Annotated in this window: 35 protein-coding genes and 14 pseudogenes (1 of these 49 cut by a window edge); 20 read left to right on the forward strand and 29 right to left on the reverse strand. The window is 66.7% G+C overall.

Translation table 11 applies throughout. The features are described from left to right. Window positions 1–29: 29 nt before the first annotated feature. Window positions 30–2587 (reverse strand): annotated as a pseudogene (gene cphA / locus H0I39_RS17995) (cyanophycin synthetase); the annotation flags it as partial. A gap of 48 nt (window positions 2588–2635) precedes the next feature. Beyond that, window positions 2636–4791, reverse strand: a pseudogene (locus tag H0I39_RS18000) (cyanophycin synthetase). A 218-nt stretch (window positions 4792–5009) separates the two neighbouring features. Between H0I39_RS18000 and H0I39_RS18005 the strand changes: the two are divergent. Next, window positions 5010–7325 carry a cyanophycin metabolism-associated ABC transporter gene (locus H0I39_RS18005; RefSeq protein WP_180551391.1) on the forward strand — a complete coding sequence of 772 codons (2316 nt, stop codon included), beginning with the start codon at window positions 5010–5012 and terminating at the stop codon, window positions 7323–7325. Next, complete coding sequence (locus H0I39_RS18010) at window positions 7322–7795, forward strand: cyanophycin metabolism-associated DUF1854 family protein (protein ID WP_180551392.1); 474 nt, start codon at window positions 7322–7324, stop codon at window positions 7793–7795. The genes H0I39_RS18005 and H0I39_RS18010 overlap by 4 nt, the downstream gene beginning before the upstream one ends. 124 nt (window positions 7796–7919) lie before the next feature. On the opposite strand, the gene H0I39_RS18015 is transcribed toward H0I39_RS18010, so the two are convergent. From H0I39_RS18015 to H0I39_RS18100, 20 genes and pseudogenes are all read right to left on the reverse strand, one after another. Then, window positions 7920–8087 carry a hypothetical protein gene (locus H0I39_RS18015; protein ID WP_180551393.1) on the reverse strand — a complete coding sequence of 56 codons (168 nt, stop codon included), beginning with the start codon at window positions 8085–8087 and terminating at the stop codon, window positions 7920–7922. A gap of 20 nt (window positions 8088–8107) precedes the next feature. Next, entirely contained in the window at window positions 8108–9535 is a 1428-nt protein-coding gene (locus tag H0I39_RS18020) for a phosphoethanolamine transferase (protein ID WP_308645887.1), read from the reverse strand. 324 nt (window positions 9536–9859) lie between these two features. Then, window positions 9860–10860, reverse strand: a pseudogene (locus H0I39_RS18025) (NADP-dependent oxidoreductase). A gap of 97 nt (window positions 10861–10957) precedes the next feature. Continuing rightward, window positions 10958–11170, reverse strand: a complete 213-nt coding sequence (locus tag H0I39_RS22720; protein WP_257645873.1) for a hypothetical protein — start codon at window positions 11168–11170, stop codon at window positions 10958–10960. 118 nt (window positions 11171–11288) lie between these two features. Beyond that, window positions 11289–12247, reverse strand: a pseudogene (locus tag H0I39_RS24300) (multidrug effflux MFS transporter); the annotation flags it as partial. Then, window positions 12168–12683 (reverse strand): MarR family winged helix-turn-helix transcriptional regulator, encoded by a 516-nt coding sequence (locus tag H0I39_RS18035; RefSeq protein ID WP_180551394.1) that lies wholly within the window; start codon window positions 12681–12683, stop codon window positions 12168–12170. The gene H0I39_RS18035 and the pseudogene H0I39_RS24300, both read right to left, overlap by 80 nt. A 165-nt stretch (window positions 12684–12848) precedes the next feature. After that, window positions 12849–13978, reverse strand: a pseudogene (gene dnaJ / locus H0I39_RS18040) (molecular chaperone DnaJ). Window positions 13979–14089: 111 nt separating this feature from the next. Beyond that, a complete protein-coding gene (gene dnaK / locus H0I39_RS18045) occupies window positions 14090–16027 on the reverse strand; it encodes a molecular chaperone DnaK (RefSeq protein WP_180551395.1) in 1938 nt (645 codons plus the stop codon). Between the two features lie 82 nt (window positions 16028–16109). Further along, window positions 16110–16688, reverse strand: coding sequence for a nucleotide exchange factor GrpE (gene grpE / locus H0I39_RS18050; RefSeq protein ID WP_180551396.1), 579 nt, complete (start codon window positions 16686–16688; stop codon window positions 16110–16112). Between the two features lie 197 nt (window positions 16689–16885). After that, window positions 16886–17233, reverse strand: coding sequence for an FKBP-type peptidyl-prolyl cis-trans isomerase (locus H0I39_RS18055; protein ID WP_180551397.1), 348 nt, complete (start codon window positions 17231–17233; stop codon window positions 16886–16888). Between the two features lie 149 nt (window positions 17234–17382). Then, window positions 17383–17690 (reverse strand): annotated as a pseudogene (locus H0I39_RS18060) (winged helix-turn-helix transcriptional regulator). A 148-nt stretch (window positions 17691–17838) separates the two neighbouring features. Further along, window positions 17839–18321, reverse strand: coding sequence for a MarR family winged helix-turn-helix transcriptional regulator (locus H0I39_RS18065; RefSeq protein WP_308645889.1), 483 nt, complete (start codon window positions 18319–18321; stop codon window positions 17839–17841). Further along, complete coding sequence (locus tag H0I39_RS18070; RefSeq protein WP_180551398.1) at window positions 18318–20099, reverse strand: acyl-CoA dehydrogenase family protein; 1782 nt, start codon at window positions 20097–20099, stop codon at window positions 18318–18320. Before H0I39_RS18070 ends, H0I39_RS18065 begins: the two co-directional genes overlap by 4 nt. Before the next feature lie 338 nt (window positions 20100–20437). Further along, the gene (locus tag H0I39_RS23515) at window positions 20438–20725 is read right to left on the reverse strand and encodes a type 1 periplasmic-binding domain-containing protein (RefSeq protein WP_307776840.1); all 288 of its coding nucleotides are present in this window, start codon (window positions 20723–20725) and stop codon (window positions 20438–20440) included. Then, entirely contained in the window at window positions 20647–21576 is a 930-nt protein-coding gene (locus H0I39_RS18075) for an ABC transporter substrate-binding protein (protein WP_307776841.1), read from the reverse strand. Before H0I39_RS18075 ends, H0I39_RS23515 begins: the two co-directional genes overlap by 79 nt. Window positions 21577–21618: 42 nt before the next feature. After that, on the reverse strand, window positions 21619–22032 hold the full coding sequence (locus tag H0I39_RS18080) for an acyl-CoA thioesterase (RefSeq protein ID WP_180551399.1): 414 nt from the start codon (window positions 22030–22032) through the stop codon (window positions 21619–21621). Between the two features lie 114 nt (window positions 22033–22146). Then, entirely contained in the window at window positions 22147–22911 is a 765-nt protein-coding gene (locus H0I39_RS18085; protein ID WP_180551400.1) for an SDR family NAD(P)-dependent oxidoreductase, read from the reverse strand. Between the two features lie 195 nt (window positions 22912–23106). Continuing rightward, on the reverse strand, window positions 23107–24312 hold the full coding sequence (locus H0I39_RS18090) for a thiolase family protein (RefSeq protein ID WP_180551401.1): 1206 nt from the start codon (window positions 24310–24312) through the stop codon (window positions 23107–23109). 263 nt (window positions 24313–24575) lie between these two features. Continuing rightward, a complete protein-coding gene (locus H0I39_RS18095; RefSeq protein ID WP_180551402.1) occupies window positions 24576–26477 on the reverse strand; it encodes a feruloyl-CoA synthase in 1902 nt (633 codons plus the stop codon). A gap of 71 nt (window positions 26478–26548) precedes the next feature. Further along, window positions 26549–27340 (reverse strand): crotonase/enoyl-CoA hydratase family protein, encoded by a 792-nt coding sequence (locus tag H0I39_RS18100; RefSeq protein ID WP_180551403.1) that lies wholly within the window; start codon window positions 27338–27340, stop codon window positions 26549–26551. 170 nt (window positions 27341–27510) lie between these two features. Between H0I39_RS18100 and H0I39_RS18105 the strand changes: the two genes are divergently transcribed. Then, the gene (locus H0I39_RS18105; protein WP_180551404.1) at window positions 27511–28479 is read left to right on the forward strand and encodes a Bug family tripartite tricarboxylate transporter substrate binding protein; all 969 of its coding nucleotides are present in this window, start codon (window positions 27511–27513) and stop codon (window positions 28477–28479) included. A 97-nt stretch (window positions 28480–28576) separates the two neighbouring features. Here H0I39_RS18105 and H0I39_RS18110 read toward each other — a convergent pair whose 3' ends face one another. After that, window positions 28577–29410 (reverse strand): IclR family transcriptional regulator, encoded by an 834-nt coding sequence (locus H0I39_RS18110; RefSeq protein ID WP_180551405.1) that lies wholly within the window; start codon window positions 29408–29410, stop codon window positions 28577–28579. Between the two features lie 327 nt (window positions 29411–29737). On the opposite strand from H0I39_RS18110, the gene H0I39_RS18115 reads away from it, so the two are divergent. From H0I39_RS18115 to H0I39_RS18145, 7 genes are all read left to right on the forward strand, one after another. Beyond that, window positions 29738–30613, forward strand: coding sequence for a branched-chain amino acid ABC transporter permease (locus H0I39_RS18115; protein WP_180551406.1), 876 nt, complete (start codon window positions 29738–29740; stop codon window positions 30611–30613). Beyond that, window positions 30600–31568: a branched-chain amino acid ABC transporter permease gene (locus H0I39_RS18120; protein WP_180551407.1), complete on the forward strand. Its 969-nt coding sequence runs from the start codon at window positions 30600–30602 to the stop codon at window positions 31566–31568. The genes H0I39_RS18115 and H0I39_RS18120 overlap by 14 nt, the downstream gene beginning before the upstream one ends. Further along, entirely contained in the window at window positions 31555–32319 is a 765-nt protein-coding gene (locus tag H0I39_RS18125) for an ABC transporter ATP-binding protein (protein ID WP_180551408.1), read from the forward strand. Before H0I39_RS18120 ends, H0I39_RS18125 begins: the two co-directional genes overlap by 14 nt. Continuing rightward, window positions 32306–33013: an ABC transporter ATP-binding protein gene (locus H0I39_RS18130; RefSeq protein WP_180551409.1), complete on the forward strand. Its 708-nt coding sequence runs from the start codon at window positions 32306–32308 to the stop codon at window positions 33011–33013. The genes H0I39_RS18125 and H0I39_RS18130 overlap by 14 nt, the downstream gene beginning before the upstream one ends. Before the next feature lie 55 nt (window positions 33014–33068). Next, window positions 33069–34226: an ABC transporter substrate-binding protein gene (locus H0I39_RS18135; RefSeq protein ID WP_180551410.1), complete on the forward strand. Its 1158-nt coding sequence runs from the start codon at window positions 33069–33071 to the stop codon at window positions 34224–34226. Window positions 34227–34331: 105 nt separating this feature from the next. Continuing rightward, window positions 34332–35234, forward strand: coding sequence for a DUF1932 domain-containing protein (locus H0I39_RS18140; RefSeq protein ID WP_180551411.1), 903 nt, complete (start codon window positions 34332–34334; stop codon window positions 35232–35234). A 163-nt stretch (window positions 35235–35397) separates the two neighbouring features. Beyond that, window positions 35398–36345: an AEC family transporter gene (locus H0I39_RS18145; RefSeq protein WP_180551412.1), complete on the forward strand. Its 948-nt coding sequence runs from the start codon at window positions 35398–35400 to the stop codon at window positions 36343–36345. A 49-nt stretch (window positions 36346–36394) separates the two neighbouring features. Here H0I39_RS18145 and H0I39_RS18150 read toward each other — a convergent pair whose 3' ends face one another. The 6 genes and pseudogenes from H0I39_RS18150 to H0I39_RS18170 form a co-directional block, all read right to left on the reverse strand. After that, a complete protein-coding gene (locus tag H0I39_RS18150) occupies window positions 36395–37039 on the reverse strand; it encodes a DUF4124 domain-containing protein (RefSeq protein WP_180551413.1) in 645 nt (214 codons plus the stop codon). Between the two features lie 38 nt (window positions 37040–37077). Next, window positions 37078–39107, reverse strand: a pseudogene (locus tag H0I39_RS18155) (M3 family metallopeptidase). Window positions 39108–39378: 271 nt separating this feature from the next. After that, entirely contained in the window at window positions 39379–39510 is a 132-nt protein-coding gene (locus tag H0I39_RS22735) for a hypothetical protein (RefSeq protein ID WP_257645876.1), read from the reverse strand. 129 nt (window positions 39511–39639) lie between these two features. Then, window positions 39640–40494 carry a bifunctional methylenetetrahydrofolate dehydrogenase/methenyltetrahydrofolate cyclohydrolase FolD gene (gene folD / locus H0I39_RS18160; RefSeq protein WP_180551414.1) on the reverse strand — a complete coding sequence of 285 codons (855 nt, stop codon included), beginning with the start codon at window positions 40492–40494 and terminating at the stop codon, window positions 39640–39642. Window positions 40495–40573: 79 nt separating this feature from the next. Continuing rightward, window positions 40574–41200: a response regulator transcription factor gene (locus tag H0I39_RS18165; RefSeq protein ID WP_180551415.1), complete on the reverse strand. Its 627-nt coding sequence runs from the start codon at window positions 41198–41200 to the stop codon at window positions 40574–40576. Then, window positions 41197–43718, reverse strand: a pseudogene (locus H0I39_RS18170) (PAS domain-containing sensor histidine kinase). Before H0I39_RS18170 ends, H0I39_RS18165 begins: the two are co-directional and overlap by 4 nt. A 178-nt stretch (window positions 43719–43896) precedes the next feature. Here H0I39_RS18170 and aceE point away from each other — a divergent pair. The 10 genes and pseudogenes from aceE to H0I39_RS18220 form a co-directional block, all read left to right on the forward strand. After that, window positions 43897–46613 (forward strand): annotated as a pseudogene (aceE, locus tag H0I39_RS18175) (pyruvate dehydrogenase (acetyl-transferring), homodimeric type). 13 nt (window positions 46614–46626) lie between these two features. Further along, a pseudogene (aceF, locus tag H0I39_RS18180) lies at window positions 46627–48318 on the forward strand (dihydrolipoyllysine-residue acetyltransferase). A gap of 13 nt (window positions 48319–48331) precedes the next feature. After that, window positions 48332–50193: pseudogene (gene lpdA, locus H0I39_RS18185) on the forward strand (dihydrolipoyl dehydrogenase). Between the two features lie 191 nt (window positions 50194–50384). Further along, window positions 50385–53419: pseudogene (locus H0I39_RS18190) on the forward strand (type I restriction endonuclease subunit R). Between the two features lie 7 nt (window positions 53420–53426). Beyond that, on the forward strand, window positions 53427–54911 hold the full coding sequence (locus H0I39_RS18195; protein ID WP_257645877.1) for a Fic family protein: 1485 nt from the start codon (window positions 53427–53429) through the stop codon (window positions 54909–54911). Next, window positions 54908–55312: a restriction endonuclease subunit S domain-containing protein gene (locus tag H0I39_RS18200; RefSeq protein WP_180551417.1), complete on the forward strand. Its 405-nt coding sequence runs from the start codon at window positions 54908–54910 to the stop codon at window positions 55310–55312. The genes H0I39_RS18195 and H0I39_RS18200 overlap by 4 nt, the downstream gene beginning before the upstream one ends. A gap of 17 nt (window positions 55313–55329) precedes the next feature. Further along, window positions 55330–55455, forward strand: coding sequence for a restriction endonuclease subunit S domain-containing protein (locus H0I39_RS22740; RefSeq protein ID WP_257645878.1), 126 nt, complete (start codon window positions 55330–55332; stop codon window positions 55453–55455). Beyond that, the gene (locus tag H0I39_RS18210) at window positions 55427–56005 is read left to right on the forward strand and encodes a restriction endonuclease subunit S (RefSeq protein ID WP_257645879.1); all 579 of its coding nucleotides are present in this window, start codon (window positions 55427–55429) and stop codon (window positions 56003–56005) included. The genes H0I39_RS22740 and H0I39_RS18210 overlap by 29 nt, the downstream gene beginning before the upstream one ends. A 130-nt stretch (window positions 56006–56135) precedes the next feature. Continuing rightward, window positions 56136–57052: pseudogene (locus H0I39_RS18215) on the forward strand (virulence RhuM family protein). Continuing rightward, window positions 57049–57671 (forward strand): annotated as a pseudogene (locus H0I39_RS18220) (type I restriction-modification system subunit M) (it continues 980 nt past the right edge of the window). Before H0I39_RS18215 ends, H0I39_RS18220 begins: the two co-directional pseudogenes overlap by 4 nt.

The raw sequence follows: 57671 nt of genomic DNA on the forward strand, positions 1-57671 counted from the left end.
TTCCTGGCCGCGGGCGCCGGCGTGGCCGTCTGCACCCGGCGCTGGATGTGGGCCAGCGCCTCTTCCACCTGGTCGATCAGGATCAGGCACAGGTCGCCGGGCTTGAGGCGGTCCATGGCGCGGTCGATGGCGGTGAACTCGCCGTGGATCTCTTCCACCTTCGACGTGCGCGGCGCGCCTTCCAGGCCTTCGCGCAGCAGGCGCAGCACCTCGCCGTCGGCGCGGCCGCGCTGGCAGGCATCCTGGTATAGGATCACGTCGTCGAACGCCGCGCCCAGAATGCGCGTCTGTCCGCGGATGTCCTCGTCGCGCCGGTCGCCAGCACCGCTGATGACCACCGAGCGGCGCTTGGCCGGCATGTTCTCGACGCCCGCCACCAGCGCCGCGATGGCATCCGGGTTGTGGCCGTAGTCGGCAATCACGGTGGCGCCGCGGTAGTCGAACACGTTGAAGCGGCCGGGCACGCCGTGCAGGTCGCTGATGAAGCTGGCCAGGCCTTTCTGGATCGCGTCCCACGGCGTGCCCACGGCCCAGGCCGCGGCCACCGAGGCCATCACGTTCTCGACCTGGAAGCCGATCTGCCCCTTGCGCGTGAGCGGCACGCGCGCCAGCGGCAGGCGCTTGATGAAGGCGCCCTCGACGCAGACCACGTCGCCCCGATCCACGAACACCACGCGCTTGCCCTGCGCCATGTGCGTGGCGATGACGGGGTGGTGTCCGTCCTGCGCGAAGAAGGTCACGCTGCCGGGGCAGTGCGGCGCCATGGCCACCACGGCCGGATCGGCGGCGTTGAGCACGGCGGTGCCGGTGGGCGCCACGTTGAGCACGATTACGCGCTTGAGCACCTTCAGGTCTTCCAGCGTGGTGATGTAGTTCAGGCCCAGGTGGTCGCCGCCGCCCAGGTTGGTGACGATGGCGACGTCGCACTGGTCGAAGGCCAGGCCCTCGCGCAGCAGGCCGCCGCGCGCGGTTTCCAGCACGGCGGCGTCGACGTCGGGGTGCGCCAGCACGTTGCGCGCGCTGCGCGGGCCGGAGCAGTCGCCGCTGTCGATCTGGCGGCCGTTGACGTACACGCCGTCGGTGTTGGTCATGCCCACGCGCAGGCCCTGGCTTTTCAGCAGGTGGGCCGTCAGGCGCACGGTGGTGGTCTTGCCGTTGGTGCCGGTGACGGCGATTACCGGCACGCGGCCGTTGCCGCCATCGGGGTACATGTGGTCGATCACCGCCTTGCCCACGTCGCGGCCCTTGCCGAACGAGGGGCTGACGTGCATGCGCAGGCCGGGCGCGGCGTTGACCTCGACAATGCCGCCGTTCTGCTCTTCCAGCGGCTTGATGACGGTTTCGCACACCACGTCGACGCCGCAGATGTCCAGGCCCACGGTTTGCGCGGCTTCGATGGCGCGCGCGGCCACTTCGGGGTGCACGCTGTCGGTCACGTCGGTGGCGGTGCCGCCGGTCGAGAGGTTGGCGTTGTTGCGCAGGATGACGCGCTGGCCGGGGATCGGCACCGAATCCGGCGTGAGGTTCTGCGCCGCCAGGCGCGCCTCGGCGATGGCGTCGATGCGGATCTTGGTGAGCGAGGTGCCGTGGCCCTCGCCGCGGCGCGGGTCCTTGTTGACCTCGGCCACCAGCTCGCGCACGGTGTGCTGGCCGTCGCCGATGACCAGCGGCGGATCGCGCCGGGCGGCGGCCACCAGTTGGTTGCCCACCACCAGCAGGCGGAAGTCGTGGCCGGGCAGGTAGCGCTCGACCATCACGGCGCCGTAGCGTGCGGCCTCGGTGTAGGCGATGTCGAAATGGGCGCGGTCGACGATGCCGACGGTGACGCCCTTGCCCTGGTTGCCGTCCTGCGGCTTCACCACCACGGGCAGGCCGATGTCCTGCGCGGCGGCCCAGGCGTCTTCCAGGTCGGTGACCGGGCGACCCAGCGGCACCGGCACGCCGGCCGAGTGCAGCAGCTTCTTGGTCAGGTCCTTGTCCTGGGCGATGGATTCGGCGATGGCGCTGGTGCCATCTACCTCGGCGGCCTGGATGCGGCGTTGCTTACTGCCCCAGCCGAACTGCACCAAGCTGCCACGCGTCAGGCGCTTGATGGGGATGCCGCGCTGCAGGGCGGCGTCGACGATGGCGCCGGTGGACGGGCCCAGGCGCTCGTCCTCGTCCAGCTCGTGCAGCTCGGCCAGCACGGCGGCGACGTCGAAAGGCTCGCCTGCGGCGGCGGCGCGACACAGCGCCTGCGCCTTCTCGAAGGCCAGGCGGCCCACGGCTTCCTCGGTGTACTGCACGGCGACCTGGAAGGTGCCTTCGATCTCGGTGGGGTGGTGCGGCTGAAGGTGACGGGGCAGCCGGCCTGCGCCTGCAGCGCCAGCGTGGTCAGCTCCAGCGCGTGCGCCATCGAGATCGGCGTGCTGGGCTTGTTGGCGTGCAGCGCGCCCACCTTGGGAAACAGCTCGCGCAGGCGCTGCTCGAATTCAGGGGTGGTGTGCAGGTCGCGCTCGGCCGCGTCGCAGGTGATGACGGCTTCGATCGCCGTGTGGCGGCTCCACAGGTTGGGGCCGCGCAGCGCGCGAATGCGGGTGACTTCCATGGGATGTCCTGATGACGATGACTTAGGGAAAACGAGCTGGGAGGCGTTTCAGTGGACAGCCGGCGCCGCCTGCACCTCACAAAAATGCAACAAACTGGCACGGATCAGGTCGGGCGGCACGCCCAGCGCCCAGGCCGCGCCCACCGCCGCCAGCACGTGCGGGCGCACGTCGCCCGGCAGGCGGGTGGTGAGTTCGGTGAACACAGGTGCTGACAGCTTGACCAGGCTGGTTTCATCGGCGCCGGTGGCCAGCACGATGTCGTCGCCACGCGCCAGCACGGCCCGGCCCTTGCGCGCACGGTGCGCGGCCACGTCGGCCTGGCCGGGGTCGATGCTGTAGAGGATGACCTCGCCGTCCGAGTAGTCGGCCAGCGCCAGCACCTCGGCGTCGTCGGCGTTCAGCACGGCCGCGCCCTGCGGCAGCACCACGTCGATCTGCGTGCGCACGATGTTGGGCATCTGCTCGGCGTCGGTGACATACAGGTCCTGCAGGCCCTCGGGGCCGGGCATGGCCATGACCACGCCGACCTGGCAACGGTCGTAGGGCAGGCCTTCGGCCAGGATGTGGCGCGGCGAGGTCTCGAACACCGCCGCCTGCACGGTGCGGTTGATCAGCATGCGCTCGCCGGGCTCGTAGCCCAGCGCGCTGGCCTTGGACAGCTGGCGCGCGCCCAGGAACAGGCCGTCGCCGCAGGCCAGCGCGGTCTGCTGGCCTTGCAGTTGCAGCAGCGCTGCGATCAGCCGCGAGGCCAGCGCGCTTTCGCCGTCGCCGATCAGGCCGACGATGGGCACGCGGCCGGTGCCGTTGCCGGGGAACAGGTGCTCGGCAATGGCCTCGCCCACCGGCTGGGCGCGGCCCACGGCCGGCTTCAGGTGCATCAGCAGGCCGGGGCCGGCGTTGACCTCGACGATGGCGCCGCCCTGGGCGCGAAGCGGCTTGGCGATGTCTTCCACCACCAGGTCGATGCCGGCGATGTCCAGCCCCACCACGCGGGCGGCCAGCGCCATCTGCTCGGCGATGTCGGGGTGCACCTGGCCGGTGACGTCGATGGCCATGTTGCCGGTGCGCTGCACCACGGCGGTTTCGCCGCGCGGCAGCACGCTGTCAGGGTCAGGCCTTGGCGTTGCAGCAGCAGCAGCAGCACGGCGTCGCCCGCGCGCAGGGTTTCCAGCGGCAGGTGTTCTTCTTCGCCGCGGCGCGGGTCGGTGTTGACCTGGGTGTCGATCAGCTGGCCGATGGTCGATTTGCCATCGCCGCTGACGTGGATGATCTCGCCGCGCGTGGCCGCCACCACCTTGCCGCCCACCACCAGCAGGCGGTGTTCCTGGCCGGGGATGAAGCTTTCGACGATGACCTCGGAGCCCTCGGCCTCGGCGGCGGCGAAGGCGTGCATGACTTCCTCGCGCGTCTTCAGGTTCAACGACACGCCGCGCGCATGGTTGCCGTCGGACGGCTTGACGACCACGGGCAGGCCGATGTCCTCGGCGGCTTCCCAGGCGTCTTCGGCCGATTCCACGGTGCGCCCCTCGGGTACCGGCACGCCGGCGGCGGCCAGCAGCTGCTTGGTCAGGTCCTTGTCGCGCGAGATGCCTTCGGCGATGGCGCTGGTGCGGTCGGTCTCGGCGGTCCAGATGCGGCGCTGCGCGGCGCCGTGGCCCAGCTGCACCAGGTTGCCGTCGTTCAGGCGGATGTGCGGGATGCCGCGTTCGGTGGCGGCATCGACGATGCAGGCGGTGCTGGGGCCCAGGCACTGGCGATCCACCAGGTCGGTCAGCCGGGCGATGGTGGCGGCGACGTCGTAGGGGCGGTCGTTGATGGCCGCCATGACCAGGTCGCGGGCGGATTCGATGGCCAGTTTGCCGACCGCCTCGTTGCGGGTGCGGATGACCACCTTGTAGACGCCGTGTTCGCCCGTCATGCGCGCCTTGCCAAAGCCGGTCTTCATGCCGGCCTGGGTCTGCAGCTCCAGCGCCACGTGCTCCAGGATGTGGCCGGGCCAGGTGCCGTCGCGCAGGCGCATCAGAAAGCCGCCGCGCCGGCCGACGCTGCAGCGGTGCTCGATCAGGCCGGGCAGCCAGGCGGTGAGCCGCTCGTAGAAGCCGGGCAGGGCGTTGGAGGGGTAATCCTCCAGCTCGCCGATGTCGACGATGGCCTCGATGACGGCGCGGTAGGTCCAGATGTTGGGGCCGCGCAGGTGCGCCATGCGGCGGATCACGATGTCGGCGAAAGTGCGCTGCGGCGCTGCCGCCGAGGCCGGCGCCACGGCAGCGCTGACGCCGGGGGCCGAGGATACAATCCGCCACCGCTCGAGGGGCCGTGCTCGTTCTGGTCGATTCTCCGCATCGCGCTGTGCTCGCTTTCAGTGTCTGATTCGTTGTAGGGGCCACTTCCTGCGCTTGCGTGGCCCCGTTGCTGAATTCCATGTCGTCTCGTTCCATCCCCGATCCCGTTGGCTCCGCACCGGCCTGGCCGGCGGCAGATCGGGCGGGAATGCCGCTGCGATCCTCAGAAAACGCGTTGGGATCGCTGGAAGTTGACTTGAACCACCGGCTGCGCTTTGGCAGCGGTGAACTGGTCATTACAACCCAGCGGCTGATGGCGAGGTTTCCGGATGAAACAGCCTGGAATGCCTGGGAACTGGCCCCCGATCTGGCCCTGAGCCACCACGACCACGCCGGTGTGGGCACGCTGGAACTGCGCGACGCCACCGGCCGGCTGGCGGGCTGGCGCTACACCCTGGGCCGCAACCCGGCGGCGCTGCGCTTTCTGGGCCAGTTCGAGCAGGCGATGGCGGGGCTGGCGTCTGCCGGCGGCCCGGTGCCGCACGAAATCGGTGCGCCCGAAGCCCGCCCCGAGCCCTTCGACACCGAAGACAGCGCCGAAGGCGCAGAAGACAAGCCGCCCTCGACGTGGACCCTGTTTCGGCTGTGGCGCTTCGCCCGGCCATACCAGTGGCAGCTGCTGGCCGGCTTTCTGCTGACGCTGGCCGCCACGGCCGCCACCCTGGTGCCGCCGTACCTGACGATGCCGCTGATGGACAAGGTGCTGATCCCGTTCCAGAACGGCCAGCAGATCGACACCGGCTATGTGGCGCTGCTGCTGTCCGGCTTGGCTGGCGCGGCGCTGCTGGCCTGGGGCCTGGGCTGGGCCAAGACCTACATCCTGGCGCTGGTATCGGAGCGCATCGGCGCCGATTTGCGTACAACGACTTACGAACACTTGCTCAAGCTTTCACTCGAGTACTTCGGCGGCCGGCGCACGGGCGACCTGATGGCGCGCATCGGCTCGGAGACCGACCGCATCAACGTGTTCCTGTCGCTGCACCTGCTGGACTTCGCCACCGACGTGTTGATGATCGCCATGACGGCGGCCATCCTGTTCTCCATCGACCCCACGCTGGCGCTGGTCACCCTGGTGCCGCTGCCCATTATCGGCTGGCTGATCCACGTGGTGCGCGACCGCCTGCGCACCGGCTTCGAGAAGATCGACCGCGTCTGGTCGGAAGTGACCAACGTGCTGGCCGACACCATTCCCGGCATCCGCGTGGTGAAAGCCTTCGCGCAGGAAGACCGCGAAGCCGGGCGCTTCCGCGAAGCCAACCGCTACAACCTGGCCGTCAACGACAAGCTCAACAAGCTTTGGTCGCTGTTCTCGCCCACCGTCACGCTGCTCACTGAAATCGGCCTGCTGGTGGTGTGGGCGGCGGGCATCTGGCTGGTCAGCCGCGGGCAGATCACGGTGGGTGTGCTGACGGCCTTCATCGCCTACATCGGGCGCTTCTACAGCCGGCTGGATTCGATGAGCCGCATCGTCTCGGTGACGCAGAAAGCGGCCTCGGCCACCAAGCGCATCTTCGAGATCCTGGACCACGTCTCCAGCGTGCCCGAGCCGAAGAACCCCGTGCCGCTAGAGCACGTGCAGGGCCGCATCGAGATCAGGAACGCCGCGCTGCGCTACGGCAACCGCTCGGTCATCCGCGGGCTCAACCTGAGCATCGCGCCCGGCGAGATGATCGGCCTGGTGGGCCATTCGGGCTCGGGCAAGAGCACCATGGTCAATCTGATCTGCCGCTTCTACGACGTGACCGAGGGCGCCATCGAAGTGGACGGCGTGGACCTGCGCCAGGTGCGCGTGGCCGACTACCGGCGCCACATCGGCCTGGTGCTGCAGGAGCCGTTCCTGTTCTTCGGCACCATCGCCGAGAACATCGCCTACGGCAAACCTGATGCGACACGCGAGGAGATCGTCGCCGCCGCGCGCGCCGCCCACGCGCACGAGTTCATCCTGCGGCTGCCGCAGGGCTACGACTCGCTGGTGGGCGAGCGCGGGCAGGGCCTGTCGGGCGGCGAGCGCCAGCGCATCAGCATCGCGCGCGCGCTGCTGATCGACCCGCGCATCCTGATCCTCGACGAGGCCACGGCCTCGGTCGACACCGAGACCGAGCGCGAAATCCAGAAGGCGCTGGACAATCTGGTGCGCGGGCGCACCACCATCGCCATCGCGCACCGCCTGTCCACCCTGCGCAAGGCCGACCGGCTGGTGGTGATGGACAAGGGCCTGAAGGTGGAAGAGGGCACGCACGAGGCGCTGATGGCCCGGCGCGGCGCCTACTGGCGGCTTTATGAAGCGCAGGCGCGGCAGGAGAAGGCCGAGCGCGAGCGCATGCTGGTGGTTGACGACGCGGAACTGGCGCCACCCGCCGTGTCTGTCGCCGGCCCGAGGGAGGAGCGGCCATGAGCGTTCTCACCGTGTTCGACCTGCGGCGCGATGCCTTCGGCCGCCTGGTGCTTACCGACGCCGAGGGGCGCGAGCATGTCGGCGTCGTTGCCGTGCGCGCTTTCCCTATCTCAGCGCCCGACGAGGGCGTGAGCGTGGTCGACGGCGACGGCCACGAACTGGCCTGGGTGCCGCGCCTGGACGCGCTGGACGAAGCCCGCCGCACGCTGCTGACCGAGGCGCTGGAGCAGCGCGAGTTCATGCCGCGCCTGCTGCGCGTGACGGCCGTCAGCAGCTTCGCCACCCCCAGCACCTGGAGCGTGGAAACCGACCGCGGCCCGACCAGCTTCGTGCTGAAGGGCGAGGAAGACATCCGCCGCCTGGGCCCAGGGCTGCTGATCGTGAACGACGCGCACGGCGTGCAGTACCTGATCCAGGACCTGCTGGGCATGGACAAGCACAGCCGCAAGCTGCTGGACCGCTTCCTCTGACGGCCGCCGCGGCAGGCGCGTGGCCAGGGCAGGGGGACCTGCTGAATTTTTTGATCAAAGAAAAATGCTCTGGCGCCCAATAGATGGGCGCAAGCAGCTATTAATTTCATTTCGTCTATCGGCGTCAAGTGTCTATCGCTTGATTTACAGCATGTGAGGTGACTCCGCCGCTGCGCGGCGTGATGACGAAATGATGAAATGACGAAAAAGACGTCAGTGAGTCGCGGAATGCCTCGCACCTGGCGGGCGTCATGGCGGCGCAGCCGCCGTCATCGAAGCGCAGCGAGGTCATTTCGTCATCGCGAAACAGTATCAGGCCGCGCCCGCGTGGCAACTGGTGAACACATCGCGCCCCGCGTCGTGCACCTGGGTCTGCACGCCCAGCAGCCCCAGTGTGGAATGGAAATAGTGGTCGTGCGACAGCTGCTCGTCGCGCTGCCGCGCCAGGCAGCCCTGCGTGATGTGGTGCTGCTGCTCGAACGTGGGTGAGAGCCAGAAGATCCACGGCACGTGCTTCTGCGCATCGGGCGCAAAGCGGTAAGGCAGGCCGTGCAGGTACAGGTTGTTCTCGCCCAGCGATTCGCCATGGTCCGACAGGTATTCCATCGCCGGCGCCCAGGCGCCCTCGTGCTGCTTCAGCCATCCGATGGTCGAGGCCAGGAAGTGGTCGGTGTAGAGGAGGGTGTTGTCGTACGCGTTCACCACCTGCTCGCGCGGGCACTGCTGCAGCGCATTGGTGGTGCACTCGGCCATGAACTGCTTGAAGCCGGTCGGCGTGCGCCTGTAGTACGCCGGGCCGTGGCTGCCCATCTGGTGCATGAACACCACCACGCCGCGCGCGCGCCGCTCGGCCGGCAGCTGGGCAATGCGCTCGTCCAGCCCGCGCAGCATCACCTCGTCGAAGCACTCGTCGTCGGCGCACAGGTCGGCGCCGTTGGCCTGCAGCTGTTTGTAGTCCACCTTGGGCACGCGGTCGCACACGCCCTTGCAGCCGCCGGGCTGGTTGTCGAGCCACAGCACCGCCAGGCCGGCGCGCTGCAGCACGTCCACCAGGCCTTCGGTGTTGGTCTGGCGGTTCTCGAAGGCTTCGCGCCCCAGGTTGGAGAACATGCACGGGACCGAGGCGGCGGTGTTGGTGCCGCACGACCAGACGTTGCGCAGGCTCACCACGCGCTCCTGCGCCAGGCGCGGCGTGGTGTCGCGCGCGTAGCCGTTCAGGCCGATGTGGTCGGCGCGCGCCGTCTCGCCCAGCACCATGATCAACAGCGGCGGCCTGGCGCCCGCTGCCAGCGCGGGCAGGTGCGCGTCTTCACCCAGCGGCGCCACGGCCACGCCGCTGCGCTGGATCGGCTTGCGCCCCATGATGGCCAGCGCGTAGAACGAATTGAGCGGGTTGACCAGATAGCGCAGCTGCGTGTGGTTGCGCATGGTGGCTGAAAAATCCTGAAAGAAAATGCCTCCAGCGCCCGCCAGTACGGCGCAGGAAGCTATCAATAAAATAGCGTTCTGACCCGTCTGTCGCAGCGGCGTGGCCCAGCGCAGCGGCGTGCGCCACAGCAGCGCCAGCGGCAGCGCACCCAGCAGCAGCAAGGCGCCCAGCATGCGCCAGCTCAGCAGCTCGCGCGCCTCGCGCGTGTCGGTCAGCAGCACGTTGACCATCATGGTGCGGTCGATCACCACGCCGTAGGTCAGCATGAAATACGCACCGACCGCGGCCGACAGCAGCACCAGCGCCAGCACCGGCGAGCGTCCAGCGCCAGGCCAGCAGGCTGAGCAGCGCCACGTGCACGGCGGCAATCATGACGCCGAAGGCGATGCCGAAGGCCAGCCCGCGGCCGTTGGCCAGCTCCGGCAGCCCCGCCAGCGCGCGCCACAGCGCCAGGTTGGCGATGCTGGCGATCCACAGCGCGGCCAAGATGATCGCGGTGGCGGGCCGCAGGGCGCCGCGGGGTGGGCGTGTCAGGGGCCGGGCTCGGCCCAGGTGGGGATGCGGAATTGGCCAGCATGGCCGCGCAGTGTGGCGATGCTGGCTGAAGCTTGGCTTAAGGTGGCGCGCGACGCCCCTCATGGCACCGTGATGACGACCTTGCCCTTGGCCCTGCCGGTTGCCACGTAGGCCAGGGCGTCTGCCGCCACGTCCAGCGGGAAGACGCGATCCACCACCGGCTTGATGGCGCCCGCCTCGATCAGCGCGGTGATGTCGCGCAACTGGCCGCCGTTTGCTGTCATGAAGAGGAATGCGTAGCGGATGCCGCGCTGCCGCGCCTTGGTTCGGATGCCGTGGCTGAGCAAGCGCAGGACTTGCCTGATGGGCCACGACAGCCGCAGCTGGTCCGCCATGTCCGCGGTGGGCGGGCCGGAGATGGAGATGAGTTGGCCGCCGGGCTTGAGCACCTGCAGCGACTTCTCCAGTTCGTCCTTGCCCAGGCTGTGCAGCACGACGTCGTAGTCGCGCAAGACGGTTTCGAACGCCTGCTGCTTGTAGTCGATGACGACGTCCGCACCCAGCGCCTTCACCGCGTCGACGTTGGCCGTGCTGGTGGTGGTGGCGACATGGGCGCCCAGGTGCCTGGCGAGCTGGATGGCGATGGTGCCCACCCCGCCGGAACCGGCATGGATGAAGACCTTCTGGCCGGCTTTCAGCTGCGCGATCTCGACCAATGCCTGCCAGGCCGTGAGGCCGACCAGGGAATCGACGCGGCCTGCGCCATGCTCAGGTTGCGCGGCTTGGGGGCCACATCGTCTTCGCGGACGGCGATGAACTGGGCGAAGGTGCCGATGCGCTCCTGATCGGGGCGGGCATACACGGCGTCGCCGGGATGGAAGCGGCGCACGCGCGGGCCGACGCGCACGACCGTGCCGGCCATGTCGTTGCCGAGGATCAAGGGCAGGCGGTAGCGGAGGATCGGCTTCAGCGCGCCGGAGCGGATCCGGATGTCCAGCACGTTGACGCTGGCCGCGTGGATCTGCACCAGAACGTCATCGTCGCGCAGTGCGGGCTCAGGCATGTCGGCGATCTGGCCGACTTCGTTCTTGCCGTAACGATGGATGACGAAGGCTTTCATGTCGAGGGGGCGTGTTGGAGTGGAGGGTGAGCTTGGTGTGCTGCGCGCCGTGCTTGCTGCGCACCGTTGCCGAGCCAGCGCCTGCAAACAGGCCGGCTCACCGCAGGGCAAGGAACGCGAGGAACGCCAGCGTCAGGCTGGCGGTCAGGATGATGCCGAACAACGTATAGGCCGGCGCATCGAGCGCCGCACCGGCGCTGATGGCCACGGCCGCACAACCCATCTGCAGAAAGCCGAGCAGCGCCGAGGCGGCACCCGCCTGGCGGCCGAAGGGCTGCAGCGCGATGGCGGTGCCCAGCGGGTTGATCATGCCCATGCCCAGCAGGAACACCGTCAGCGCGGCTGAAAAAGACGATCTCCTGCCGGCCGAGCAGGATCGCCACGCCGCCGAGCAGCGCGATGCCGATGCCGGCGCGGGCCGCCCGCACGGCGCCCCAGCGGCGGGCCACGCGAGGCGCCAGCCAACCGGCGCCGAACACCACGAACACGGTGGACGCGAAGAAGATGCCCAGCCCCCACGGCGAGAAGTGGAAGCCGGTCATCAGGATCGCCGGCGCCATCGCGAAAAAGGCGTATAAGGCCCCGATGACGAGGCTCACCGCCAGCGCCGGCGTGATGAAGCGCCGGTCGGCCAGCAGACCGCCGTAGGTGCGCAGGATGGCGGCCACGGAGAAGGCCGCGCGCCGGTCGGCCGCATGCGTTTCGCCCAGCCTGGCGTGGTAATGAATGGCCAGCACCACGGCCAGCACGGCGACGAAACCGAAGCTGGATTGCCAGCCCAGCCCGCTGTTCAATGCGCCGCCGAGCAGCGGCGAAAACCCGGTGCGGCCGCCATCGCCACCATGATGAGCGCGAGCGTGCGCGCCAGCGCCTCCCCGTCGAACAGGTCGCGCGCAATGGCGCGCGACAGCACGGAGGTCGCGCACACGCCCAGCGCCTGCACCACGCGCCCGCCAATGAGCTGCGGCAAGGTGGTGGCGAGCGCGCAGATCGCGCTGCCGGCAACGAAGATGGCGAGGCCGGACAACACCAGCCACTTGCGGCCGAACCGGTCCGACAGCGGCCCGACGAAAAGCTGGCCCACCGCGAAGGCCACGAAGAAACTGCTGAGCGTGGCGCTCAGGTCGAGCACCGAGGTGCCAAGATCGGCCGCCATGTCGGGAAAGGCCGGCAGGATGATGTTGGTGGCCAGTGCGCCCAGCGCCGCCAGGCCGGCCAGCAGGAACAGCTGTTCCGGGGACAGCCTGGCCGGCGTCTGCCGCGTCTCATCGGCTGGCATAAGAGGAGTTCGCTCCTGCATCGTGCGCTCAGGTGGACGGTTGTGTCTGGCGGCGCCGGTGGCGGCCACTTTCGTCAACCGGTGCAGCGGCGTCTTCCGCGGTGCCATCGGCGCCTTCGTCAAGGCAGGCGATGCAGGTGTCCAGCAGGGCATGCAGCGCTGCCACGCGCTGCGTTCCAAGGCGCTGGTTGAGCGCCAGCTGGGCCGCCTTCCAGGCGCGCTGCCCTTCGGCGCGCTTGGCGCGGCCGGCCTCGGTGGCTTCGACGAGGCGGCTGCGCGCATCGCTGCCCGCGCCGATGCTCAGCCAGCCCTGGGCCACCAGGGGCTGCAGGTTGCGGGTCAGGGTCGAGGCATCCATGTGCATGCGCCTGGCCAGTTCGCCCGGGCGCACCGGCCCCAGCCCGACCACGTGCGACAGCAGCGCATACTGGGTGTTCTTCAGGCCCGTCTCGGCGACATGGCGGTCGTAGTGGCGCGTCACCATGCGCGTGAGCTGGCGCAGCTTGAGGTTCGTGCACCCTTGGGGCGTGGCGGCGTTCTGCATGCGAAAGATTGTATCTGCAAGTGTTGTATATGCAATCATTATCGAGCGATCCGTCGTCGCTGGCGGTTCATGGCCTCAGCGGTGAGCGGGCCCGGGCGATCAGCAGAAAAACCGCCACGGCCGGTTCGGGCGTGGCGGTCGGGACCGGTCAGGGGTGGGTGGTGGTCAGGCCCCGAAGAAGCTCTTGAGCCGGTCGGTCCAGCTTTCGGTGCTGGGCGAATGCTTGGCGCCGCCTTTTTCAGCGACTCGTCGAACTCCTTCAGCAGCTTGCGCTGGTGTTCGGTGAGCTTGACAGGCGTTTCGATGCTGATGTGGCAGTACAGGTCGCCCGGGTAGGACGAGCGCACGCCCTTGATGCCCTTGCCGCGCAGGCGGAACTGCTTGCCGGCCTGCGTGCCGTCGGGGATGTCGATGGCGGCCTTGCCGTTCAGCGTGGGCACCTCGATCTCGCCGCCCAGCGCCGCCTGCGCGAAGCTGATCGGCACCACGCAGTGCAGGTCGTCGCCGTCGCGCTCGAAGATGTCGTGCTTCTTGGTGCGGATCTCGATGAACAGATCGCCCGGCGGGCCGCCGTTGGTGCCGGGCTCGCCGTTGCCGGCCGAGCGGATGCGCATGCCGTCGTCGATGCCGGCGGGGATCTTCACCTCCAGCGTCTTCTGGTTCTTCACCTTGCCCTGGCCGTGGCAGTTGCCGCAGGGGTCCTTGATCAGCTTGCCGGTGCCGCGGCAGTGCGGGCAGGTCTGCTGCACGCTGAAGAAGCCTTGCCGCATCTGCACCACGCCCTGGCCATGGCAGGTGCCGCAGGTGGTGGCGCTGGTGCCGGGCTTGGCGCCCGAGCCGTGGCAGGTGTCGCATTCGTCCCAGCTGGGGATGCGGATCTGCGCGTCCTTGCCGGCGGCGGCTTCCTCCAGCGTGATCTCCATGGCGTAGCTGAGATCGGCGCCGCGGTATATCTGATGGCCGCCGCGCCCGCCACGGGCGCCGCCGAAGATGTCGCCGAAGATGTCGCCAAAGGCCTCGGCAAAGCCGCCGAAGCCTTCCGGCCCGCCGCGCATGTTCGGGTCGACACCCGCGTGGCCGTACTGGTCGTAGGCGGCCTTCTTCTGCGGGTCGGACAGCATCTCGTAGGCTTCCTTGGCCTCCTTGAACTTGACCTCGGCGCTGGCCGCCGCCTCACCCTGGTTGCGGTCAGGGTGGTATTTCATCGCCAGCTTGCGATAGGCCTTCTTGATCTCGTCGTCGGACGCATTCTTGGGAACGCCCAGGACTTCGTAATAGTCGCGCTTGGTGGCCATCAACGTTTCTCGAAACTGCTCAGACAAACGCCGCGCAGCCGATTCCGGGGAATCTTCTGCGCGGCGGCAAAGGCGGTGCGCGGGCGGTGGTCACCGGCGCACGCCGTGGCTTCAGTCCTTCTTGACTTCCTTCACTTCGGCGTCGACCACGTTGTCGTCGGCCGCGGCGGAAGCCTGTGCACCGGCACCAGGGGCAGCGCCCGCACCGGCGGCCTGGGCGGCAGCGGCCGCGTCGGCGTACATCTTCTCGCCCAGCTTCTGGCTGGCGGTCATCAGCGCCTCGGTCTTGCTGTCGATGGCGGCCTTGTCGTCGCCCTTCAGGGCTTCCTCGACGTCCTTGATGGCGGCCTCGATGGCATCCTTCTCGCCGGCTTCCAGCTTGTCGCCGTGCTCGGTGAGCGACTTGCGCACGCTGTGCACCATGGCGTCGCCCTGGTTGCGCGCCTGCACCAGTTCCAGCTTCTTGTGGTCCTCGGCCGCGTTCAGCTCAGCGTCCTTCACCATCTGCTGGATCTCGGCCTCGGACAGGCCCGAGTTGGCCTTGATGGTGATCTTGTTTTCCTTGCCCGTGCCCTTGTCCTTGGCGGACACGTGCAGGATGCCGTTGGCGTCGATGTCGAAGGTCACCTCGATCTGCGGCAGGCCGCGCGGCGCCGGCGGAATGCCTTCCAGATTGAACTCGCCCAGCAGCTTGTTGCCGCTAGCCATCTCGCGCTCGCCCTGGAACACCTTGATCGTCACCGCCGGCTGGTTGTCGTCGGCGGTGGAGAAGGTTTGGGCGAACTTGGTCGGGATGGTGGTGTTCTTGGTGATCATCTTCGTCATCACGCCGCCCAGGGTTTCGATGCCCAGGCTGAGCGGGGTGACGTCGAGCAGCAGCACGTCCTTGCGGTCGCCGCTGAGCACCTGGCCCTGGATGGCGGCACCGACGGCCACGGCCTCGTCGGGGTTGACGTCCTTGCGCGGCTCCTTGCCGAAGAACTCCTTGACCTTGTCCTGCACCTTGGGCATGCGCGTCATGCCGCCGACCAGGATCACGTCATGGATGTCGCCCACGGCCACGCCGGCGTCCTTGATGGCGGTGCGGCAGGGCGCGATGGTGCGCTCGATCAGTTCCTCGACCAGGCTTTCCAGCTTGGCGCGGGTCAGCTTGATGTTCAGGTGCTTGGGGCCCGAAGCATCGGCCGTGATGTAGGGCAGGTTGATGTCGGTGGCGGCCGTGCTCGACAGCTCGATCTTGGCCTTCTCGGCGGCTTCCTTCAGGCGCTGCAGGGCCAGCACGTCCTTGCTCAGGTCGACGCCTTGGTCTTTCTTGAACTCGCCGATCACGTAGTCGATGATGCGCTGGTCGAAGTCCTCGCCGCCCAGGAAGGTGTCGCCGTTGGTGGCCAGCACCTCGAACTGCTTCTCGCCGTCGACGTCGGCGATCTCGATGATCGAGACGTCGAAGGTGCCGCCGCCCAGGTCATAGACGACGATCTTGCGGTCGCCCTTTTCCTGCTTGTCCAGGCCGAACGCCAGCGCCGCGGCGGTGGGCTCGTTGATGATGCGCTTGACTTCCAGCCCGGCGATGCGGCCGGCGTCCTTGGTGGCCTGGCGCTGGCTGTCGTTGAAGTAGGCGGGAACGGTGATGACGGCCTCGGTGACCGGCTCGCCCAGGTAGTCCTCGGCGGTCTTCTTCATCTTGCGCAGGATCTCGGCGCTGATCTGGGGCGGCGACAGCTTCTTGCCGCGCACTTCCACCCAGGCGTCGCCGTTGTCGGCGGCCACGATGCTGTAGGGCATCAGGTCGATGTCCTTCTGCACTTCTTTCTCGCTGAACTTGCGGCCGATCAGGCGCTTGACGGCGTAGATGGTGTTCTTGGGGTTGGTGACGGCCTGGCGCTTGGCCGGCGCGCCGACCAGCACCTCGCCGTCTTCCTGGTAGGCGACGATGGACGGCGTGGTGCGCGCGCCTTCGGCGTTCTCGATCACCTTGGTCGAGTTGCCTTCCATGATGGACACGCAACTGTTGGTGGTGCCCAGGTCAATGCCGATGATCTTTCCCATGTTGTTCTCCGTGAATGCTCAAAAAGGTTGAATGCTTTGAAACTGCGGTTGCGCGGGGGCTTTTCAAGCCGGGCGCAGGGCTTTATTTGGGCGCGGTGACCGTGACCAGCGCCGGGCGCAGCACGCGGTCGGCAATGGTGTAGCCCTTCTGCAGCACGCTGACCACGGTGTTGGCTTCCTGGTCGGCGGGCACCATGCTGATGGCCTGCTGGTTGGCGGGGTCGAAACGGTCGCCGGCGGCGGGGTTCACCTCGACCACCTTGTTGCGCTCCAGCGCGGCCAGCAACTGGCGCAGCGTGGCCTCGGTGCCTTCGCGCAGTTGTTCGGCGCTGGCGTTGTCCACCTTCAGGCCGGCCTCCAGGCTGTCGAGCACGGGCAGCAGGCTTTCGGCGAAGGATTCGACGGCGAACTTGCGGATCTTGGCGATCTCGTCGTCGGCGCGGCGGCGGGCGTTCTGGGCTTCGGCCTGGGCGCGCAGCGCCTGGTCGGTCAGCTCGGCCACCTTGGTCTTCAGGGTCTCGACCTCGCCCAGGGCGTTGTCGAGTTGGGCTGCCGCATCAGCCTCGTTGGCGGCGGCTGCGGCCTCCAGCTCTTCAGGGCTCATGGGCGGGTCCATGGGGTCGAAAAAGGGGGCTGGGGGCGTGTTCCGAGGGTCTGACATGCTCTGCAACAGAAAAACGGTCTGGTGGAGGATAAGGCTCGTGTTCTCAGATGGATGCGGCCCAAGGCTTTTCAAGTGTTTTTCGGGGCGAAAAGCGCTGCCAATGCGCCTGAAAACCGCCGGAAAACACCCCGCAGAAAGCAACAGGCCGCCCGAAACGGCGGCCTGAATGGGTTGGCGCGGACCGAGCTGGCGCGTCAGCCCGAGACTCCGAGCAGCTCGACGTCGAACTTGAGCGTGGCGTTCGGCGGAATCACGCCGCCGGCGCCGCGCGCGCCATAGCCCATCTCGGGCGGGATGATGAGGGTGCGCTGGCCGCCCACCTTCATGCCGGCCACGCCTTCGTCCCAGCCCTTGATGACCATGCCGGCGCCCAGCGGAAACTGGAACGGGTCGCCCCGGTCGCGGCTGGAGTCGAACTTGGCGCCTTGCTCGCCATCGTTGTAGAGCCAGCCGGTGTAGTGGACGGTGACCGTGGCGCCTTTCCTGGCCTCGGCGCCGGTGCCGGGCTTGACGTCGGTGATCTGCAGGCCGGTGTTGCTCATGATTTTGCTTCTGTGTTGATAGCTGCTGGCGCTTGATGGGCGCCGGTTGCAGCCGGATTTGATTGAGAAAGAAAAGGCGGCCATGTGCCGCCTGTGAAAACAGGGGGAAGGGCGCCGGCCAGGCCTGCGCATTCACCCCTGGGGTTCGATCACTTCTTCTTCGATTGCGCCGCCACCCACTTGGTGGCGAAAGCCTGCAGATCCGACAGGCGTTTGACCAGGTCGGTGCCGCTGAGCGTGAGGCTGTAGCCGTCGGAGCCGTGCGTGACCAGGTTGGCGGCGCGCAGCTCTTTCAGGCGGGTGTTCAGGGTGTTGGGGTGATGCCGCCCACGCTGTCCTGCAGCAGGCGGAAGGTCTGGGGATGGCCATCGCGCAGCGCCCACAGCACGCGGATGGCGTAGCGCGCTTCGAGCAGCGCCAGCAACTGGCCTGTGGCGGCGTTTTCTTTGGAACTCATGTCAGGCTTCTCCTCAGGTTCGCTAGGTGCGTCAGGCGGACTATATCGCAAATTGGTAGCACGCTAGCAGTTTCATAGCTCCTCAAGCCAGCAGGCCGTGGGGTTGGCGCTACAAAATTACGCACCCCTCTGGCGGGGCGGGAAAACCCTAGCCAAGGTAGAGCTTCTGCAGCAGGCGGATCAGCGTGCGGCGCTCGGCGGTGGTCAGGGCCTGGGTGGACTGCGCTTCCAGCCCGGCCACGGCCAGTTCGGCCTGCTGCATCAGGGCCCGGCCCTCGGCGGTGAGCTGCAGGCCCAGGGCGCGGCCGTCCTGCGGGTGCGGGTGGCGCACCAGCAGGCCGCGCTTTTCCAGCGTGCCGATCTTGCCCACCAGGTTGGGCGGCAGCAGGTTGAGGGCACCGCACAACTGCTTCGAAGTGATACCCGGGTTGTGAAAAATGATCGAAAGTATCGAAAAATCAACGATGCGCAGCCCGAACCTGGCCATGCCCGGCAGGATGTGGCCGATGACGGCCAGCGCTGCCATGCGCGCGTTGTAGCCGACCAGGGTTTGCAGGTAGCTGCTGTCCACCGTGTCGACGGCGGCCGGCGCGGGGTCGAGGTCGGCGCTGGGGTCGGCGGCGGTGTTCACGGGGCGGCCACGGGCAGTCGCTGGCTGATGATGGCGCAGCGCATGTCGAACTCGGGCAGCACCCAGCGGCCCAGGGCCTGGGTCGCGGCGCGCCAGCGCTGCGGCTCGGGCGCCGCGTCGGCGGCGGCCTCAAGGCGCGCGCCGGCCCAGCCGAGCAGGGCGATGGCGACGGCGCGCAGGTAGTCGTCGGCCACCCAGTAGGCCAGGGTGGCGTCGTGCGCGCAGGCGCCGGCCAGCGCGCGGGTAAGGGCCTGCAGGCGGTCGAAGCAGGCCGACACGGGGGCGGCCAGGGCGCCCGAGCCCAGGTCGGCGCAGGCGTGGTCCAGCAGCGCGCACAGGCCGGCGCCGCCGTCGGCCAGCACCTTGCGCACCAGCAGGTCGATGGCCTGGATTTCGTTGGTGCCCTCGTAGATCATGGCCACGCGCGCGTCGCGCACATGCTGCTCGATGCCCCATTCGCGCACGTAGCCGTGGCCGCCGAAGACCTGCAGGCAGTCCGATCCGCCGTGGAAGGCCTGGTGGGTGCAGGCGCTTTTCAGCACGGGTGTGGTCAGCGCGCACCAGCGCTCGGCCTGCTGGCGGCGCGCCGGGTCGGGGTGGTGTTTGGCGATGTCGAGTTCCAGCGCGGTCTGGTAGGCCAGCACGCGGCTGGCGTCGAGCCAGGCGCGCTGGGTGTTCAGCGTGCGCTGCATGGCGGGGTGTTCGATGATGAAACTGGCCCCCACGCTTGCCGCTGCGCGGCTGCGCTGCCCCCGAGGGGCGCTCGCGGCTCGGGGCGGCCCGTCGCCGCTCGGGCTGGTTTCCTTCGCCCCCGGCGCGCGCATCTGCTTGCGCTCGTGCGCGTAGGCGTCGGCCTTCTGCCAGGCGGCCGACAGCAGGCCGATGCCTTGCAGCGCCACGTGCAGGCGGGCGGCGTTCATCATCACGAACATCGCATTCAGGCCCTTGCCGGGCGCGCCGACGATCCAGCCGCGCGCGTCGTCGAAGCGCATGACGCAGGTGGGCGAGCCGTGCAGGCCCATCTTTTCCTCTATGCGCTCGCACACCACGGCACTGCGCGAGCCGTCGGCGTAGAACTTCGGCACCAGGAACAGCGACAGGCCCTTGGGCCCCGGCGGTGCGTCGGGCAGGCGGGCCAGCACCAGGTGCACGATGTTGTCGGTCAAATCGTGCTCGCCGCCGCTGATGAAGATCTTGGTGCCGTTGAGCAGATAAGTGCCGTCGGCCTGCGGCAGCGCGCGGGTGGCGCACAGGCCCAGGTCGCTGCCGGCGTGCGGCTCGGTCAGGCACATGGTGGCCAGCCATTCGCCTGTGGCGATCTTCTGCAGGTACTGGCTTTTCAGCGCCTCGCTGCCGTGGTGCTTCAGGCATTCGTAGGCGCCGTGCAGCAGGCCGGGCGCCATGGTCCAGCCGTGGTTGGCGGCGGAGAGGCTTTCGTACAGCGCCGCATCAAGCACTGCGGGCAGGCCCTGGCCGCCGTCTTCGGGCGCGGCGCTGAGCGCCGGCCAGCCGGCCTGCCAGAAGGCCTGGTAGGCGTCGCGAAAGCCGGGCGGCATGGTGACGGCGCCGCCGTGCCACTGGGCTCCGAGCTCGTCGCCCACGCGGTTGAGCGGGGCGATGCGGCCGCTGACGAGCTTGCCCATCTCATCGAGCAGCTGGCGCATCAGCGCCTCGTCGGCCTCGGCGAAGGCGGGCAGGGCGGCCAATTGCCGAGGCGCCTGCAGCACATTGAACAGGATGTGGTTCAGCGCATCGACGGGGACTTGGTAGGCGTTCATGGGCTGGTCAAATGACTGCAATGACGCCGCCGCTGCGCGGCGGGCAGGACGAAATGAAGGAGACGGGCGGGGTGGATGAGACAGATCAGGCGATAGCCATTTGGCGCAGCATGCCAATATCAAAAAGAAGCTGCTTGCGCCCGGTGGATGGGCGCTAGCGGCCTTTTTCATGGAGAGAAAAATTTAGAAGGTCCCCCCACTTTCATGACGCCAGCGCTTGTGCTTGGCGGGCCGCGCCCTGTCATGGCGGCGCAGCCGCCGTCATCCACGCCGCGCAGCGGCGAAGTCATGGCGCGCCAGCGCCGTCATCGCCGCCATCGCCGCGCGCGTCGGTTGGTTTACTTCTCCACCTTGAACTCGCCGCCGGTCACCCGCATCATCACGCCGGTGTCGTCGGTGTAGCCCCAGTGGTCCTGCGCCGTCCAGTTCAGCACGCCGTGGGCCAGGGTGGTCTTGCCAATCTTCTCGAAGGCGTCGCGCAGGGCGGCGCGGAACTCGGGCGTGCCGGGCTTGGCGGTTTTCAGCGCAATCGGCACGGCCTTTTCCATCACGATGATGGAGTCGTAGGCGTGGCCGGCGAACTGGTTGCGCGAGCCGGGGCCGTAGGCCTTCTCGTACTGCTGCACGAACTTGATCGCCTCGCCGCGGGCGGGTGCGAATCGGGCAGCTGCTCGGCCAGCACCGCCGGGCCGCTGACAACGAAGCCGCCCTCGACCGACTTGCCGCCCACGCGCATCAAATCGCGCGTGGCGGCGGCGTGGGTCTGGTAGATCTTGCCCTTGTAGCCGCGCTCGACCAGCGCCATCTGCGGCATGGCCGCGCCCGAGCCGGAGGCGACGACCAGCATCGCATCGGGGTTGGCCGACACGAGCTTGAGCACCTGGCCGGTCACGCTGGTGTCGGCGCGGGCAAAGCGCTCGACCGGGCCGAACTTGATGCCGGCCTTTTCGGCCTGCGGGCGGAAGTCGTTGAGCCAGGTCTCGCCATAGGCGTCGCTGTAGCCCAGGAAGCCGACGCTCTTGACGCCCTGCTTTTTCATGTGCTCGATGATGGCGTGGCCCATCACGGCGTTGGACTGCGGCATGCGGAACAGCCACTTGTCCTTGCCCGCGGGCACGGCCACCGGCGACCAGGCGATCTGCGGCGTGGCCGATTCCTCGGCCACCTGGGCCATGGCGGCGGCCACCGGCGTGGCCACCGAGCTCATCAGCACGTCGACCTTGTCGGCGGTGACCAGCTTCTTGGCGTGCTGCACGCCCTGGGTCGGGTCGGTGGCGTCGTCGAGCACGATCACGTTGAGCTTCTGGCCGGCGATCTCCTTGGGCCACAGCTTGGCCTGGTTGCCGGCCGGAATGCCCAGGCCCGAGGCCGGGCCGGTCATGGGCGCGATGACGCCGATGGTGATCTGCGCCATCGCGGCGCCGCTGGCGGCGATGGCGGTGGCGGCCACGATGGCCTTGAGGGTGTAGCGGGTCATGGGTCGTCTCCTTGGTGGGTGGTTTAAAAAAGTGACTGCGGATCAGGAACAGGCTTCCTTGATGAAGTCCGGGACAGGAATGGCCTGCAGGCGGCCGCCCTCGGGGTGGATGCAGAAGGCGCGCGTCTCGCGGCCTTCGCACAGCACCACGCCGTCCTTCTTGACCACGTGCTTCTGCACGAAGGTCTTGGCGGCCCAGCTTTCGATGCTGGTGTGCACGTGGATCAGGTCGCCGTAGGTGGCCGGTTTCATGAACTTGGTGTGGATCTCCAGCAGGGGCGTGCCGATGATGCCGGTGGTTTTCTTCAGCTCGCGCCAGGGCGGGATGCCACACTCGACGAAGAAGTGCAGCGAGGCCGCGTCCATCCACTTGCTGAAATTGGGAAAGAACACGATGCCGGCGGGATCGCAGTCGCCGAACATCACCTTCACGTCGTAAACGGTTTCTTTGCTCATGGGGTTGCTGGGGTTTTCACGAGGTTGTTCGATGACGGAATGACTTTGCCGCTGCGCGGCTTCAATGACGAAATGACTCGTCCGTCATCGAAGCGCAGCGAGATCGTTTCGTCATCAGCGCGGCGCCATGCGCAGCGCGCCATCCAGGCGGATCACCTCGCCGTTCAGGTGGCCGTTGCTGACGATGTGGCAGGCCAGCTCGGCGAACTCTTCCGGCTTGCCCAGGCGCGACGGGAAGGGGATCGACGCGGCCAGCGACTGCTGCACGGGCTCGGGCAGCGTGCGCATCAGCGGCGTGTTGAACAGACCGGGCGCGATGGTGCACACGCGGATGCCATGCTGGGCCAGGTCGCGCGCCATGGGCAGCGTCATGCCGACCACGCCGCCCTTCGACGCGCTGTAGGCCTGCTGGCCCACCTGGCCGTCGAACGCGGCCACGCTGGCGGTGAACACCATGGCGCCGCGCTCGCCGTCTTCCATCGGCTCCAATTTGGCGCAGGCGGCTGCGAACAGGCGCGCGGCGTTGTAGGTGCCGATCAGGTTGACGTTGACGACCTTGGCGAAGTCTTCCAGCGAGGCGGCATTGCCGTCCTTGCCGATCACGCGCTTGGCGGTGCCGATGCCGGCGATCTGCATCAGGATGCGCGCCGGGCCGTGCGCGGCGGCGGCTTCGGCGAGGGCGGCTTCCATGCTGGGGCCGCTGGTCACGTCGGCCTGCAGCGCGATGCCACCGATGTCGGCCGCCACTTTCTTGGCGTTGTCGAGGTTCACGTCGAGCACCGCCACCTTGGCGCCCAGGCGCGCCAGCTCGCGCGCCGTGGCCTCGCCCAGGCCCGAGCCACCGCCGGTGACGAGGGCTGCTTGTCCTTTGATCTGCATCTTGGTTTCTCCTGAATTAATAGCTGCCTGCGCTGGTGGGAAGGGGCTGATAGCTTGAAAGGCTTAAAAACTTCCGTACGCAGAGGGCGCAGAGGTTTCGCAGAGGGCGCAAAAGAACAGCCAAAAATTTTTCGGTTTTTTCTGCGTCCTCTGCGGAATCTTTGCGTCCTCTGCGTCCGGCTGTTGGTGGTCTTGTCAGGCGCCCGGGTTTTCGAGCAGCAGCGCGATGCCTTGGCCGCCGCCCACACAAGCTGACGAGATACCGTACTTGACGCCATCGCGCTGCATGGCGCGCGCCACCGTGATCGTCAGCCGCACGCCCGTGGCCGCCAGCGGATGGCCGAGCGCGATGGCGCCGCCGTTGACGTTGAGCTTGTCCAAATCCATGCCCAGTTCCTTGGCCACGGCCAGCGTTTGCGCGCCTTGCGCCTCGTTGACCTCGAAGCGACCAATGTCGTCGAGCTTGAGGCCGGTGCGCTCCAGCAGCAGGCGGATGGCCGGCGCGGGGCCGATGCCCATGATCTCGGGCGGTACGCCGACCGCCGCCGCGCCGATGATGCGCGCCAGCGGCTGCTTGCCATGGGCCTTGGCATACGCACCCGAGGCGACCACGGCCGCGGCGGCCGCATCCACCAGCGCCGACGAATTGCCGCCGGTCTGCACGCCGCCCTCGAACACCGGCCGCAGCTTGGCCAGCACCTCGATGGGCGAGGGCCGCGGGTGCGTGTCCTGCGCCACTTCAGTCACCTTGCCTTGCAGCTTGATGCCGCGTGGCTTGTAGCCGTCTAACTCGAACTTCTCGGTGACCACCGGCACGATCTCGCCGGCCAGGAAGCCGCTTTCCTGTGCCGCCACCGCCTTGGCGAAGGACTGGTGCGCGAACTCATCCACCTGTTCGCGCGTGATGCCGTATTTCCTGGCCAGGTTCTCGGCGGTCTGGATCATGTTGATGCCGGCGGCCGGGTCCTTCAGCGCCTCCCACATGTAGTCCTTGAAGCCCACCGGCGCACCCAGCTTGAAGCCGGTGCGGTGGTCGAAGGCGGCGATGGGGTTGCGCGTCATGCTCTCGGTGCCGACGACCAGCGCCGCCTCGCAAGCGCCGCCCTGGATGTGCTCGCCCGCCTGGCGGAACAACTCGAAGCCGGTGCCGCAGATGCGCTGCGCCATGATGGCCGGCACCGCCACTGGCACGCCGGCGTACAGGCCGATGTGGCGCGGCAGAAAGAACTGATCGAAATCGCCCGGCGCCATGTTGCCGGTGACGACCGAGCCGATGTCCGACGGCGCCACGCCGGCGCGCTTGAGTGCTTCGCGCGCCGCCTTGATCCCGAGGTCGGTGGGCGAGATGTGGCCCAGCGCGCCGCAGTAATCGACCATCGGTGTGCGCACGCCGTCGAGCATCCAGACGTCGTTGAAGGGGTGAAGAATCCTTGGGTGGCCATTGTTTGTCCTTGTCTTTCTCTTACTCCCTCTCCCGCGCGCGGGAGAGGGCAGGGGTGAGGGTGCTTTACTCCCTCCCCGCTGGGGAGGGTTGGGGTGGGGCTGACCATGCACCAGTGCGCATGGACGCCAGCCCCTCACCCCCACCTCCACCGCACGAAGCAGAGCTTCGCGGGGACCCGGGCCCTCTCCCCAGAGGGGCGAGGGAGTGAATACCGAGCAGGTCACAGGTTCACGCCCGGCTTGATGACGATGTGCCCTGGCGGCTCGTCATACAGCGCCTGCACCAGATCGTCGCGGTGTTTCAGCACGGCGCGCTGATTGATCGACCCCTTGTCGGTGACTTCACCCAGGTCGATCGACGGCGGCTCGGCCATCAGCATGAGGCGCGTGACACGGTTGGCGCTGCCGGTGGCGGTGAGCGAGAGGTCGGTGACCAGGCTCTGGAACTTCTGCAGCACGGCGTGCTGCTTCAGCACCGTTTCAAAAGGCGCATCGGGCGGCAGATCGACCAGCGAGCGCACTGCCTGCGTCGGGAACACCAGCGCGCCCACTTCGTGCCGGTTCAGCCCGGTGACGACCACGTCCTGGATGTACGGCGCGCCGCCGGCGATCACGCGCCCGCGCAGCGGACCGACGCTGACGAAGGTGCCGGTGGCCAGTTTGAAGTCTTCCGCGATGCGGCCGTCGAAGCGCAGGCCCTTGTGCTTGTCCGCCACGTCGACCCACAGCACGGCGTCGCCGGTGCAGAAGAAGCCTTCCTCGTCAAACGCCTCGGCCGTGGCCTCGGGCGCGCGCCAGTAGCCGGGCGTGATGTTGGGGCCGCGGTAGCGCAGTTCGGTCTTGCCGTCGATGGGCACCAGCTTGCATTCCATGCCCGGCGTGGGCAGGCCCAGTTCGCCGGCCTTGATGTCGGGACTGGTGGGGAACAGGCCGTAGGGGCTGGATTCGGTCATGCCGAAGCCGCAGGTCATGACGATGCGCTCGCCGACCTCGCGCTCGGCGCTCTCGAACAGCGAATCCCACACCGGCTGCGCCAGCGAGGCACCGGCGAAGAAGAACATCTTGACGCGCGAGAGGAAGTTGCGGCGCAGCGCGTCGTCCGTCTTCATGGCGTTGGCAATCGCCTCGAAGCCGGTCGGCACGTTGAAGTACATCGTGGGCGCGATCTCGCGCAGGTTGCGCAGCGTTTCGCCCACCAGCGCGGGCGTGGGCTTGCCCTCGTCGATGTAGAGCGTGCCGCCGTTGTTCAGCACCATGCCGACATTGTGGTTGCCGCCGAAGGTGTGGTTCCAGGGCAGCCAGTCGATCAGTACGGGGCGCTCCTCGGTCAGGATCGGCATCGACTGCCGCATCTGCTGCTGGTTGGCGCACCACATGCGGTGGGTGTTGATGACCGCCTTCGGCAGCTTGGTCGAGCCGCTGGTGAACAGGAACTTGACGATGGTGTCGGGCGTGGTGGCTTGCTGCGCGGCATCCACCGCGGGCGTCGGCTCGGTGGCCAGCAGCTCGGACAGCAGCGTGGCCTTTCGGCCCTTCAGGTTCGGGTGGTCGGCGTGGCGCGAGACCGCGATCTCGCAATCGGCCGGCGCAGTGGCCGCCAGCGCCGGGCCGTAGCGCTCGCCGTCCTCGGCCCAGATCAGCCCGGGCGTCAGCGTGTCGATCACGTGGCGCAGCTTGCCGTAGTCCTTGCTGATGGTGGAGTAGGCGGGCGAAGCCGGCGAGAACGGAATGCCCGCGTAGATGCAGCCCAGCGCCAGCAGCGCGTGGTCGATGCCGTTGTCGCTGAGGATGACGACGGGGCGCTCCTGCGACAGGCCGCGGTCGATGAGCGCCTGGCCGATGCGGCGTGCAGCGTCCAGCGTCTGGGCGTAGCTCACGCGGCGCCAGTCGCCCAGCTGACCGCCCGTCAGGCGCTCACGCTGGGCGACGAAGGTTTCGTCGGGGGTCGTTTTCGCCCAGTGGACCAGGCGGTCGGACATGCGCTCGCCAAAAGGCTGCAGCGGCACGTCGGCGGCCAGGTGCTGCACGCCGCCGTCTTCGCCGCGCACGTTCACCCGGGTGACGCCGAAGGTCAAGGGGCGGTACTTCGGTGGCGCTGCCGCAGCGCCGGTCGCGTTGCTCATGCTTGTCTCACTCCACTCTTTTTTGATAGCTGCTCGCGCTTGTCCATCAGGCGCTGGAGGTCAAAAAGGCTTCAAGCCTTCTTCACCTTGGTGCCGGCCTTGCCTTCAAGAAAATCGCGCACACGCTGTTTCGCTTCAGGCGCGGCCTGGGCGATGGCGCTGATCAGCGCCTCGGTCATGAAGCCGTGGTCGGCCGGCTGCTCGGCGATGCGGGGCAGGGCGTGCATCAGCGCGTAGTTGGTCAGCGGCGCGTTGGTGGCGATGCGCTCGGCCAGTTCCATGGCCTTGTCGAAGGCCTGGCCTTCGGCCACCAGGTACTGCGCAAAACCCAGGCGCTCGCCGTCCTGCGCGTTGTAGACGCGGCCCGTGAGCATCATGTCGGTCATGCGCGCCACGCCGATCAGCTTGGGGATGCGCACCGAGCCGCCGCCGCCGACGAAGATGCCGCGCGTGCCTTCGGGCAGGGCGTAGAAAGTGGTGGCGTCGGCCACGCGGATGTGCGCGGCGCTGGCCAGCTCCAGCCCGCCGCCGACCACAGCGCCGTGCAGCGCGGCGACCACCGGCACCGGGCCGTACTGCACCGCGTCCAGCGCCATGTGCCAGCTGCGCGAATGGTGCAGGCCCTCGCCGGCATCGCGCTCCTTCAGTTCCGACAGGTCGAGCCCGGCGCAGAAATGCTCGCCTTCACCGTCGATCACGGCGGCGCGCACGCTGGAAGGCAGGTTCTGGAAGGTGTCGCGCAGCGCGGCGATGAGGCCGTCCGACAGCGCGTTGCGCTTGGCGGCGCGCGTCAGACGAACGACGGCGATTTCCTTCTTCTTGCCCGCGAGTTCGAGCGAAATGTCTTGACTGGGCTTGGCCATGGGGTCTCCTTGGGCGTCATTATGGTTATCAACGATAACTAAAAACAAGCTGTCTGGCGGTCTTCCCGGGGAGGGTTTTCCCTTGATTCATCCAGACCAAGCGCGCTTGGCAAAATGCAAGCGATGTCGGCAGCGCGTGGGCGCCAGTGGTCGGCAGTTCAGGAGCCTTCATGACCCGACGCCAGTTTCTGCTTGCCAGCGCCGCTGCCGCACTCTGCCCGACCGCCGCCGTCGCTGCGACCAAATTCCCCGCCAAAGCCGTGCGCATCGTGGTGCCCAATGCGCCCGGCGGCGCGGCCGACATCACCGCCCGCGCGGTGGGCGAGCACATGGCCCGCACGCTGGGCCAGCCCGTGGTGATTGACAACCGCCCCGGCGCCGGTGGCGTGGTGGCAGGGCAGACGGTGGCCAACGCAGCGCCCGATGGTCACACGCTGCTGCTGATCTCCAGCGGCACGGCGGTCAGCGCGGCGTTGTTCAAGGCGCTGCCGTTCGACACCCTCAAGGCCTTCACGCCCGTGGCGCCGCTGGCCACCTTCGATCTGGTCATCGTCGCCAACGAGGGCGGCGACTTCCGTACGCTGGGCGATCTGCTCCAGTTCGCGCGCCAGAACCCGGGCAAGCTCAACCTGGGCACGCCCATCATCGGCACCACCCAGCACCTGGCGGCCGAGCTGTTCAAGAGCGCGGCGGGGCTGGACTTGCAGGTGGTGCCGTTCAAGGGCACGCCCGACGTGATCACCGCCATCCGCAGCGGCCAGCTGCACGCCGGGCTGGACATCCTGAGCCCGCTGCTGGCGCAGATCCAGGGCAAGGCGCTGCGGCCCCTGGCGGTGACGGGTGCCCGGCGTTCGCGCGTGCTGCCCGATGTACCCACGGCGCAGGAACTGGGCGTGAAGGGCCTGAACGCCGCATCGTGGAACGGGCTGGCCGTGCCGGCCAGGACGCCCGCGGCGGTGGTCGAGCAACTGAACAAGGCCGTGAATGCTGCGCTGGCCGATGCCGGCGTGCGCCAGAAGCTGGAGGCGCTGAACCTCGATCCGCACCCTGGCACGCCGCAGGACGCGGCCCGCATGCTGTCGGGCGACATCCGGCGCTGGAGCGAGGTGATCGACAGGGCGGGCATTGCCCGGCAATGAGTTTTCAAGCCATTTAGGGCCTGAGCGCCCGCCAGTAAAGCGCAAGCAGCTCTTTATTGATAGCAATGGCGCCGGATGCGGCGTCGGCGGCGAGCGCTCAGGTCGTGCCAGCGGCGCGTCGGGTACGCACCGCGGTGGCCGGCAGGCGCAGCATGGCGGTTTCGATGCGCGCCGCCAGCTCGATCAGGCGCGGCCGGATGCTGTGCAGCAGGTAGTCCGGCGGCAGCACGAAGCCGGGGCCGCCGCAACTGAGCGACAGCAGCGGCCGACCGCTGCCGAGCCGCAACGGCCGCGCAATGGCGTTGATGCCGGCCTGCCAGCCGCCCACCACCATCGTGACCCCATCGCGGCGGTGCTGCTGCAGCGCCTCGTCGATCTCGGACGAAAGCCGTGGCCAATCCCTGGGGCGGCGGTTCTGCAGGCTGCGCAGCACGGCGTCGCGGTCCTTGGGCTCGCAGCCGGCCAGCCAGGCGCGGCCCATCGACGTGACCGCCAGAGGCAAGCGCGAGCCGATGCGCAACTCGCGGTTGTGCAGGTCCTTGCTGCGGCAATGCACGAGGTACACCATCGACAGGCGGTCGCGCGCGCCCAGCGCCACCTCGGCCCGCGCGAAGTCGGCCAGCTCCTGCATCAAGGGGCCGGCCACGTCGTTCACGTCGAGGTTCGCCACCATGGTGCTGCTGAGCGCGAAGGTGGCCACGCCCAGGCGGTACTTGCCCAGTTCCTCGACGTGGTTCAGGTAGCCCAGCCGGGTCAGCGTATACGTCAGCCGAGACACCGTGGACTTGGGAAGCCTGCAGCGCTGCGCGATCTCCTGGTTGCCCAGCAGCCGGTCGCCGGCGCGGAAGCAGGCCAGCACCTCCATGCCGCGCGCCAGGGCGGTGACGAAGTGGCGGTCTTCCTTGGCGGGGCCGGCGGGGTTTTCGTTCATGTCGTGATGGGGTCGGGTGCACGCTTCGGTGGGCTGCCGGCACGGCGGCCGCATCTGCGGCCTGCGCAAAGCCGAGTCATCCACGTGACTTCGATGCGTTCATTTTTTCGGGGTTTACCCGATATCGTTCTGCAGTGCAGAACCACGATCCTACGGCAGAAGGGCGCTGGTTAAGCTGAATTCCCTCTCTCACGGTGACTTGTTGGAAGGAATCCGCCAGGATGCAGAACAGAACGATGGAGACCAGCGTGGCCCCGCCAGTCTGCGGCGCACCAAGCGCCAAGCGTGGCGGCGCGGCGACTTGTACATGAACAGGAGTGGCGCCTGATGGACATGTTCCTGCAGCAGGTGCTCAACGGCCTCACGCTGGGCGGCGTCTACGGGCTGGTGGCGCTGGGCCTGACGCTGGTGTACGGCATCCTGCACGTGCCCAACTTCGCCCATGGCGCGTTCTACATGGTGGGGGCGTTCGTTTCGTTCCATGCCATGACGGCCTGGGGCTTCAACTATTGGGTGGCGATGGGCGTGTCGGCACTGGCGGTGGCGGCGCTGTCGGTGCTGGCCGAGCGCATCGTGTTCCACCCGCTGCGCAACGCCTCGGGCCTGCACCCCATGGTGGCGGCCATCGGCGTGCTGCTGTTCCTCGAGGCGGCGGCGCAGGCCATCTGGGGCGCCGACTTCCAGCGCATGCAGACGCCTTACCCCGGCATCATCGACCTGGCGGGTGTCACGGCGCCGATCCAGCGGCTGATGATCATCGGCGCGGCCTTTGCGCTGATGGTGGTGCTGCACCTGTTCCTGACGCGCACGGTGATGGGCTCGACCATCATCGCCATGGCGCAGAACCGCGACGGCGCCTCGCTGGTGGGCATCGACGCCAACCGCGTGGCCATGCTCACCTTCGCCATCTCGGGCGCGCTGGCGGCCATCGCGGCCACGCTGTACGCGCCCATCAACCTGGTGTTTCCGGCCATGGGGCACCTGGTGATCACCAAGGCCTTCGTCATCATCATCCTGGGTGGCATGGGCAGCGTGCCGGGTGCCATCGTGGGCGGGCTGATCATCGGCTTTGCCGAGAGCTTCGGCGCGTTCTACATCTCGACCGACTACAAGGACATCATCGCCTTCGTGCTGCTGGTGGTGATCCTGTCGGTGCGCCCGCAGGGCCTGTTCGCCAAGGAGCACGCTGATGGCCTGGCTTGAAAAATGGGGCTGGTGGCTGCTGATCGCCGCTGGCCTGGCGTTTCCGCTGCTGGCCAGCAACGACTACCTGCTGACGGTGATGGGCAAGGCCTTCATCTTCGCCATCGCCACGCTGGGGCTGAACCTGATCACGGGCTACACCGGGCAGTTCAACCTGGCGCACGCCGGCTTCATGGCCGTGGGTGCCTACACGGTGGGCATCCTGACCGTCGACCACCAGGTGCCGTACTGGATCGCCTTCGCGCTGGCCGGCGTCGTCACCACGGTGCTGGGCTATTTCATCGGCATCCTGTCGCTGCGGCTGCGCGGGCACTACTTCTCGATCTTCACGCTGTGCGTGGGCTACATCATGTTCCTGGTGATCGAGAAGTGGGAGGGCCTGACGCACGGCACCGTCGGCATCATGGGCATCCCCGCACCGTCGCTGGGCTTCATCACCTTCGACTCGCCGCTGTCGCTGTACTACCTGGCGCTGCTGTTTCTGGTGGTGGGCGTGTGGGCCATGCGTCGCATCGTCGGCTCGCTGCTGGGCCGCACCTTCATGGCGGTGCGCAACAGTGAAGAGTTGGCCGAGGCGCTGGGCACCAACCTGATGCGCACCAAGACGCTGTCCTTCATGCTGTCGGTGTTCTACGCCGGTATCGCCGGTGCGCTGTACGCGGGCTACGTGCGTTTCATCGGCCCCGACATCGCGGCGGTGGAGCACACCTTCGACATGACCATGTTCATGATCGTCGGCGGCCTGGGCACGGTGCTGGGCCCGCTGCTGGGCGCGCTGGGCATGCCGTGGCTGACGCAGTACCTGCAGTTCCTGCAGGAATACCGCTTCCTGGTGTTCGGGCCGCTGCTGGTGTTTCTGGTCATCTTCGTGCCGCACGGCATCGTGGGCACCTACCTGGGCTGGCGCGCGCGCCAGGCCGCGCAGAAGTCGGAGGCGCGCCGTGCTCAAGATTGAACACCTGACCAAGCGCTTCGGCGGGCTGCTGGCGGTCAACGACGTCAGCACCACCATCGAGACGGGCAAGATCAACGCCATCATCGGCCCCAACGGCGCCGGCAAGACCACCTTCTTCAACCTGATCGCCGGCGTGCACAAGCCCACCTCGGGCACCATCACGCTGCAGGGTGACGACGTGACCTCGCTGCGGCCCGACCAGGTGGCGCAGCTGGGCGTGGCACGCACCTTCCAGACCACGTCGCTGTTCGACATGGCCACGGTGCTCGACAACCTGATCGTCGGCCACCGCCTGCGCACCAGGTCGGGCCTGCTGGACGTGCTGCGCGGCTCCAGCCTGCTGCGCGAGGAAGAGCGCATCTGCCGCGAGAAGGCGCGCGACGCGCTCAACTTCGTCGGCGGCTCGCACCTGGAAAACCGCATGGCCGGTGACATCTCTCAGGAAGAGCGCAAGCGCGTCGCCTTTGCGCTGGCGCTGGCCACCAACCCGCGCCTGCTGCTGCTCGACGAGCCGGCCGGTGGCGTAAACCCCGACGAGACCCAAGGCCTGGCCGAGCTGATCCGCAAGATCGTCAAGAGCGGCATCACCGTGTGCCTGATCGAGCACAAGATGAACATGATCATGAGCCTGGCCGACAAGATCATGGTGCTGAGCTACGGCGAGAAGATCGCCGAGGGCACGCCGGCCGAAATCCGCGCCAACCCCGTCGTCATCGACGCCTACCTGGGGAGCGACCATGCTGACGCTTGAGAACGTATCGCTCAACTATGGCAGCTTCAAGGCGCTCGACGGCGTCACGCTGCACGCGAAGCAGGGTGAACTGGTGGTGCTGCTGGGCGCCAACGGCGCGGGCAAGAGCTCGATCTTCCTCACCATCAGCGGCATCCACCGCGCCGCCGGCGGCAGCATCCAGTACGACGGGCAGCAGCTGATCGGCCGCAAGCCCTCGGCCATCGTGCAGGCGGGCGTGGTGCAGTGCCCCGAGGGGCGCAAGCTGTTCCCCATGATGTCGGTGCAGAAGAACCTGATGCTGGGGGCCTACGTGCACCGCCGCGATGGCGAGGGCAACCGCCAGCGGCTGGAGGACGTCTACCAGCTGTTCCCCATCCTGCGCGAGAAGAAGGACGACCCGGCCGGTTCGCTCTCGGGCGGGCAGCAGCAGATGGTGGCCATCGGCCGCGCGCTGATGGGCCGCCCCAAGATGCTGCTGCTCGATGAACCCTCGCTCGGCCTGGCGCCGCTGGTGATCAAGCAGACCTTCGAGGTCATCCAGCGCATCAACCAGGCCGGCACCACCGTGCTGCTGGCGGAACAAAACGCCTTCGCCGCGCTCAAAATTGCCCACCGCGCCTATGTGCTGGAGAACGGCCGCATCGTCATGGAAGGCGATCCCGAGAGCCTGTTGCACAACGACGAGGTGCGTCGTGCCTACATCGGCGCGTAGCCTTTTCGCAGCGTTGACCCGAGTTTTTCACCTGAACTGACCCAAGGAGACACCCATGAAGTTCAAGACCACGATCCGCCTGTGCGCCGGCCTGCTGACCGCAGGCGCCCTCGGTGCCGCCCCGGCGCTGGCGCAGGAGGTCGTCAAGATCGGCTACACCGGCCCGCTGAGCGGCGGCGCCGCGCAGTACGGCAAGAACGTGCTCAGCGGCATGGAGATGGCCGTCAAGGAAGTGAATGACGCCGGCGGCTTCGACGTGGCCGGCAAGAAGTACAAGCTGGAGCTGGTGGCGCTGGACGACAAGTACAACCCCAGCGAAGCCGCCACCAACACCCAGCGCCTGGTGCAGCAGCACAAGACGCCGGCGGTGCTGACACCGCACTCGGGCGGCATCTTCGCCATGCAGGCCATCAACGAGCAGCTCAAGGTGCTGGTGCTGGGCTATTCCAGCGTGCCGCAGATCACCGCGCGCGGCAACAAGCTGACGCTGCGCATCCCGCCCGAGTACACGGTCTACATCAAGCCGTTCATCGAGCAGACCATGGCCAAGTTCGGCAAGAACGTGGCCATCGCCAGCGCGGACCACGACTACGGCAAGGCCTGGGTGGCCGCGTTCAAGCCGGCCTGGGAAGCCGCTGGCGGCAAGGTGGTGGCCGAGAACCTGATGTCCTACAACCGCGCCACCGACTTCTACAGCGGCGTCAGCCGCGTGCTGGCGGCCAAGCCGGACCTGATGTTCATCGGCGGCGCCTCCGAGCCCACCGGCCTGGTCATCAAGCAGGCGCGCGAACTGGGCTTCAAGGGCGGCTTCATGATCATCGACCAGGCCAAGATCGACGAGATTGCCAAGATCACCGGCGGCCTGGGCCCGCTCGAAGGCGCGGTGGGCGTGCTGCCAGTCGTGGACGATCAGAAGCCCGCCGCCAAGGACTTCGTGGCCCGTTACCGCAAGTTCGCCAATGGCCGTGACCCCGGCACCGAGGCCATGTTCAACTACACCGCCGTGCATGTGACCGTGGACGCCATGAAGCTGGCCGGCACCACCACCGACGCCATGGCCATCCGCGCGAACCTGGACAAGGCTTTCAAGGCCATGCCGCCCAGCACCAACCCGTTCGGCTTCACCGGCGTGGATGACAAGGGTGGCACCACCGCCAACGGCCGCATCGCCGTGGTGGAAGGCGGTAAAGTCAAGGAAATTGCGATCAAGTAAACCCAGCCATTGATGGCCAGCGCGGCGCAGGCACCACGCCAGGCCGCCAGCTGCAGGAGGTCCCGGCTGTGCCGAGGACCTCCTGTTTTTTGGAGCGACCGAAAAATGAGTGAGATGGTCCACCTGGGCTTCATCGGCTACGGTGAAGTCGGCAAGATATTCAGCGCCGGTCTGCGCGCCCAGCCCGGCGTGGCGCAGGTGGGCGCGTGGGACCTGAAGTTCGACCGGGCAGACACGCGCGAGGCCGAGCGCCGCCACGCCGCGCAGGCCGGCGTGCAGGCGCACGATTCATCGTCCAGCCTGTGTGCGGCGAGCGATGTGCTCGTTTCCGCCGTCACCGCCTCCAGCACGCTGGCGGTGGCCGAAGAGGCCGCACGCCATGTTCGCCCCGGCACCTGGTTTCTCGACCTCAATTCCGCCTCGCCCGGCACCAAGCAGCAGTGTGCCGCGCTCATCGAGGGTGCCGGGGCGCATTACATCGAAGCGGGCGTGATGACCTCGGTGCCGCCCTACGGCATCCGGGTGCCCATGCTGCTGGGCGGTGCCCGCGCGGGCGCGCTGGCCGAGCGGCTGAGCGCCTGGGGCATGGATGTGAAGGTGGTGAGCGCGCAGCTGGGCGTGGCCAGCGCCATCAAGATGTGCCGCAGCGTGATGATCAAGGGGCTGGAGGCGCTGGTGATCGAGAGTTATGCGGCCGCCCGCGCCTACGGCGTCGAGGACCATGTGCTGCCCACCTTGCAGGAAACGTTTCCGGGCATCGACTGGACCCAGCAGGGCGCCTATTTCTTCAGCCGCGTGGTGCAGCACGGCCAGCGCCGCGCCGAGGAGATGCGCGAATCCGCCCGCACGGTGCAGGAGGCCGGCTTCGAGCCCCTCATGACCCGGGCCATCGCCGACAAGCAGCAGTGGGTGGCCGACCAGGCACGGGCTGGCGTGTTCAAGGAATTGCCAGCGGGCGCTGCGTGGCAGGCCTTTGCCGATGCCTTGATCGCGGCGCGCAAGGGCTGAGCGTCCCCATCGACGCACGGAGCGGCGGGCGAGCAAGGCATCGGCGCTGAGGTCGCACGCTGTTGAATAATCCACGCGCGGTGCGCGGCGTGCGACCCGGGGCGCGTCAGTTGCTCGCGTCGGGGCAGATCGATGACGCGCACGCCGGCCCTGTTGCTTGCCCATGCTCGACATTCTTTCCATCACCGGCCCCATCTACATCACCATCGCGCTGGGCTGGCTGGCCAAGCGGGCCGGCCTGTTCGACCGCGGCGACATGCGGGTGCTGGGCAAGTTCGTGCTGTACGTGGCGCTGCCGGCGCTGCTGTTCGATGCCGTGGCCAAGCGGCGTCTGGACGAGATTCTGGAGTGGCGCTACATGGCCGTGTTCGCGCTGGGCGCGCTGGCCACCATGGCGGTCGGCCTGTGGTGGATGCGCCGCGTGGCGCGCCAGCCCGCCGTGCTGAGCGTGGTGCAGACCATGGGCATGTGCTGCCCCAACTCGGGCTTTGTCGGCTACCCCATCAACCTGCTGCTGCTGGGCCCGGTGGCGGGCTTGATCCTGGGCATGAACATGCTGGTGGAGAACCTGCTGCTGATCCCGCTGCTGCTGGCGCTGATGGACGCAGCCAGCGGCGCGGGGCACTGGCGTGCGGTGGTGCGCGGTGCCGCGGCGGGGCTGCTGCGCAACCCGATGGTGCTGGGCCTGTCGGCTGGGCTGCTGGTGTCGCTGCTGGGCCTGCCCCTGCCGGCGGTGGCCGACCGCACGGTGGGCCTGTTCGCGCAGGCCAGCGCGGCGGTGTCGCTGTTCGTCATCGGCGGCTCGCTGGCGGGGCTGCGGATCAAGGGGCTGGGCGCGCAGGTGGCGCAGATCGCCGCGGGCAAGCTGCTCGTGCACCCGCTGCTCACGGTGGGTGCGCTGCTGGCTCTGGAGGCACTGGGCATGCCGCCAATGGATGCCGCCCTGCGCACCGGCGTGGTGCTGGCTGCGGCGTGCCCGATGTTCGGCATCTACCCCATTCTGGCGCAGAAGCACGGCCACGACGGGCTGGCCGCCGCGGCCCTGCTGGGCACCACGGTGGCCTCGTTCTTCACCATCAGCGCCGCGTTGTGGCTGCTGACGGGTTCATGAGTGAAAAGTGCCTGCAGCGCTTTTGTGGCGGGCGCAGGCAGCTATCAAATCAGAAGCGAATGCCGGTCGGGTTGGTGGTGGTGCGCTGGGGCGCCACGCTGGGGCCGGCGGGCGCTGGCGCAGGCTCGGCCGGCTCGGCGGCCTGGGCGGCGGGCGCAGCCGCCGCCGCTGTGCGCGCCACCAGCGGCGTGGCGGCGGGGCGGCGGTAGCTGGCGGGCAGTTGCGAGGCCTTGGGGTAACCGGCCGCGTCGAGGTACTGGCTCCACTCGCTGTCCGAAAAGCCCTTGAGCTGCTGGCCGCCGATGGTCAGCAGCGGCAGGCTGTTGTTGCCGGCCAGGCGCTGCAGGGCGGCGATGTCGTCGTTGGTCTCCACCGTCTTCTCGGTGAAGGGCACGCCGCGGTTGCTCAGCAGGTTGCGGCCGCTGTTGCAGGGTGCGCAGGTGGACGAGGTGTACAGCGTGACCGGGTAGCGCTGCACGGTCTGGTTGAGCTGGTAGGGCAGTGCGCCACCACCGCCCGACGCCGCCGCGCCGCCACTGGACACCGCCGGTGCGGCCTGCGTGGGCGGCTTGTCGGAGAAGGTGACCCGGCCATCCGGCCCCACCACGCGGTAGACCTGCGCCTGCGCCACGCCGGCCAGCAGCAGGGCGCCGGCGGCAGCGGCGAGCAATCGGGCGGAAGGGCGGTGGGGCACGGGCAACTCCTTGGTGCGGTGGTGGATGTGTGTCGGGATCAGGCCATGCCCTGATGGCGCAGCAGCGCGTCCATCGTGGGCTCGCGGCCGCGGAAGGCCTTGAACGATTCCATGGCCGGGCGGCTGCCGCCGGCTTCCAGAATCTCGCGGCGGTATTTTCGCCCCGTTTCCACGCTGGGCAAGCCATCGGGTGTGACGCTTTCCTCGAAAGCGGCGTAGGCGTCGGCGCTCAGCACCTCGGCCCACTTGTAGCTGTAGTAGCCCGCCGCGTAGCCGCCGGCGAAGATGTGGCTGAAGGTCTGCGCGGTGCGCGCAAAGGGCGCCGGTTGGATCACGGCGACCTCGGCGCGCACTTCATCGAGCAGCGGCTGGAAGTCATCCGCCGGGTCGTGCTCGGTGTGCAGCAGCATGTCGAACAGGGCGAACTCGATCTGCCGCACGGTCTGCATGCCGGCCTGGAAGTTCCTGGCGGCCAGCATCTTGTCGAACAGGGCGCGGGGCAGCGGCTCGCCCGTATCCACGTGCGCCGTCATGTGCTTGAGCACGTCCCATTCCCAGCAGAAGTTCTCCATGAACTGGCTGGGCAGTTCCACCGCGTCCCACTCCACACCGCTGATGCCCGAGACATCGCGTTCGTTCACCTGCGTCAGCATGTGGTGCAGGCCGTGGCCGAATTCGTGGAACAGGGTGATCACGTCGTCGTGCGTCAGCAGGGGCGGCTTGCCATCCACGCCCTCGGCGAAGTTGCACACCAGTTGCGCCACGGGCGTCTGCAACTGCGCGTTGTCGGGCCGCAGCCAGCGGGCGCGCACGTCGTCCATCCAGGCGCCGCCGCGCTTGCCGGCGCGCGCGCCGGGGTCGAGGTAGAACTGGCCGAGCAGTTTTCCGTCGCGCTCGATGCGGTAGAACTCGACCGAGGGATGCCACACGGGCGCGCTGTCGCGGCGGATGACGACCTCGAACAGCGTCTCGACGATCTTGAACAGGCCTGCCAGCACCTTGGGCGCCTGGAAGTACTGCTTCAGCTCCTGCTCGCTGAAGGCGTAGCGCGCTTCCTTGAGCTTCTCGCCGATGTAGGCCCAGTCCCAGGGCTGCGGGTCGGCCAGTTGCAGTTCCTTGGCGGCGAAGTCGCGCAGATCCTGCACGTCGCGCTCGGCGTAGGGCCTGGCCTTGGCGGCCAGCTGGCGCAGGAAGTCGATGACTTCGGTGGGCGAGTCGGCCATCTTGGGCACCACCGACACCTCGCCGAAGTTGGCGTAGCCCAGCAGCTGCGCCTCTTCGCGGCGCAGCGCCAGAATCTCGCGGATCAGCGGCGCGTTGTCGTACTTCACGCCGTCGCCCTCGGCCTGGTCGGAGGCGCGCGTGACGTAGGCACGGTACAGGCGCTGGCGCAACGCGCGGTCGTGCGCGAACTGCATCACGGGCAGGTAGCTGGGCAGCTTGAGGGTGAGCTTGTAGCCCTTCATGCCATCGGTTTCAGCCGCAGCGCGGGCGGCAGCCTTCACGTCGGGCGGCACGCCGTCCACCTCGTCCTCGGTGGCGTAGTACGCATAGGCGTCGGTGGCGTCGAGTGCGTTCTCGCTGAACTTCTGGCCCAGCTCGGCCTGGCGCTCCTGGATGGCGGCGTAGCGCGCCTTGGCCTCGCCCTGCAATTCGGCGCCGCCCAGCACGAAGCCGCGCAGCGCGTTCTTGTGCGCCTGGCGCTGCTCTGGCGTCAGCGCGTCGGGGTTCATGGCCTTGTACTTGGCGTACAGGCGCTCGTCGCTGCCCAGACGGGTCCAGAACTCGGTGATGGCGGGCAGGGCGGCGTTGTAGGCGGCGCGCAGCTCGGGCGTGTCCATCACGGCGTTGAGGTGGCTGACGGCGCCCCAGGCGCGGCCCAGGCGTTCGGTCGCCACGTCCAGCGTGCGCGCCAGCGTGGCCCAGTCGGCGGGCAGCTCGGGCGCCACGGCGGCCTCCAGGCCGGCTTCGGCACCGCCCAGCAAGTCGTCGATGGCCGGGGCCACGTGCTCGGGGCGAATCTGGTCGAACAGGGAAGGTCGGAGAAGTCGAGGAGGGGATTGGCCATGGCGCGTCAGTTGGGGACGGAGGTGAGAATGTCAAGCATAAAGGTATAAAAATGATAGCTGCTTGCGCTTGTGGGACGTGCGCTGAAGCCCAATTTCGCCTGTCAATCTTCGGTCGCTGAAACAGCCGGACGCAGAGGACGCAAAGGATTCGCAGAGGACGCAAAAGTAAAACCTGATCTTTTTGAATTCTTCTGCGTCCTCTGCGAAATCTCTGCGTCCTCTGCGTCCGGTATCTGGTTTCGGTACGCGGCAGCCCACGCGCCGGCCGCCTCAGCGCCGCGCCCGCACATCCACCCCGACGAACACCGAGCGCCCGGCCGCCGGCTCGAAGAAGCGGCCGTTGCCCTCGTTGACGATGACCGAACCCGCGTAACGGCGGTTGCCGAGGTTGTCGATGCGCACGAACGCAACGCCTAGCGGTCTTGTCTGCAGCGTTGGGGAACGTTCGGTTTAGGCTTGTACCGGACACTGGCGACGACCCCTCGCGGAGTAAGAGGGGGAAGACGCGAAGCGTCTCAGGGGTGTTTCGCTTCAAGCGCTGGCGCGCTCGGCCGCCTCGATGGTGTTGACCAGCAGCATGGCGCGTGTCATGGGGCCGACACCGCCGGGCACCGGGGTGATCCAGCTGGCCACATCCTTCACGCCGGCAAAGTCCACGTCGCCGCACAGCTTGCCGGCGTCGTCGCGGTTCATGCCGACGTCAATGACCACCGCACCGGGCTTGACCATGTCGGCCGTCAGCACGTTGCGCTTGCCCACGGCGGCGACCACGATGTCGGCCTGCCGTGTCTGCGCCGCCAGGTCGGGCGTGCCGCTGTGGCACACGGTGACGGTGGCGTTGGCTTGCAGCAGCATCAGCGCCATGGGCTTGCCGACGATGTTGCTGCGGCCGATGACCACGGCGTGCTTGCCCTTCAGGTCGGTCATGCCGATGGATTCGAGCATCTTCATGCAACCGTAGGGCGTGCAGGGGCGAAAGCCGGGCTGGCCCACCATCAGCGCGCCGGCGCTGGCCACGTGAAAGCCGTCCACGTCCTTCTCGGGCGCGATGGCTTCGATGACGCCGTGGCTGTTCATGTGCCGGGGCAGCGGCAGCTGCACCAGGATGCCGTGCACCGCCGGGTCGGCGTTGAGCTGGGCGATGCGCGCCAGCAGGTCGGCCTCGGTCATGTCGGTCGGGTAGCGCTCCAGCGTGGCGCCCAGGCCCGTCTGCTCGCTGTCGGCCACCTTGTTGCGCGTGTAGACCTGGCTGGCCGGGTCTTCGCCGACCAGGATCACGGTGAGGTGCGGCTGCACGCCGCGAGCCTTGAGCGCCTGCACGCGGTGCGCCACGTCGGCGCGGACTTGGGCGGCCAGGGCGTTGCCGTCGATCAGCTGGGCAGTCATGATTCGGATTTACAAGAAAAATGGCTGCAACGCCCGTCCATCAAGCGCGAGCAGCTATTGAAATAGAAGCAAAGCGGGCTCAGGCCTTCGGGGCGTTCTGCCCCAGGGCGATCTTCAGCAGGTCGGCCACCGTATTGGCGCCCAGCTTTTCCATGATGTTGGCGCGGTGCGCCTCCACCGTCTTGATGCTGATGCCCAGGTCGTCGGCGATCTGCTTGTTCAGGCGGCCGGCGACGATGCGCTCGAGCACCTGCGCCTCGCGCCCGGTGAGCTTGGCCAGCAGCGCGTCGCGGCTGGCGGCCTGCTGGTGCTCGGTGAACAGGGCGCGGGCCTGCTCCAGCATGCGCTCGACCAGCGGCACCAGCTGTTCTTCCTTGAACGGCTTCTGGATGAAATCCATCGCGCCTTTCTTCATGGTGTCGACGGCCAGCGGCACGTCGCCGTGGCCGGTGATGAAGGCGATGGGCAGGGGCGACTTGCGCTCGAGCAGGCGGTCCTGCAGTTCCAGGCCGCTCATGCCGTCCATGCGGATGTCGACGATCAGGCAGGCGACTTCGCGCGGGTCGTAGCGGGCCAGGAAGACCTCGGCCGACTCGAAGCAGCGCACGCGGAAATCCTGCCCTTCGAGCAACCATTGAACCGAATCGCGAACGGCTTCGTCGTCGTCCACCACATACACCGTTCCTCGCTTCGGAATCAGACTCATGCCACTACCTTGGTGTTGTTGTCGGACGGGCTGGCGTCCTGCACCGGGCCGACCGGAATCCAAAAACTGAAGCGGCAGCCCACGACCTGGCCGGCATTGTAGAGGTTCTCGGCATGGATCCGGCCCTGGTGCGACTCGACGATGGAGCGGCACAGATTGAGGCCGATGCCCATGCCGTCGTTCTTGGTCGAGAAGAAGGCTTCGTACAGCCGGGCCAGCGCTTCTTCGGTCAGGCCGCGGCCGGTATCGGTGACGCTGAACTGCACCGCCGGCTGCTCGTCGACCTCGCGCTGGGTCACGCGCAGATCGACCAGGCGGTTGCCGGTGGCGCGCTGCGCCACGTCGATGGATTCGGCACCGTTCTTGATCAGGTTGATCAGCACCTGCTCGATCAGGATCGGGTCGACGTGCAGCGCCGGCAGGCGCGGCGCCACGTAATGGCTCAGGCGCACCTGGCGGCGGCGCAGTTCGATCTCGGCCAGCTCCACCACCTGCTCGACCATCGGCATCACCTCCGACCACTGGCGGCGCGGCTCGCTGCGCTTGACGAAGCTGCGGATGTGCTGCACCACCTGGCCGGCGCGCTGCGCCTGGCGTGCGGTCTTGTCCAGCGCGCCCAGCAGGTCGTCCTCGCTGATGCTGCCGCCCCGGATGCGCGAGATCATGCCGGTGCAGTAGTTGCTGATGGCCGTCAGCGGCTGGTTCAGCTCGTGCGCCACGCTGGAGGCCATCTCGCCCATGGTGATCAGGCGGCTGGCGGTCTGCGCGCGCTCGGCCTGCGCGGCGGCCTGTTCCTCGGCCTGGCGGCGCGCAGTGATGTCGGTGGCGATCACCATCTGCGCCAGGCGGCTGTCGACCCAGTTCAGGTAGCGCGAGCGCACTTCCAGCCATTTGCCCAAGCGTTCGATGTAGATCTCGGCATGCTCGGCCAGCGAGCCGGTGGCGATGCTGTCGAGCGGCAGGCCGGCGAAGGAATCGACGGCATCCAGGCTTTCGTCGGACAGCTGTGTCTCGGGCGTGCCGGCGCGCACCACCAGCTGCAGGTGCCCGTCGGTGGTGCCGCCGAACCACTGGCGGTACAGCTTGTTGGCGAACAGCAGCTCCTGGCTGCCCAGGGTGCTACAGAAACAGAAGCATCCAGCGCTTCCAGCACGGTGGTGAAGCGCTCGTAAGAGGCCGAAAGCTGGCGTCGCACGCGGTTGGGCTCGGTGATGTCGGTCATCGACGCCATCCAGCCGGTCTGCTTGCCGGTGGCGTCGATCAGCGGCGACACGTAGAAGCGCGCATCGAACAGCGTGCCGTCCCTGCGCTTGACGCGCATCTGAAAGCCCGCCGGGTCGGAGCTGCCGATCAGCTCGTCGCTGAGCCGCGCGGCCAGCGCCTCGCGGTCTTCGTCGGGCCAGTAGGAGAACGGCTCGGTCTGGCCGATCAGCTCGTCCTCGGTCCAGCCGGTCATCTGGCAGAAGGCCGGGTTGACGTAAATGATGCGGCCCTGCATGTCGAGCGCACGCATGCCGGTCAGCATGGAGTTTTCCATCGCGCGGCGGAAGGTGGTTTCGGCCATCAGCGCCTGCTGGGCCTGCTGCCGGCGCTGCGACTGGCGCCAGTTGGCGATCAGCATCCAGGTCGTCATGGCCGCCAGCACCGCCACCAGCCAGAACAGCGTGCCGCCCACCACGCCCTGCGACGTGCGCCAGGCCTGCGCCCGCAGCACCAGGCCGTTGCCCACCGGCGAGACGGGAATGTCGAATTCGTTGACCTTGCCGCTCCAGGGCAGTCGGTCCGACAGGCCAGGGCGTTCCGGGATGCTCTGGCCGGCCAGCAGCTGGTCCTTGCCGTCGAACAGCGCCACGGCGTACTTGGCCAGCACCTCGGCGGGCACGCCGTAGCGCAGCAGGCCGTCGACCGAGAACTCGGCCAGCAACTCGCCGGCGAAGTGCGCGCGCGGCGTGATCGGCACGTGCATGTACAGCACAGGTTCCACGCCTTTTTCGGACAGCGGCTGCGTGTACACCGGCTGGCGCAGGTCGCGCGCCAGGTCGAAGCCTTCCAGCACCTCGCCCCGCTTCAGCTGCCCGTCGGCCACCCAGGCGCGCTGGCGCGGCACGCTGGGCGAGGTCTGCGTCGCCATCAAGCGGCGCTGGTCGTCGATCCAGCTCAGCGCCATCAGCTCGGGGTACTGCAACACCAGCGATTCGGCGCGGATGTCGAACTGCATGGGCGACATGTCGCGGTCCGAGATGTCGCGCGCCAGGCGCATGAACTGCTCCTGGCGCTCCAGCAGGCGCAGGCGCAGGCGCTGCTGGCTGTATTCCACGTCGCGCTTCACGGCCTCCTGCTCGCGGTGCACTTCCTCCAGCCGCAGATACCAGAACGCCGTGGCGATGGCGGCCAGAAACAGCAGCACGGCCGCCAGCGGGGCCAGGTGGATGAGGCGGTCCTGCCCACGAACGAGCCGTTGCCACCAGGGCAGCGGGGGCCCGGTATCGAGCAGGGTGGACGCGAGATCGGACGCCATGGCGGCAGTGTAGTGGCAGGGTGCCGCGGCCTTCTCAACGAACGAGCGATCTCTGGGTGCGATTGAATTTCATATTGTGAATATATAAATCTCTATTTGAAAAAACGTGGCTTTGTGGGATGATTCCGCTTGGTTCACAATGACTTTCATCACCCCATAAACAAGAGGAGACAAGCAGATGTCCGAAGAATCGCGGGCGCAGGCCGCTGCCGCCGCCGAAATCGACGCCCAGGAAACCCGTGAATGGCTGGATGCGCTGTCTGCCGTCATCGAGCGCGAGGGCCCGGAGCGCGCCCATGCGCTGCTGGAGGAACTGCTTGAACATGCGCGCCAGAACAGCATCGACTTGCCGTTCTCGGCCACCACCGGCTACGTCAACACCATCGAGCCCGAGCAGGAAGCCCGCAGCCCCGGCAACATCGCCATCGAAAAGCGCCTGCGCGCCTACATGCGCTGGAACGCGATGGCCATGGTGGTGCGCGCCAACCGCCTGAACCCCGAAGACGGGGGCGATCTGGGCGGCCACATCGGCTCCTTCGCCTCGCTGGCCAGCATGTGGGGCGCCGGCTTCAACCACTTCTGGCACGCCGAGAGCGAAGGCCACGGCGGCGACTGCATCTACTTCCAGGGCCACAGCGCGCCCGGCATCTACGCCCGCGCCTACCTGGAAGGGCGCATCACCGAGGATCAACTGGAGCACTTCCGCCAGGAGGTCGGGGGCAAGGGCCTGTCCAGCTACCCGCACCCCAAGCTGATGCCGGGCTTCTGGCAGTTCCCCACCGTCAGCATGGGCCTGGGGCCGCTGATGGCCATCTACCAGGCGCGCTTTCTGAAGTATCTGCACGCCCGCGGCATTGCCGACACCGCCAACCGCAAGGTCTGGGTGTTCCTGGGCGACGGCGAGATGGACGAGCCCGAGAGCATGGGCGCCATCAGCCTGGCGGCGCGCGAAAACTCGACAACCTGATCTTCGTCATCAACTGCAACCTGCAGCGCCTGGACGGTCCGGTGCGCGGCAACGGCAAGATCATCCAGGAGCTGGAGGGCGACTTCCGCGGCAGCGGCTGGCACGTCGTCAAGCTGATCTGGGGCAAGGGCTGGGACGAACTGCTGCGCCGCGACAAGTCCGGCAAGCTCAAGCAGGTGATGATGGAGACGCTCGACGGCGACTACCAGGCCATGAAGGCCAACGACGGTGCCTGGGTGCGCAAGCATTTCTTCGGCAAGTACCCCGAAACCGCCGCGCTGGTCGAGCACATGACCGACGACGAGATCTGGGAGCTGCGCCGCGGCGGCCACGACCCCGAGAAGGTGTACGCCGCCTTCCACAACGCCCACCACCACAAGGGCCAGCCCACGGTGCTGCTGGTCAAGACCATCAAGGGCTACGGCATGGGCCAGGCCGGCGAGGGCAAGAACACCGTGCACCAGACCAAGAAGCTGGCCGACGAGGACATCCGCTACATCCGCGACCGCTTCAACATCCCGATTCCCGACAGCGAGCTGGAGCAACTGCCCTATTACAAGCCGGCCGACGACACGCCGGAGATGAAGTACCTGCATGAACGCCGCCAGGCGCTGGGCGGCTACCTGCCCACGCGCCGCGCCAGGGCCGACGAGAGCTTCACCATCCCCTCGCTCGACACCTTCAAGGCCGTGCTGGAGCCCACCGCCGAAGGGCGCGAGATCAGCACCACCCAGGCCTTCGTGCGCTTTCTCACGCAGCTGCTGCGCGACAAGGCCTTCGGCCCGCGCGTGGTGCCCATCCTGGTGGACGAGGCCCGCACCTTCGGCATGGAGGGGCTGTTCCGCCAGATCGGCATCTACAACCCCAAGGGCCAGCTCTACACCCCGGTCGACCGCGACCAGGTGATGTACTACAAGGAAGCGAAAGACGGCCAGATCCTGCAGGAGGGCATCAACGAGGCCGGCGGCATGGCCAGCTGGATCGCCGCCGCCACCAGCTACAGCACCAGCAACCGCATCATGATGCCGTTCTACGTGTACTACAGCATGTTCGGCTTCCAGCGCGTGGGCGACCTGGCCTGGGCCGCGGGCGACATGCAGGCGCGCGGCTTCCTGCTGGGCGGGACCTCGGGGCGCACCACGCTGAACGGCGAGGGCCTGCAGCACGAGGACGGCCACAGCCACATCCTGGCCGGCACCATCCCCAACTGCATCACCTACGACCCGACCTTCGGGCACGAGGTCGGCATCATCCTGCACCATGGCCTGAAGCGCATGGTGGAAAAGCAGGAGAACGTCTTCTACTACCTGACCCTGCTGAACGAGAACTACGCCATGCCCGGCCTCACGCCCGGCACCGAGGAGCAGATCATCAAGGGCATGTACCTGTGCAAGCCCGGCAGCGACTCAGCCGACAAGGGCGGCGCGCCGCGCGTGCAACTGCTCGGCTCGGGCTCCATCCTGCGCGAATCCATCGCCGCGCAGGAGCTGCTGCTGAAGGACTGGGGCGTGGCCGCCGACGTCTGGAGCTGCCCCAGCTTCAACCAGCTGGCGCGCGACGGCCAGGATGTCGCGCGCTGGAACTTGCTGCACCCCACCGAGCAACAGCGCGTGCCCTTCGTCACGCAGCAGCTCGAGCCGCACGCCGGCCCGGTGGTGGCGTCCACCGACTACATGAAGAACTACGTCGACCAGATTCGCGCCTTCATCCCCGCCGGGCGCAGCTACACCGTGCTGGGCACCGACGGCTTTGGCCGCAGCGACTTCCGCTACCGCCTGCGCGAGCACTTCGAGATCAACCGCCACTACATCACCGTGGCGGCGCTGCGTGCGCTGGCCGACGAGGGCAAGGTGCCGATGGACCGCGTGAGCGCCGCCATCAAGCAGTACGGCATCCAGGCCGACAAGATCAACCCGCTGTACGCCTAAAGGGAGACCCGTCATGGCATTGGTGGAAGTCAAGGTCCCCGACATCGGCGACTTCAAGGACGTGGCCGTGATCGAGCTGCTGGTCAAGCCCGGCGACACGGTGAAGGTGGAGCAGTCGCTCATCACCGTCGAGAGCGACAAGGCCTCGATGGAAATCCTCCAGCGCCGCCGGCGTGGTGAAGGAGGTCAAGGTCAAGCTCGGCGACACGGTCAACGAGGGCAGCGTTGTGGTGTTGCTGGAAGGCGAGGGCGCTGGTGCCGCCGCGCCCGCCGCGGCCAACGCAGAGGCGCCCGTCGGCGGTAGCGAAGTGGTGCCGGGTGCCAGCCAGGCATCGGCGGCTGCGCGTGCTGCCGACACGGCAGGTGCCGGCACGCCTGCACCCGGCGGTCTGGTCGAAGTGCGCGTGCCTGACATCGGCGACTTCAAGGACGTCGCCGTGATCGAGGTGTTCGTCCAACCCGGCGACACCATCAAGGTCGAGCAGAGCTGATCACGGTCGAATCCGACAAGGCTTCGATGGAGATCCCGTCCAGCGCCGCCGGCGTGCTCAAGGAACTGAAAGTCAAGCTGGGTGACAAGATCAACCAGGGCGACCTGCTGGCCATCGTCGAAGGCGCGGGCGCCGCACCGGCCCCGACACCTGCACCTGCACCTGCAGCCGCGCCATCAGGTTCAGAGTCAAAACAGGCTCCAGCGCCCGCCCCACAAGCGCAAGCAGCTATCAAATCAGAAGTGATTGCCGCTGCGCCGCATGATCCCACCAAGCCACCACTGGGCCTGCCGCACGCCAGCCCCAGCGTGCGCAAGTTCGCGCGTGAGCTGGGCGTGCCGCTGGCCGAGGTGAAGGGCAGCGGCGCCAAGGGCCGCATCACGCAGGAAGACGTGCAGGCCTTCACCAAGGCCGTGATGGCCGGCACCCAGCGCACGCAGGCGCAGGGCGCTGCGGCACCGGCTGGCGGCGATGGCGCGGCGCTGGGCCTGATCCCCTGGCCCAAGGTCGACTTCGCCAAGTTCGGCCCTATCGAGCCGAAGCCGCTTTCGCGCATCAAGAAGATCAGCGGCGCCAACCTGCACCGCAACTGGGTGATGATCCCGCACGTCACCAACAACGACGATGCCGACATCACCGAACTGGAAGCGCTGCGCGTGCAGCTCAACCAGGAGAACGCCAAGGCCGGCATCAAGGTGACGATGCTCGCCTTCCTCATCAAGGCCTGCGTGGCGGCGCTGAAGAAGTTCCCCGAGTTCAACGCCAGCATCGACGGCGACAGCCTGGTCTACAAACAGTACTGGAACATCGGCTTCGCCGCCGACACGCCGAACGGCCTGGTGGTGCCTGTCATCAAGAACGCCGACCAGAAAGGCGTGATGCAGATCAGCCAGGAACTGGGCGAGTTGAGCAAGAAGGCGCGCGACGGCAAGGCCAGCCCCGCCGACATGAGCGGCGCCACCTTCACCATCAGCAGCCTGGGCGGCATTGGCGGCACCTACTTCACGCCGATCATCAACGCGCCCGAGGTGGCGATTCTGGGTGTGTGCCGCAGCGAGATGAAGCCGCGCTGGAACGGCAAGGACTTCGAGCCGCGCCTGATGTTGCCGCTGTCCTTGAGCTACGACCACCGCGTCATCGACGGCGCGGCTGCGGCGCGCTTCAACGCTTATCTGGGCCAGGTGCTGGCGGACTTCCGCCGCGTGCTGCTGTGAAGGGAACCACGACATGAGCGAAATTCAGGTCAAGGTGCCCGACATCGGCGACTTCAAGGACGTCGCCGTCATCGAGCTGCTGGTCAAGCCGGGCGACACCGTGAAGGTGGAGCAGTCGCTGATCACCGTCGAGAGCGACAAGGCGTCGATGGAGATTCCGTCGAGCCATGCGGGCGTCGTCAAGTCGCTGGCGGTGAAGCTGGGCGACACCGTCAACGAAGGCTCGGTGGTACTGACGCTCGACGCGGCTGAAGCCGCTGCTGCGCCAACCCCTCCCCTCTGGGGGAGGGCAGGGTGGGGGCTGCCCCGGCTTCCAGCTCCGTCGCCGAGCCCCCACCCCAACCCTCCCCCAGCGGGGAGGGAGCAAGCAGCCTGTGCCCGCTGCCGCCAGCTACAGCGGCCAGACCGACCTGGACTGCGACGTCCTCGTCCTCGGCGGCGGCCCCGGTGGCTACTCGGCCGCCTTCCGTGCGGCCGACCTGGGCCTGAAGGTCGTGCTGGTCGAGCGTTACGCCCAACTCGGCGGCGTGTGCCTCAACGTCGGCTGCATCCCGTCCAAGGCGCTGCTGCATGTGGCCGCCGTGATGGACGAAGTCAGCCACCTGGCGGCGCTCGGCATCGACTACGGCGGCGCGCCGAAGGTGAACATCGACCAGCTGCGCACGCACAAGGAAAAGGTCATCGCCAAGCTGACCGGCGGCCTGGGCGCCATGGCCAAGATGCGCAAGGTCACGGTCCTGCGCGGTTACGGCAGCTTCGTCGGCGCCCACCACCTTTCCGTGGAAGAAACCACGGGCACCGCCCAGGACAAGACCGGCGGTAAAAGGTCGTGCAGTTCCAGAAGGCCATCATTGCCGCCGGCAGCCAGGCCGTGCACCTGCCCTTCATGCCCGAAGACCCGCGCGTGGTCGACTCCACCGGCGCGCTGGCGCTGGCGGGCGTCCCCAGCGCATGCTGATCCTGGGCGGCGGCATCATCGGCCTGGAGATGGGCACGGTGTACAGCACCCTGGGCGCGCGCCTCGACGTGGTCGAGATGCTGGACGGCCTGATGCAGGGCGCCGACCGCGACCTGGTCAAGGTCTGGCAGAAGATGAACGCGCCGCGCTTTGACAACATCATGCTCAAGACCAAGACGGTGGGCGCCAAGGCCACCGACGCGGGCATCGAGGTGACGTTCGAAGGCGAGGGCGCCCCCGCGCCGCAAACCTATGACCTGGTGCTGCAGGCCGTGGGCCGCAGCCCCAACGGCAATAAGATCGGTGCCGACCAGGCCGGTGTCGCCGTCACCGAGCGTGGCTTCATCGACGTCGATATCCAGATGCGCACCAACGTGCCGCACATCTTCGCCATCGGCGACATCGTCGGCCAGCCCATGCTGGCGCACAAGGCGGTGCACGAGGCGCACGTGGCCGCTGAGGTCATCGCCGGCGAGCTGAAGGGCGACGAGGCGCTGGCGCGCAGCGCGTTCAATGCCCGCGTCATCCCCAGCGTGGCCTACACCGACCCCGAAGTCGCCTGGGTCGGCCTGACCGAAGACCAGGCCAAGGCCCAGGGCATCGCGGTCAAGAAAGGCCTGTTCCCCTGGAACGCCTCGGGCCGCGCCATCGCCAACGGCCGCGACGAAGGCTTCACCAAGTTGCTCTTCGACGACAGTCCCGAGGCACACGGCCACGGCCGCATCCTGGGCGGCGGCATCGTCGGCACGCATGCCGGCGACATGATCGGCGAGATCGCCCTGGCCATCGAAATGGGCGCCGACGCGGTGGACATCGGCAAGACCATCCACCCACACCCCACGCTGGGCGAAAGCATCGGCATGGCGGCGGAGGTGGCGCACGGCAGCTGCACGGATCTGCCGCCGCAGCGCAAATAGCGCTACTTATCCGATAGCTGGCCGCGCATGCCCCGAAAGGGCTGCGCGGCTTTTTCATGCATGGGATGGATGCTGCCCCGTCAGGGGCTAGCATCGCCAATCCAGCAGTCACAATTGGCAGCCATGTCCTCCTCACGACCTCCTACGCTCCCGCGCCTGTCAAGCCAAGCCTCGCAGTCAAAGAGGACCAGATCGAATACGGCTTCATCGGCAAGCTCCAGGGCCTCAAATACGAATACCGCCCCGACATCCGCGACCGCGCCGCACTGGAGCGCAACTTCCGCGAGAAGTTCGAGGCCCTGAACCGCGTTCACCTGACCGATGGCGAATTCGCCCGCCTGCTGGACGAGATCGTCACCCCCGACGTATTCACCGCTGCCAAAACCCTGCGCAGCATCAACGCCTTCACCCGCGAAGACGGCACGCCGCTGAACTACACCCTGGTCAACATCAAGGACTGGTGCAAGAACACCTTCGAGGTGGTCAACCAGCTGCGCATCAGCACCGACTACAGCCACCACCGGTATGACGTGCTCATCCTCATCAACGGCGTGCCGTGTGTGCAGGTGGAGCTGAAAACGCTCACCATCAACCCCCGCCGGGCCATGGAGCAGATCGTTGACTACAAAAACGACCCAGGCAACGGCTACACCAAAACGCTGCTGAGCTTTTTGCAGCTCTTCATCGTCAGCAACCGCACCAACACCTACTACTTCGCCAACAACAACGCGCGGCACTTTGCGTTCAATGCGGACGAGCGGTTTTTGCCCATCTACCAGTTTGCGGACGAGGCCAACAAGAAGATCACCCAGCTCGACGAGTTTGCCGACAAGTTCCTGGGCAAGTGCACCCTGGGCCAGACCATCAGCCGCTACATGGTGCTGGTGGCATCGGAGCAAAAGCTGCTCATGATGCGGCCCTACCAGGTCTATGCCGTCAAGGCCATCGTGGACTGCATTCACCAGAACTGCGGCAACGGCTACATCTGGCACACCACAGGCAGCGGCAAAACGCTCACGTCCTTCAAGGCCTCCACGCTGCTCAAGGACAACCCCGATGTGGAGAAATGCCTCTTTGTGGTGGACCGCAAAGACCTGGACCGCCAGACCCGCGAAGAATTCAACCGCTTTCAAGAAGGCTGTGTGGAGGAAAACACCAACACCGCCACGCTGGTGCGCCGCCTGCTGTCGGATGACTACGCCGACAAGGTCATCGTCACCACCATCCAGAAGCTGGGCCTGGCGCTGGATGAAAACAGCCGCCGCAACAAGCAGCAAAAGAAAGACGGCAAGGCCACCTACAAAGAGCAACTGGCACCGCTGGCCAACAAACGCATCGTCTTCATCTTTGACGAATGCCACCGCTCGCAGTTTGGCGACAACCACCAGGCCATCAAAGAGTTCTTCCCCAAGGCGCAACTGTTCGGCTTTACCGGCACGCCCATTTTTGAGGCCAACTCCAGCCGCACGCAGATCGAGGACGAACAGGCTTCCATGAAAACCACGGAAGACCTGTTCCAGAAACAACTGCACGCCTACACCATCACCCACGCGATTGAAGACGCCAACGTGCTGCGCTTTCATGTGGACTACTACAAACCCGAGGGCAAGAACCCGCCCAGGCCCGGCGAGGCCCTGGCCAAAAGGCCGTGATCGAGGCCATTCTGGCCAAACACGACACGGCCACCGCCCACCGCCGCTTCAACGCCGTGCTGGCCACCGCCAGCATCAACGACGCCATTGAATACCACCGCCTGTTTGACGAGCTGCAGCACGCCAGGCAGAAGGCAGACCCCGCCTTTGTGCCGCTCAACATCGCCTGCGTGTTCTCGCCCCCGGCAGAGGGCGATGCCGATGTGCGGCAAATCCAGGAAGACCTGCCCCAGGAAAAAGAAGACAACCAGGTGGACCCCGAGGGCAAAAAGGCCGCCCTCAAAGCCATCCTGGCCCGCTACAACGCCCGCTACGGCACCAACCACACCACAGCCGAGTTCGACCTGTACTACCAGGATGTGCAAAAGCGCATCAAAGACCACCAGTGGCCAGACGCAGACTTGCGCAAGGCTTTTCCGGCGGCCCCGCACCACAAAATCGACATCACCATCGTGGTGGACATGCTGCTCACCGGGTTTGACAGCAAATACCTCAACACCCTGTATGTCGACAAAAACCTCAAGCACCACGGCTTGATACAGGCTTTCTCGCGCACCAACCGCGTGCTGAACGGCACCAAGCCCTACGGCAACATCCTGGACTTTCGCCAGCAGCAAGCCAGTGTGGACGCCGCCATTGCCCTGTTTTCAGGTGAGAAGTCGGGCGAAGAGGCCCGCAAGATCTGGCTGGTGGACAAAGCCCCGGTCGTCATCCAGAAGCTGGACGCCGCCGTGCAAAAACTGGCCGACTTCATGCAAAGCCAGGGCCTGGCCTGCACGCCTGACGCCGTGCACAGCCTGAAGGGCGACGACGCCCGCGCCGCCTTCATCCACAACTTCAAAGAAGTGCAGCGCCTCAAAACCCAGCTCGACCAGTACACCGACCTGACGGAAGACAACGCCACCGCCATCGAACACATCCTGCCTGCCGAGCAATTGCAAGCCTTTCGCGGTGCTTACCTCGAAACCGCCCAGCGCCTCAAAGCCCAACAAGCCCAGCACGACAAAGGCAGCGAAGGGCAGGGCGGCGCAGCCGATGCGGTGGACCAGCTCGACTTTGAATTTGTGCTGTTTGCCAGCAGCGTCATCGACTACGACTACATCATGGGCCTCATGTCGCGTTTTTCGCAGCAGGGGCTGCAGGGCGGCGGCAAGCAGAAGATGACCAAGGACGAGCTGCTGGGCTTGATCCTGTCCGACGCCAAATTCATGAACGAGCGCGACGACATTGCCGCCTACATCCACACCCTGAAGGCGGGCGAGGGCCTGAGCGAAGCCGCCATCCGCGAGGGCTACACAAAGTTCAAGAAGGAAAAAGACAGCGCCGAGCTGACCGACATCGCCACCCGCCACCACCTGGCCCCCGCCGCGCTGCAAACCTTTGTGGACGGCATCTTGCAGCGCATGATTTTTGATGGCGAGGTGCTGAGCGATTTGATGGCCCCGCTGGAGCTGGGCTGGAAGGCCAGGGCGCAGGCAGAAACGGCGTTGATGAAAGAGCTGGTGCCGTTGCTGCAAAAGCGGGCCGAACAACACGGTGGGCGCGAAATTTCGGGGCTGAGTGCGTATGAGTGAGCAAGCCTTGACCGAGGCCGCGCTGCTGGAGCGCATAGCCCTGGGCGAGCACACCCGCCAGCAGTTCAAGCGCAGCTTCCACAGCCCCGACGCTATGGCCGCCGAACTGGCCGCCTTTGCCAACAGCGGTGGGGGCACCTTGTTGATCGGTGTGGACGACGACGGCTCCATCGCCGGGCTCAGCGCCGCCGATGTGCGCCACCTGAACCAAATGCTCAGCAACGCCAGCAGCCAGCATGTGCGCCCTCCCATTCACCCCCGCACCGAAAACGTGCCAACCCGCGCCGGGCTGGTCATGGTGGTCACCGTGCCCAACGGCCTGGCCAAGCCTTACCTGGACCGCCAGGGCCGCATCTGGGTCAAACAAGGGGCCGACAAACGCCATGTGACCGCGCGCGAAGAAATGCAGCGCATGTTCCAAAGCGGTGGCCTGGTCTATGCCGATGTGGTGCCCGTGGCAGGCACCACCAGCGCCGATCTGGATGAACCCGCCTTTCGCCGCTACCTGGCCCAGCACTACAGCGCAGACACCGCCCAAGCCGGGCTGCCGCTGGACGCCGTGCTGCAAAACCTGGGCCTGGGCGATGGCCATGAACTCACCTTGGCCGGCCTCATGCTGTTTGGCCACAACCCGCTGCGCTGGCGGCCCGCGTTCACCATCAAGGCCGTCGCGTTTTATGGCACCAGCATTGCCGACACCCACTACCAAGACAGCCAGGACTTCAGCGGCACCCTGCCCACCCAGTACGCCGAGGCGCTGGCCTTCATCAAACGCAACCTGCGCCGCGTGCAAGGCAGCCAGGGCTTCAACTCGCCGGGCATTTTGGAAGTGCCAGAAATCGCCCTGCAAGAACTGCTGGTCAATGCGCTGGTGCACCGCGACTACTTCACCAGCGCCTCCATCCGCATTCTGGTGTTTCGCGACCGCATCGAAATCATCAGCCCCGGCCCCCTGTCCGACAGCCTGAGCATTGACGACATCCGCCACGGCAAAAGCAACCGCCGCAACCCCACGCTCAGCGAGCACGCCTTTCGCCTGCTGCCCTACCGTGGCATGGGCAGCGGCATCCCCAGGGCGCTGGGCGAGTGGCCGCAGATCGAGCTGATCAGCGAGCTCAGCGGCAACCAGTTCACGGCCCTGGTTCGGCGGCCCCAAGGGCTGTGGGAGAGTGCCTCCGAACAAGTCGAGACCCCAGCAACCGAACAAGCAACCGAACAAGCAACCGAACAAGTAACCGAACAAGTAACCGAACAAGTAACCGAACAAGTAACCGAACAAGTTCGCCGCTTGTGCCTGGCCTTGCAGCAGGGTGCCAAGGGGACCAAGGAGCTCATGCAAATGCTCGATCTCAAACACCGCCCCAGCTTTTTGGACGGCTACTTAAACCCAGCCTTGCAACAGCACCTGGTGGAGATGACCCAGCCCGACTCGCCCCGCAGCCCTACACAGAAATACCGCCTGACGGACAAAGGCCGGAGTGCATTGAAATGAATGAAGAGAAGAAATTGGTGCCTAAGCTGCGGTTTCCGGAGTTTCGGAGGGCTGAAGGGTGGGAGATGACTCTGCTTGAGAAGTGCCTAGGCTATCAACAACCAACTCCGTATCTCGTTAAAGATGAACGATACAGCCCAATCTTTAAGACTCCCGTTTTAACTGCTGGGAAGACTTTCATTCTTGGATATACGAATGAAGAGCATGGAATCTTCCGCGAAGGTTTGCCCGTAATCATCTTTGACGACTTTACAACGGCTACGCAGTTCGTTGATTTCCCGTTCAAAGCCAAATCTTCCGCAATGAAAATATTGCTGGCCAAGGATGGAGCGAACATCAAGTTCATGTTTGAAACACTGCGAAATGTTTCATTCGAAGTTGGTGCACATGAGCGGCATTGATTTCCACCTTTGCACCTATGCTGGTGCCCATACCTAAAACTGCCGAACAACAAAAAATCGCCGACTGCCTGAGTTCCTTGGACGAACTGATCGCCGCGCAAGCCCGCAAAGTTCATGCCCTCAAGACCCATAAAAAGGGCTGATGCAGCAGCTTTTCCCCGCGAAGGCGAAACCCAACCGCGTCTGCGGTTTCCTGAGTTTCGGAATGCGGGCGAGTGGAAGAGACAAAACCTGGAGGATTTGAGCGAGACGATTTCATCGGGGAAAGACAAGTCTGCACAAGATGGCGCTTTTGACTTGTACGGCTCAACAGGGGTCATCGGCAGGACAAATAGCGGCAGCTTCAGTGGCATTTATATTTTGGTTGCACGTGTCGGTGCGAATGCTGGGCTTTTAACTAAAGCTACCGGGGAGTTCGGCGTCACCGACAACACGCTCGTCATTACGCTCAAGAAACGGCAAGTCATAGGCCTAGACTTCATTTTCTTCTATCTCTATCAGGTTGGCCTGAACAAAATGATCTTCGGCTCTGGTCAACCGCTAATTACCGGTGGACAACTGAAAGCGTTGACCATTCAAGTTCCAAATGCGAAAGAACAACAGCGAATCGCCGACTGTCTCAATTCCCTCGACACCCTCATCACCACCGCCACGCAAGAACTCGAAACCTTCAAGACCCACAAAAAGGGTTGATGCAGCAGCTTTTTCCTCCGGCGCAGGAGGTGGCCGCATGAACAGCCTGATTCTGTACACCACCGACGACGGCAAGAGCCAGATTCAGCTTCGGGCCGACTTGGGTACGGTGTGGCTGACCCAGTTGGAGATGGCAGAACTGTTTGACGCCACCAAGCAGAACATCTCGCTGCACCTCAAAAACATCTTTGAGGATGGTGAATTGGATGCGGCGGCAACTGTCAAGGAATCCTTGACAGTTCAAACCGAGGGCACGCGCCAGGTGCAGCGCCCCGTCACGCTCTACAACCTCGACGCCATCCTGTCCGTGGGCTACCGCGTGCGCTCGCCGCGTGGCGTGCAGTTCCGCCGCTGGGCGTCCACGGTGCTCAAGGAGTATCTGGTCAAGGGCTTTGTGATGGACGACGAGCGGCTGAAGAACCCGGACGGCCGCCCGGACTATTTTGACGAGATGCTGGCGCGCATCCGGGACATTCGGGCTTCGGAAAAGCGCTTCTACCAAAAGCTGCGCGACCTGTTTGCCCTGGCGGCGGACTACGACAAGACCGATGAAGCCACGCAGACCTTTTTGCCACGGTGCAGAACCTGCTGCTGTATGCGGTAACGCAAAAGACGGCCGCGGAATTGATCGTGAGCCGGGCCAACCCTGCCGACCCGCATTTCGGCCTGCTGACCTGGAAGGGCGCCCAGGTGCGCAAGCAGGACATTGTGGTGGCCAAAAACTACCTGACCGAAGACGAAGTGGACACCTTGAACCGGTTGGTGGTCATCTTTCTGGAAACGGCAGAGTTGCGCGCCAAGCGGCAGACCATCACCAGCATGGGCTTCTGGCGCGAGAACGTGGGGCAGATCATTTTGTCCAACGGGTTTCCGCTGCTCAGCGGGGCAGGCACCGTCAGCCACGCCCGCATGGGGCAAAAGCTGGAGCCGCTGTACCTGGACTTTGACCAGCGCCGCAAGGCCGATGAAGCGCGTGTTGCGGACGCGCAGGATGACGCTGAATTGAAGGCGCTGGAAAGCACCATCAAGAACCGCCCCAAAAAATGACCGAACAAAACCAAATACAACTGGGCAAGACCCTGTGGGCCATTGCCGACCAGCTGCGCGGGGCCATGGACGCGGACGATTTCCGCGATTACATGCTGTCGTTTCTGTTTCTGCGCTATCTGTCAGACAACTACGAGACCGCCGCCAAAAAGGAGCTGGGCAGCGATTACCCCCAGCTGGCGGACGATGACGGGCGGGTGCCCTTGGCCGTTTGGTACGCCGACAACGCGGCGGATGTGCCCGCGTTTGAAAAGCAGATGCGCCGCAAGGTGCACTATGTGATCAAGCCGGATTACCTGTGGAGCAGCATTGCGCACATGGCGCGCACGCAGCACCCGGGTTTGCTCGATACGCTGCAAGAGGGCTTCAAATACATCGAAACCGAGTCGTTCCAGAGCGCGTTTGGGGGCTGTTTTCCGAAATCGACCTGGCCTCGCCCAAGCTGGGCAAGACCTACACCGAGCGCAATGCCAAGCTGTGCGTGGTGATTCAGAAGATTGCAGAGGGGCTGGCCGATTTTTCCACCAGCGTGGATGCGCTGGGCGATGCCTATGAATACCTGATCGGCCAGTTTGCGGCGGGCTCGGGCAAGAAGGCGGGCGAGTTTTATACGCCGCAG

The organism is Ottowia beijingensis, assembly GCF_013423955.1.
Taxonomy (GTDB): Bacteria; Pseudomonadota; Gammaproteobacteria; order Burkholderiales; family Burkholderiaceae_C; genus Ottowia; species Ottowia beijingensis.

Bases quoted from the DNA above. Each gene is read 5' to 3' on its own strand.
- H0I39_RS18100 (WP_180551403.1), bottom strand. From the start codon at position 27,340: ATGGCCAAGCCCAGTCAAGACATTTCGCTCGAACTCGCGGGCAAGAAG.
- H0I39_RS18090 (WP_180551401.1), bottom strand. From the start codon at position 24,312: ATGCTCGACGGCGTGCGCACACCGATGGTCGATTACTGCGGCGCGCTG.
- H0I39_RS22720 (WP_257645873.1), bottom strand. From the start codon at position 11,170: ATGATCAACCCGCTGGGCACCGCCATCGCGCTGCAGCCCTTCGGCCGC.
- H0I39_RS18095 (WP_180551402.1), bottom strand. From the start codon at position 26,477: ATGAGCAACGCGACCGGCGCTGCGGCAGCGCCACCGAAGTACCGCCCC.
- H0I39_RS18055 (WP_180551397.1), bottom strand. From the start codon at position 17,233: ATGAGCAACACCGGCCTGCAGATCACCGACGTCAAGCCCGGCACCGGC.
- H0I39_RS18105 (WP_180551404.1), top strand. From the start codon at position 27,511: ATGACCCGACGCCAGTTTCTGCTTGCCAGCGCCGCTGCCGCACTCTGC.
- dnaK (WP_180551395.1), bottom strand. From the start codon at position 16,027: ATGGGAAAGATCATCGGCATTGACCTGGGCACCACCAACAGTTGCGTG.
- H0I39_RS22740 (WP_257645878.1), top strand. From the start codon at position 55,330: ATGCTGGTGCCCATACCTAAAACTGCCGAACAACAAAAAATCGCCGAC.
- H0I39_RS18145 (WP_180551412.1), top strand. From the start codon at position 35,398: ATGCTCGACATTCTTTCCATCACCGGCCCCATCTACATCACCATCGCG.
- H0I39_RS18200 (WP_180551417.1), top strand. From the start codon at position 54,908: ATGAATGAAGAGAAGAAATTGGTGCCTAAGCTGCGGTTTCCGGAGTTT.
- H0I39_RS18140 (WP_180551411.1), top strand. From the start codon at position 34,332: ATGAGTGAGATGGTCCACCTGGGCTTCATCGGCTACGGTGAAGTCGGC.
- grpE (WP_180551396.1), bottom strand. From the start codon at position 16,688: ATGTCAGACCCTCGGAACACGCCCCCAGCCCCCTTTTTCGACCCCATG.
- H0I39_RS18085 (WP_180551400.1), bottom strand. From the start codon at position 22,911: ATGCAGATCAAAGGACAAGCAGCCCTCGTCACCGGCGGTGGCTCGGGC.
- H0I39_RS18075 (WP_307776841.1), bottom strand. From the start codon at position 21,576: ATGACCCGCTACACCCTCAAGGCCATCGTGGCCGCCACCGCCATCGCC.
- H0I39_RS18130 (WP_180551409.1), top strand. From the start codon at position 32,306: ATGCTGACGCTTGAGAACGTATCGCTCAACTATGGCAGCTTCAAGGCG.
- H0I39_RS18010 (WP_180551392.1), top strand. From the start codon at position 7,322: ATGAGCGTTCTCACCGTGTTCGACCTGCGGCGCGATGCCTTCGGCCGC.
- H0I39_RS18165 (WP_180551415.1), bottom strand. From the start codon at position 41,200: ATGAGTCTGATTCCGAAGCGAGGAACGGTGTATGTGGTGGACGACGAC.
- H0I39_RS18080 (WP_180551399.1), bottom strand. From the start codon at position 22,032: ATGAGCAAAGAAACCGTTTACGACGTGAAGGTGATGTTCGGCGACTGC.
- H0I39_RS18015 (WP_180551393.1), bottom strand. From the start codon at position 8,087: ATGACCTCGCTGCGCTTCGATGACGGCGGCTGCGCCGCCATGACGCCC.
- H0I39_RS18035 (WP_180551394.1), bottom strand. From the start codon at position 12,683: ATGCAGAACGCCGCCACGCCCCAAGGGTGCACGAACCTCAAGCTGCGC.
- H0I39_RS18210 (WP_257645879.1), top strand. From the start codon at position 55,427: ATGCCCTCAAGACCCATAAAAAGGGCTGATGCAGCAGCTTTTCCCCGC.
- H0I39_RS18070 (WP_180551398.1), bottom strand. From the start codon at position 20,099: ATGAACGCCTACCAAGTCCCCGTCGATGCGCTGAACCACATCCTGTTC.
- H0I39_RS18135 (WP_180551410.1), top strand. From the start codon at position 33,069: ATGAAGTTCAAGACCACGATCCGCCTGTGCGCCGGCCTGCTGACCGCA.
- H0I39_RS18005 (WP_180551391.1), top strand. From the start codon at position 5,010: ATGTCGTCTCGTTCCATCCCCGATCCCGTTGGCTCCGCACCGGCCTGG.
- folD (WP_180551414.1), bottom strand. From the start codon at position 40,494: ATGACTGCCCAGCTGATCGACGGCAACGCCCTGGCCGCCCAAGTCCGC.
- H0I39_RS18110 (WP_180551405.1), bottom strand. From the start codon at position 29,410: ATGAACGAAAACCCCGCCGGCCCCGCCAAGGAAGACCGCCACTTCGTC.
- H0I39_RS18120 (WP_180551407.1), top strand. From the start codon at position 30,600: ATGGCCTGGCTTGAAAAATGGGGCTGGTGGCTGCTGATCGCCGCTGGC.
- H0I39_RS18115 (WP_180551406.1), top strand. From the start codon at position 29,738: ATGGACATGTTCCTGCAGCAGGTGCTCAACGGCCTCACGCTGGGCGGC.